Source organism: Micromonospora sp. NPDC003241 (assembly GCF_053589795.1).
Map to the genome: position 1 here is coordinate 1 of NZ_JBSFSO010000038.1, position 57,436 is coordinate 57,436.

Consider the following 57,436-nt stretch of genomic DNA (forward strand, 5'->3'; position numbering starts at 1 on the left):
CCTGGATACCGGTGTTGTATCCAGGCCCGACTCCAACGCCGCCGGTCGTCGTCTGGACCCGGCGCGGCCCGGTGAACGATCCTGGACACCGCATTAGATCCGTACGCCGAGGGAACGGCTTGGCGACGTGAGTCGTCCTTCCTGCGTCCGGCTCACTCGGGCGGGTTGCCGACTAACGTCTTCAGGTCGGCGGCGAGCTTCTCGAGCGGTCTCGACGGCTGCAGCGGGTGGATCGCGTTCGCGTCTCGATAGAAGGCGCGGATCGGGGCGATACGCCGTCGATGCTCGACGAGGATCTGCGGCAGCTGACCGCGTGTCTCGGCGAGCCGCCGGTCCTGCCCGATGGCGTCCTCGTCGAGCGTGATCTCGATGACGATGCCTGGCGTGTGGCCGTGTTCGTCGAGTAGTTCGGCGTGCCGACGTGTGCGTGGACAGCCGTACAGCACCCAGCCCTCTGGCGATCGGTTCAGGATGTCCGTGACGAACTCTGCCTGCACCTCGTCCGGTACCAGCTCGCCGGCCTGCATGTGGGCCACGAGAACCGCCGGCCCCATCCGGTGCCCTCCTGCATTGCCGCTCGAGCAAGGCCTCCCACATTGTGCGCCGGCAGCGTCAGGGCTTCGCCGAGCCGAGCCACGGCCGTCCACGCGTCGAGCACCCCGGGCTCCACGATCACCGTCACCTTTCGCACGCTGCCTCCCACCCGCTCCCTGCCGAGCCGCCGCAGTGCTCAGGCTGTCCGGTACAGATGAATGTCGAGCGGCAGGCCGTTGCGTTCGAGGATCAGCAACAGCATCCACAGGTTCGGCACCCTACGGACCTGGACCGAGACCGGCTTCTGGGCGCCGCGGGTCGAGATCGTGAGCCGAACCCGACGCAGTCGCACCACGGCGATGTCGGAGAAGGCCGCGTACGCCCCGGCCGAGGCGATCCCGTCCGGGGTCACCGTGAGCGAACCGAATTCGACCCGGCCTGCCGACTCCAGTTCGGCGAGCACCTGCGGGAGACGGGCCGCCGCCGAGCGGCGCTCGACCTCCTCGCAGAGCTCCTCTCCGTCGACCAGCGGCGGCTTCTCCAGGTTGATTCTGGTGCCGTCGGTGAGCCGCAGCCGGCAGCGGTGCATCGTCGTCGCGCCACTCTCGGAGTACATGCGAAGGTGGTAACGCCAGATCTCGGCTATCTCGGTCCAGGCGATCGCGTGGGTGAGTCGGATGTGCTCCTCGGCGGCCAGCAGGCCGCCCTCGCACAGATAGAACCGGCGCTGGACCAGCCGCCACGTGTCCACCGCCCCCCAGCCGGCACCCAGCATGGCAGCGCCGGTCAGACCGCCCATGACCGCGATCCCCACCGTTGTGGTGACCGCGGTCATGGCGAAGCCGAAGAGTACTCCGAACCCGAGTAACGTCAATGTCGAAGTGATGTTGAGCGAGTAGGTCGGCCGGAAGGCCCGCTCCACCCGACCGAATCCGATCTCGCGCGCGGTGTCCTCTATCGAGTCTGGCAAGCCGGCCATGTCTTCAGGCTAAACCGCCCGGGCCACACCCCGAGGTTCTCAGGACGCGCCGGGTTGAGCACGGACGCTAACAGGCCCGGCAGTGCGCTGGTCCAGCCACGCGAGGATCGTCTGGTTTGTTTCTTCCGGCTTTTCCTGCTGGATCCAGTGGCCGCAATCCAGACTGACCACGTCCACGTTCGGCACGAATTCCGTCAGTCTTGCAGACCTCGCGACCGTGTCGCGGTCGCCGTAGATCATGAGGGCGGGCTGTTGGATGATCGGGTCCGCGTCCGCCAGCAGATGCCAGTTGCGGTCCAGGTTCCGGTACCAGTTCAGGCTGCCGGTGAATCCCGTCGATTCGAAGGCCGAGACGAAGACGGCCAGTTCGCCGTCGCTCAGGATGGGCTCACCGGGTGGGATTTCCATTCTGGCGAGATTGATCCATACGTTGCCCGGCTGCGGCTCCGCGAGAGGCACGTCCTTGCGGTACATGTTCCGCAGGAACTGGAACGTGTTCTCCTCGAACACGGCGTCCGCGACGCCCGGCTGCCGGTTGAAGTGCACGAAGTAGAAGTCGCTACCGAGCACCTCCTCCATGAACTCGATCCAGGGCTTGTCCCCACGCTCGAGGTACGGCAGGCTCAGGTTGATCACCTTGTTGACACGCTTCGGGTGCAACAGGGTCAGGCCCCAGACGACGGCGGCACCCCAGTCGTGGCCGATGAAGGTGGCATCGTCGTATCCGTAGTGATCGAGCAGTGCGACGAGGTCACCGGACAGGTGGGCGATGTCGTAGTCGGTGACCTCGGTGGGTCGGGACGAGTTGCCGTAGCCCCGCTGGTTCGGGACGATGACGTGGTAGCCCGCTGCCGCGAGCGCGGGCATCTGATGGCGCCAGGAGAAGGCGTGCTCCGGCCAGCCGTGACACAGCACGATCGGGTTCCCCGCGTGCTGCCGGCCGGCTTCGAAGACTTCGAGTTCCACGCCGTTGACCGAAACGCGGGTGGGCTCGGGAAAGTCGATCGTCATGCCGGCATCATGCCGACCGATACCGGTCACCTCCTGACCGGTTTTCGTGGAAGTGTTGCCGGAGTGCGAGCCGACCGGTTGATGGCCATCCTCCTGCTGCTGCAACAGCGCGAGCAGGTGACAGCGGCGGAGGTCGCCCGGGAGTTGGAGATCTCCGAGCGCACCGCCCGCCGCGACCTCGACGCCCTGGGTATGGCCGGTGTCCCGGTGTACTCGGTGCAGGGCCGGGGCGGCGGCTGGCGCCTCGTCGGCGGTGCCCGCACCGACCTGACCGGGTTGACCGCAGGTGAGACCCGCGCCCTCTTCCTGGTCGCCGGCCCGGCCTCGTCCGCGACGCCAGCCGTGAAAGCGGCGCTGCGCAAGCTTCTCCGGGCACTGCCGGAACCCTTCCGGGTGCAGGCCGAGGCGGCAGCCTCGTCGCTCGTCACGGACCCCCAGCGATGGGGGTCGAGCCGGGTCGAGCCCCGACCGCCTCGCTTCCTCGACGCGCTCCAGGACGCGGTGATCCGCGGCGTCCAGGTGCGGCTCGGCTACGTCGACCGCGAAGGCACCGAGACCGAGCGCACCGTCCATCCGCTGGGTGTCGTCGTCAAAGGCCCGTCCTGGTACCTCGTCGCCGACACCGAGGCCGGTCGGCGTACCTTCCGAATCGACCGCGTGTCGTCCGCCGACCCGACCGACGACCCCGTGCAGCGGCCCGAGGATTTCGACCTCGCCGAGAGCTGGCGCGCGATCGCCGACGAGGTCGACCGCAGACGTACGCCCCTCGAAGTCCAGGCAGTGTGCACGCCCCGAGGGATAGGCGTGCTCCGGCTGGGGTTCGGCGGTCGACTCCAGGTCGGAGGTCCCGGGACCGACGGACGCATCGAGGTCGTGATCCGCGGTAACGACGAACACACACTCGCCGGCGAACTCGCCGGGCTGGTCGAATGGATCGAGGTGACCGGCCCTCCGGGTGTGCGAGGCCATCTGGCCTCGATCGGTGACACGCTCGTCGAGCGATACGGCGGAAAGCGGCACGACGACAACCGCGGTCATCAGGATCCAGCGCACCGATGAACACCGACTGATCGCACGCCACCACGACGAGCGCCGTCTACCCGGCCCGCCTCCTCAGTCTCCGTGACGATCAGCCGTTGGCACTCCGTACTCGGCCTCAGGATTGAACCGGACACGGCGCCGCCGCGAGCGTCGGCGCCGTGTCCGGTCGGGCTGACACTGCCGGTGGTGGTCAGCTGGATCCTGAGAGCAGGTGGTCGGCGGCGCGTTGGATGCTCTGGCTGAAATAGGCGACGTCGGTGTAGACGGGGACCGGTTCCTCACCGATGTCCCAGTCGCAGTCCGAGCCGGCGCTCACGATGCCGACCTGTTCCCAGATGCCGTTGGGCAGCCGGTGCAGGGCCGGGCCACCGGAGTCGCCGGGGCAGTGGCTCTTCTGGTTCACCGACTTCGCACAGATCGTCGACCTCGGGTACTCGGGGTGTTCCTGCCACCAGGGGTCGTCGAAGCACTGCTCGTCCGGCAGGAACGGCAACTTCACCTTGTTGAGGAAGCGTTCCTGAGGGCCGCCCGACTTCTTCGTGCCCCAGCCGATCACGGTCAGCGTCTGCAACTGACGGGGCTCGGCGGCCAGCCGCACGACGGGCAGGTCAAGTGGCCGCTCCAACTTGATCACCGCCCAGTCCGGTCCATTCCACCACTCGGCTCCGCCGAGATGGGCGGTGGATCTGGTCATCGTCCGACGTGGGTGCTTGAGGTCGACGGTGCCGGAGACGACGGTCACGCTGTCGCCGGGCTGCTCGTCGACGCAGTGCTGGGCGGTGAGCACCAGTTGCGGGTGAATGAGGGTTCCACCGCAACCCACCGGCAGGAGCCGGACCATCCACGGGAACTCACCGGGCACGGCCCGTCCACCGCCGCTGATAGCGGCGGCCGGAGCGGCCGTCACCAGCACGGCGGCCGACGCCACCACGGCGATCAGGAGTCGTTTCACGCGCATCTGACACCCTTCGAAGAACTACCGGTACGGAGGTAGAACGGAACCGGAGGGCCCTTTCGTTGCACCCCGGGAGCGATCCGTCCGCAGGAACCGGCAGAGCACTGCGCAACGCGGGAGCGGCTGGCTGACGATCTACAACGCGCTGGACGAGAACGGGCTTGAGGAGGACGATCCCTCCCCGCGGTGCCGCCGACACCGCTGGGGATGAGCCGCACCTGACCGACGACCACCCCGTCAGCGGCAGGTCCGGATGTTCACGCTCCGTTGCCGCAGCCGGGCCATCCTGTGGGCCGCCGGGCGGCCGCATGCGCCACGGGTCGAACGGGAACCACGCTGTCGCGGCCGTGGCCCAGGCCTTCTGCAGGGTCTGCGGATGCGCCCCGTGGTCCGGATGACCAGCCATCTGCCGGCCGGAACGTCGATGATGTCGAGGTCGCCGGGGACCGGCGTACCCGTCGACACGGCGACCCCGTGAAGGTAGGTCAGCTCGCACCCGACACAAGCGGTGCGGAATGTGTCGGGTGACCGGGACCGGCACCGCCGCACGATGGGGGTATGGATGACACGACCTTGGTATCCCGCTTTCTTCGCGACGGCTTCGTCAAGCTGGAGGGCGCCGTCGCGCCGCGCGTGGCAGCGGACTGCGCGCGGCTGCTGTGGCGGGAGACAGGCTGCGACCCGGACGATCCAGTGACGTGGACGCAGGCTGTGCACTGGGTGCCCGGCATGGCGCAGGGGCCGTTCGCCGCCGCTCCCAACTCGCCGTTCCTCCATCACGCGTACGACCTGCTCGTCGGCGCGGGCCGCTGGGAGCCGCGTTACTCGCTGGGCACGTTCCCGTTGCGCTTCCCGCACGAAGAGGAGCCGGACGACGCAGGCTGGCACATCGAAGGCAGCTATCTCCCGGAGGGCGAGAGCTGGTACTTCACCAATGTGCGCTCCCATGGCCGGGCACTGCTGATGCTGTTCCTGTTCAGTGAGGTCGGTGAGAAGGACGCCCCGACCCGGATCCGGGTCGGCTCCCACCTCGACGTGCCGAAAGTGCTGGAGAAGTACGGGGAGGACGGTGCGAGCGGGCTGGCCCTCGCGCCCGACCTGGTGGCGGCGTCCGAGCACCGGCCGCTCGCCCTCGCCACCGGATCTCCGGGCGACGTCTTCCTGTGCCACCCGTTCCTGGTGCATGCGGCACAACCACACCACGGCGCGCGGCCTCGCTTCATGGCCCAACCGCCACTGATGCCAGCCGCACCATACGAGCTGGAGCGGGCTGATGGCGCATACTCACCCGTAGAGATCGCGATTCGTCGGGGTCTCGGAAAGGATGCCCTCGGTCCGGACGGGGACGGCACCGACCGCGACGCCGTGGCGACTCGTTCCGTCCGTTCCTGAGCGCCTGGCCGAAGGTCTCCTCGGGGGCCAGCGGCCGGTGACGTGTGGCAGGCAGGGCATGGGCGAGCACGGAGGCGGGGTAGGCGATGGTGCTGCGAGTGAGTGGCCGCAATGCGCGGTTCCAGCAGTGGGAAGCTCTCCTCGGCAACCGGACCAAGCGGCAGCGGCGTGGCGAGTTCCTCGTGCAGGGCGTGCGTCCGATCACCATGGCCGTCGAACACGGCTGGCAGATCCGGGAACTGCTCTATGACACCAGCGCTCAACTGTCCGGCTGGGCACGCGAGACCCTGGACGCGGTCCGGGCCGAGAAGTTCGCCGTCTCCCATGACCTGATGCACGACCTGGGAGGCAAGGCGGACACGGTTCCCGAGCTGCTGGCCGTGGTCGCGTTGCCGGAGGACGATCTGCGCCGTATCCCGGTCGCTCCGACCATGCTCACCGTCGTGTTCGATCGACCCACCAGCCCCGGCAACATCGGGACCCTCGTACGGTCGGCGGATGCCTTCGGCGCCGGCGGCGTCATCGTCACCGGCCACGCCGCAGACGTGTACGACCCGAAGTCGGTCCGGGCGAGCACCGGCTCGCTGTTCGCCTTGCCCGTGGTCCGGGTGCCCTCCCACCAGGCCGTTCTATCCTGGGTCGCCGACGTACGGGCCGAGGGAATCGGCATGAGCATCATCGGAACCGATGAGCGCGGCAATCTGGACGCCGCCGAGTACGACTTCACACAACCCACCCTGGCGTTGATCGGCAACGAGACCACCGGCCTCAGCTCCGGCTGGCGCGCGGCATGCGACCAGCTCGTCCGGATCCCCATGGTCGGGTCCGCCAGCTCCCTGAACGCGGCGACCGCCGCGACCGTCGTGCTGTACGAATCGGCACGCCAGCGGGCCACCGCGGCCCGGCGGTAGGGCACTGATCGCGGGCGGCCGCGCCGTACGCGCAGTTCGGTGACGCGACCAGGTCAGGCGTCGGGTGTCACTCGCGGGTGAGTCCCGGTGGTAGCGCGTCTTCGTCGGGTCGGACCCGGCGGGCGTTGGCCAGGGGGTCGCGTTGAAGGGTGTTGATCAGCGGTTCCGGGCCGCCGACGCAGGTCCAGGTGTCGTCCCAGAGTGCGGAGACCAGCCATGATCGATCGGCGGGAAAGAACAGGTCGGGTAGCGATCCGTCCCCGTGGCGCATATGACCGGTGCGCCAGGTGAGTGCCTGCTCGGGGCCGGCCTCGACCAGCACGTAGGACCAGTTCCAGTAGAGCGACACCCTGGGGGCGCGGGGAAAGACGATGTCGTGGACGCCGGTGTCGAGGTAGGCCAGCCACCAGGGCTGGTCGGGTGTCTGGGTGATGAGGTCCTCGACCAGTGCGTGTTCATAGGCGGCGACGGTGACGCCGTCGGCCTGGTGGGTCGTGGCGTACGCGTCGAAGACCGGCGGGATGGCGGTGGTGACCGACATGCCGGCAGTGGTGTGACCGGCGATCCACTCCGCGTCGGCGGCGCCGCCGATCCGCCACTCCCGCCCGTCCTTGTTGACCTGCACACCGCTATTCAAGTCGCTGTGATGACGGTTGGCGCGGGAAACAGGCTGTCCCGGCGTGGCCGACCCCATTCCGCAGGATGCGCATCACGGCAGATCGTGCGCTGCTGATCGTCCTTCCTGCGCAGGCGTTCTACGACAGACGTGTTCGACTCGCAGGCCCGCGTGCAGCCGTCCCGGGTCGGCGGTTTCGATCAACGGTGGTCGGGGGGTGCCGCTGATGAAGCGCTGAGCTGCAGCCGCTCGCGGAGCCGCCGCGCTTCGCGGCCGCGGTAGGACCGCAGGACACCTGCAAGGGTGTCGCGGACGTCCGGGTCGGGATGATCGGCAAGGTACGCCAGTTCCTCCGCACCGCCGCGTCGACCTCGACCAAGCTCACCCAACACGTCGATGATCTCGTCAGCGGTGACCGCCGCGCGCAGCCGCGTCATCAACACGCTCTTCGGCCGGACAGGCTCCTCGTCAGAGAACCGGCGGCGCACCTCGGCCACCTTGTACGCCCCACGCGGCAGACAGGCCGGACACGGGCAGGGCCGCCGACCATGGGCCGCCGGCACGTACCGCCACCCCACCCCCTGCGGCACGTCACGAACCCGACGTACCTCACCGACGCCGATCGCGCGTGGCACGAACACCTCGTAACCACGCGGATCATCGAGCTCACGCACCGCCGCAACAGCCTGCGAAGCCGTGGCCTCACGCGGCGGGGCACCGTAACGCCCAACCGCCACCGGCTGATCGTCAGACAGCCGAAACTGCACCGCGACCAACACGCCCGCATGCCAGCGCCGCAGCTCACGGACCCACTGATAGGTCAGCGTGAACGACGACAGCACCGGCATGCAGTACACGCCACGCCCGCCAGCCCACCCGTGGCTACGCGCCGCGATTCCCGAACGCTGGATGCCGCGCGCCGAACGCGCCCCGGTCACGTGCACGAACTCCGCCATCACCAGGGATGATAGCCCCCGACGGGCAGCGATGATCAACGGTTCTCGGGCACGCCCACGGGACACGAGTTTGGCATCGCCGTCTCACCCAGGCTCATTTGTGGAGCACTGGCAGATGGGATGGACCGGCGACAGACGGCCTGTTGCGCTACGAGTCGCTACAGAAGATCCAGCAAGGTCTGTATCCGTGTGGCCAGTACCAGATCCATGGCGCCTTCGACGCGGACACTGACTACGGCGCTACCCGGTGGATGCGCCAACCGCGTTACCAGCGGAGGTGTGCCTGCCAGCGGATACTCGAACCAGCTGTCGGCTGAGTCGTCGCTCGTGTCATCGAGCGCGCCGGTCAGTGCCGCCTCGTCCAGATCGTCATACGCGTAGCCGATGTAGGTGCTGATTCGCCGGAGCAACTGCACGACGTGTTCCTCGGCCACACACCCCTCGACCTGCGCCACCACGTCGTCCTGAACGGTGCTGTCCTGCGGCAGCAACCTGGGCGTCAGTAGCTGTCCCGATTGCGGGTCGTACGAGTCGAGCCCGTACAGGCTGGCGAGAGATGGAAGCACGGTGGTGCCTTCCCAGCCATAGGGCAGGTTCACCCCGACGAACCGATCGGCGAGGTCGATGCGGCCCCACGGCTGCCGCCAATCCAGATCGTGGTGCCACGGAAAGATCATGTCCGCGAGGTCCGGCCAACGGCGTAGCAACTCGGCGCGAAAAGCTAGGACACGCTCATCAGATACAAGACCGTTGGCCGTCTCGTCCGCGAGCCGGTCAGCCAGCCGGCCAGGGTCTTCGGCTGCTCCGGACGGCCAGAAGTACAGGTCGTAGCTCACCCGCAGCAGCGTAGCGACCTCCAGATCGACGCATCCTCCTCAGCAGAGCTGAGCGTTCGCGCCCCGCGAGGGCGTTCCGGTCGGCAAGCGACAGGCGCCATCCGACACGGCGTGACGCGCGGATGACGACATGCGGGTATCCGATAACACGTGGCTCTCGAGTCGCTCAGGGGAGAAGGTGACGCCCCTCCCAGGTTCCGTGCTCGGACAGAGGGCGGAACCGCATGAAAGCGGACTCGTGGTGGAAGTCCCGGCGATGCTGTTCAGCCATGGCGACGGTATGGGTATGTGCCTGTGGGACGGCGCTGCGGCCGTGAACCATGTCGGTCATCTCGCGGACGCTGCGCCAGATCGTGAAGGTGGAGAACGTGTGTGGCGGGCGTACCGCTGCGGTGGCGAACGTGGTGCCGGGGTGGGCGGCGACCAGGCGTTCGACCGGCCGCCCCCACTTCAGGAACCGGGGTAGTTCGAGAAACTTGAGCCGGGCGAGGGTGACGGCCACAATCGACTCCTCCGGGTCCCACCGGCCCGCCTGCACCGGCAGGCCAGCGAACGCGGCCAACCCGCCGTAACGCCGCAGGTACTGCAAACGCACATGCCATCCGCCGTCGAGCCGTCGGCCTAGATCGTCGTCTGCGAGGAACCGCTCCAACGCCGATTCGTCGTCCCATTCGGCGAACATCGCAAGGCGTCGCAGCTGCATCCGTTCACCGACAACGCCGGGGAGCCCAGCCGCATGAGCGCGAGACATTCGGCGTGCCGCAGCCCAGCTGCCCGAGGTCTGCGACGCATGGTGCGCAAGGTCAAGGCCGGCGGAAGCAGTGCGAGATGGAACGAGTGCATCATCGGCCCATCGTCCCAGTCGTCCGGACGCTGCCCCTCCGGCGGCGACCTGCCGCTACGGTGCGTTGCCGTTCGACAACCCGCGACAAGAACCGGCGCGCGATCATTGACATCCGGAAGCCGGCCGGACCGTGCCACCTGTACGTGACGTCGAGTCCTCGGTATCCGACTCGTCGTCGGGCGCCCTACGAGCGCGACACGGCTCAGTAGCCGAGCAGGGCGATGATCAGGGAGGAGGCGGCGGCCGTGAGGAGCACGCTGCCGGTGCCGACCCCGGTGACCGCGCTGACCGGCAGGGCTCGGTTGCGGGCCACCGGGACGGCGGCGAGCGAGACCAGCGTGATCAGCGCCGCCACCACGTGGATCAGTGGGTAGCCGATCAGGGCGGCAACCGGGAACAGGTGTACGCCGACGACGAACGCGATCCAGGCCGGGATGATGTCGCGGCGGCGTACGGCGGCGAGGATGCCGGCTCCGAGTGCGGCGAGTCCGAATTCGATGCCGACCACGATGCCGAAGGTGCGGCTGGTCTCCGCGGTGAACGCCGTGCCATCCGACCAGTGCCGCCAGGTCACGAGCGCCCCGACCACCAGCACGAGCACCGACGCGATCGAGGCGGCGACGAGTGGCTTGCGCCAGCGCGGTGGAGGTGCTTCCTGTGCCCACCCGAACCAACTGGAGGCGAAGAATCCGAAGACGACAGCGGTGGCTGCCGCATCGCGGACGTATTCGGCGATCATCAATCTCCATCGGTGGGGGCGGCTCTGCCGTAGGAAGCTACCAGGCGGTCAGGCCCTGACCGGGCGGTCTACCCCGGGCAGCCTGGATGCATCGCCTCGCTCGCGACCAGGAATCGTGAGGACGACACGACCACGGCTTGCGCCGCGGCGTCTCGACCTCAAGGGCCAAGATCGAGCTGCCGTACGGTGCCGCGTCCTGCCGATCATGAAATGACAGACTGCCGCCGCTAAGTTGTGACCGTGCTGGTGGTCAACCTGGTGGAGAAGTTCGGCGCGGACGACCTCCTGGAGCGGTCGTGGGTCCTGCCGCCGGGTGTCGTGGAGCCACTTCGGGCGCACGTCGACATGACGCTCGATGGTTGGATCATGAACGTGTGGCCGATGACGTCGGACGTCGCGGTCATCACGCAACCCTGGGTCGACGAGCCCATCGATGTCGGGTCAGGTGCCTGGTTCGTCAGTTCCTGTGTAACGGCCGGGTAAGACGGCGGCACTTTTGCCTGCACCCGGACACCGGAGAGACGGCTCCGCAACCCGGTGTTCACGTACCGGCTCGTAGCTGCCGGGTCCGAAGGTTCCTGATCCGCGAGGCTCTACCCGTGGAGATCGGCGATCGCATCGGCAGGCGCACCGTGAAACGGGCGCCTCGGGCCGGATGGCCCTCGGCCTCGATGGTGCCGTGGTGGCTCGTGACGACTTCCTGGAGCAGGGCCAGTCCGAGGCCGAATCGGCGGTCGCCGGAGCCTGGGCCGCGGTGGAACCGGTCGAAGATCCGTCTGGCGTCCGCCTGGTCGAACCCTATTCCGGTGTCGGCGATGACGAGTTCGGCGCAGTTGTCGACGGTCCGCAGCGTCACGGTGATCCGGCCTCCTGCGGGGGTGTGGGTCAGCGCGTTCGCCAGAAGTTCGCCGACGACACGGCGCAGGGCCGACTCGACGCCGGGCACCGGCAGTGGGTCGGTGGGGGTGTCCAGGGTGAGGGTGATCTGTCGTTCGGCGGCGCGTTCGGTCTCGGCGGCGACCGTCGTGGTGATCAGTGAGGTGAGGTCGACCGGCGGGTCTGGTGGCCGGTCGGCGGGAGCGGCGGCAAGGCGGGCCGAGAGCAGCAGGTCGTCGACGACTTCGCCGAGCCGGCGGGTGGTGCCGATGAGCCGTTCCAGGTCGTCGAGGTTCGTGGTGGTGCCGTCGTTGCGGGCTCGTCGGGCGATCAGTTGGGCTCGGGTGTGTACCTGGGCGATCGGGGTGCGCAGTTCGTGGCTGGCGTCGGCGACGAAGCGGCGTTGTCGGGTCAGTGCTTCGGCGAGGGGTGCGACGGCCCGGCGTCCGACGATGACCCCGGTCAGCATGGCGGCGAGTAGTCCGACCGCTGCGGCGAGGCTGAGGGCGAGCAGGAGGTGTCGGCGGTCGGAGAGTTGGAAGCGGGCGTCGAACACGGCCTGGATCACGCGGTCGCCGCGGGCTTCGGTGCGGATGTGGTAGGTGGTGCCGTTGCGCGTGAGCGTGGTGGTCTCGGTGGTCCCGGTGGTCGCCACGGTGTCCAGTGCGTCGGTCAACGGGAAGCCCGGTGGTGGTGGGTTGAGGCCCGTCTGCACGGTCATGCCGTCGTAGTGGAAGATCCAGCTGCAGGCGGGTGGGCCGGCGATCGTGCCGTGTGCGGTGCCCCACGCCAGCTCGCGCTGGATCTGAGCTTCCTGGCTGTGGACCAGCAGTGCGTAGGAGATGCCGCCGGCCAGGAGCAGGAGGGCACCGATGGTCAGGCCGACGAGCAGGCCGATGCGGAGTCGGGTCCGTCGGAGGATCGCGTGGTCGGTTGCCTCCATCAGAGCGTGCCGAGGCGGTAGCCGAGGCCGTGCACGGTGCGGATGACCGCACGGCCGAGTTTGCGGCGGAGGTAGTAGACGTAGGTGTCCACGATCGATGCCGCGGCGGCTTCTTCGAAGACCTCGCGGCGCAGGGTGGTGCGGGGGTGGACGGTGCTCGGTTGGGCTGCCAGGACCCGCAGTAGCTCGAATTCACGGGTGGACAGGGCTACCCGGGTGCCGTCGGGCAGGACCGCGTCGCGGGGTGCGAGGTCGAGGAGTCCGGCGCCGATGCGGAGTACGTGGGTCGGTTCGGTCGCGCGTCGGCACAGTGCCCGGACGCGGGCGCTGAGTTCGTCGAGGTCGAAGGGCTTGATCAGGTAGTCGTCGGCGCCTGCGTCGAGTCCGGCGATCCGGTCGCCGACGGTGCCGAGCGCGGTGAGCATCAGGGTCCGGGCGGGGATCGCACGGGCGCGGAGCCGGGTGACGAGGTCGAGGCCGTCGAGTGCGGGCAGCTTACGGTCGATGACCATCACGTCGTAGGGTCGGGTGAGCCCGAGATGGAGTCCGCGGTGGCCGTCGGAGGCCCGGTCGACGAGGTAGCCTTCGTGGCCCAGCGTCTCGGTGAGTAACTCGGTCAGGTCGTCGTCGTCCTCGACCAGCAGTAGCCGGTTCGATCTTTCCCCCCGCATGCGTCAACGATCCCATAGATCAGTGCCGATGCAATAACCAATAGTTGTCTCTTCAACTATGTGAAACCGCCATCGCGGACGGGTGTGTGGAGTCGGAGCGTCGGGCTTCCCGGCGTGCGATCCAGCTCAGCATCGGCGTGGTCATCAGGGTGGTGACCAGCGCGACCAGGACCAGCACGGTGAACAGGGCCGGGTTCACGATGCCCGCCTCCAACCCGACGTTGAGCGCGATGAGCTGCATCAGGCCGCGGGCGTTCATCAGCGCGCCGACGCGTAACGCGACACCCGACGGCTCTCCGCGGAGTCTGGCCGCGGCCCAGCAGGCGCCGAACTTGCCGACGATCGCCGCGGTCACGCAGGCCAGCGCGAAGAGCAGCACCGGCGGTGACCCGAGGAGTCCGAATTCCGTACGCAGTCCGGAGTAGGTGAAGAACAGCGGGAGGAAGAGCGTCGCCGCGACGGGGGTGAGGGTGTCCACCACCGTGTCGGTGTTGTCGGTACGGGGCATCACCACGCCGACGGCGAACGCGCCGAAGACCGCGTACAGCCCGATCTCGTCGGTGTACCAGGCGACCAGGAAGAGCAGGGCGACGGTGCCGAGCAGTCGGGCGCGGTCGTTGAGGCCACGGTGGGTCATCAGCGCGGTGGTGAGCGGACGTCCGCCGAGCCAGAGCAGCAGTCCGAACAGGAGTGTGCCGCCGGCGGTGACGATCGCGGGACCGGCGCGGCCGGAGGCGACGGCCAGGACGGCGGCGAGCATGATCCAGGCGGCCATGTCGTCTATCGCGCCGCTGGCCAGGGAGAGTGTGCCGTGCCGGGTGCCGGCGTGGCCGTGTTCGGTGATGATGCGGGCCAGCATCGGGAACGCGGTGATGGCCAGGGCGACGCCGACGAACGCGGCGGAGACCCCGAGTGAGGTGCCGTCGGCTCTGATCGGGACGGCGTCGGCGGTCACCAGGACCAGCAGCACCCCCAGCAGGAGCGGCGCGGCGACCCCGGCCAGGGAGATCACTCCGGCGGTGCCGGCGAGGCCGGTCACGCGGTGGGCGCTGAAGGCGTAGCCGGCCTGGAACATGAACAGCACCAGGCCGACCTGACCGACGATGTAGAGGACCGGCAGCAGGGGGGCCGGGAACAGGGCGTTCTGCACGTCGGGCAGGAGGAGTCCGAGCAGCGACGGACCGAGGAGTACGCCGGCGAGCATCTCGCTGACCACGGCGGGCTGGCCGGCTTTGCCGAGGAGCCAGGCGACGCCTCTGCAGAAGATCAGGATCACCGTGACGGCGATGAAGAACCGTGGTGCCAGCTCGGTGGGGGTCATCGGACCGCCTTCTCGAAGTAGGTGGTGCACAAGCGTTTCCGGCGAGCGTCGACGACCATGAAGGTGCCGAAGACCAGTTGTCGGACACTGCGGCCCACGTCGGCCCACCGGTCCCGCAGCCGCATGGCGGCCAGCCGCAGTCGCCCCGGACCGGTGCACCCGGCCGGGGTCAGGTAGGCCGGGCCTCGGCTGGGCAGCGATCGGGTGTGTGAGGCCGAGGAGGTCAGGACGTACCGGCGCAGGACCTCGCGGGTCGCGGCGCGCATCATCACCGGCGCGGTGCCACGGGCCGGGCAGGCCCGGTTGGCGGGGACGCCGAACGGGATGAAGTGTGTGTCGCCGCGGGCGAGCGTGCGCCACCGGTCCGGGGCGAACCTGCCGTCGGCGGCGGCTCCCCCTCGGTGGAAGGCCGGATAGTTGAACAGCAGCACCGACCCGGTGGGCAGGGACACCCCGGTGGGCAGGTCGATCGGCGCCGTGGTGATCCGATGGGCGACGCCGAAGAGCGGGTAGACCCGCAGTGTCTCGTCGATGATCCGGTCCAGCGCGTCGTCGTCGGGATCGTGTTGGAGTTCGGGATGGGTGGCCAGCGCCAGCAGCACGTGCGCCATCGCCTCGGACATCTGCACGATCGCGGTGTTGAAGAAGGCGCCCTGTAGGTACCAGGCGGTGTCCTGGGCGGAGAACGGGGGCGGCAGTGTCACCGGACACGTTCCCGCCTCGATCCGGTCGCGCAGGTATCGGGTCAACCGGTCGCGTCGGTGCATGTGTCGCGGCCCGAGGCACTTGAGCGCGGTGACCACGTCGTCGGCGTTGGCGACGATCAGCGCCCGGGTGGCGGGTGTGGCCACCTCGTCGAAGACCAGCTCGTGGTAGACCTCGGCCCACACCGGCATCATCAGGTCGCGCAGGCGGACGTGGCTGGTCCCGTCGGTGGGCAGTTCGTCGAGCGCTCGGCGGGTGGCGGCGGTGGCGAGGGCGTCGGCGCGTTCTCGGCGGATGGCCAGGACCCGTCTGGTGGTGGCGGCGACCGTCCGGTAGCGCTCGCCCGGCTCCAGGTGTTCCTGGTGCATGTGCGGCCCGGGTGCCAGCCAGTACCAGAACAGGTCCGACAGCCCGGCGCCCCGGCTGCGGCCGTCGGCGGCCGGGTCGGCGTACACCCGCTCGAAATGGTCCATTCCGACGGTGGGGCCGGGGATCGGAATGCCCTCGCTGCCGTTGACTCTGGCGAAGACCCATTCCCGGAGCCGGACGACGGCCGGTGGCAGCCAGTGCGGGACGCTCCAGGCCGCGCCGCCCACCGCCAGGACGGTCAGGACGGTCGGGGTGCTCATCCGGGGGCCGCCGTGGTGACGAGGTCGGCGGTGAGGTCGCCGGGCCGCGCGGCGCCGGCCAGCGCCAACGCCCGGTCGAGGTCGGCGTGCAGCAGGTCGAGTACGTGCCGTACGCCGGCGCTGCCACCCACCGCGAGTCCCCAGAGGACCGGGCGTCCGATCAGCACCGCGGTCGCGCCGAGTGCGAGCGCCACCAGGATGTCGGTTCCTCGGCGGATGCCGCCGTCGATCAGCACCGGTAGTCGGCCTTCGACGGCGGCCACGATCCCGGGCAACGCGTCGAGGGTGGCGACCGCTGCGTCGAGTTGTCGGCCGCCGTGATTGGAGACCAGCACACCGTCGACGCCGTGTGCGACGGCCAGCCGGGCGTCGGCCGGGTGCAGGACGCCCTTGAGCAGGATCGGCAGCGTCGTCAGCTCCCGCAGCCAGCCGATGCGCTCCCAGTCCAGTGCGGCGTTCATCTCGATGTCGCGGACCCGGCCGCTCGGGTCGCGCATGTTCTCGCAGACCAGGCCGGTCGGCAGGTCGACGAAGCGGTGCCGCAGGTCGCGTTCGCGCCGGCCGAACACGGGCGAGTCGACCGTGACGACCAGGGCGCGGCAGCCGGCGGCCTCGGCCCGCCGGACCAGGGCTGCGGTGAAGCCGAGATCCGACTGTGGATAGAGCTGGAACCACAGCGGCCCGCCAGTGGCGGCGATCTCCTCGATCGGCCGGGTGGCGGCCATGCTGACCACCATGATCGTGCCGGCGTCGGCGGCGGCGCGCGCGGTGGCCACCTCTCCCTCGGGGTGGGCCAGCTGGTGGAAGGCGGTCGGCGCGATCAGCACCGGCATCGAGAGTCGACTACCGAGAAGCGAGATCCGCAGGTCGCGGTCGCGGGTCCCGCGCAGGATCCGGGGCAGGATCCAGCGTCGGGCGAAGGCGTCCTCGTTGCCGCGCAGCGTCCGTTCGTCGCCGGCCCCGCCGGCGACGAAGTCCCAGTGCACCGGGTCGAGGCGACGCCGCGCGCCGTCGGCCACGTCGGCCAGGTTGAGCTGCGTCCCGTCCAGCGTGAGCATGTCAGCCCTGTGCACTGCTCAGGCAGCGGTCGAGGAACGCGGTCAGCGGCGCGATGTGGACGTCGGGCCGGTCCCACCGGTTCTCCAGGTTTTCCGCCAGGTGGTGGGTGGCCACGACCTGCCCGCCCCGGTGGTAGCGGACGACGGGGTGCAGGTAGGCGGCGGCGTGGGCCTGGCCGACGACGTTCTGGGCCACCCGGCTGACCGTGATGTCGAACGGATCGACCTGGTCGTGCTCGGGGCCGTACTCCAGGGTCACGACGAAGGCGTGCCGGTAGTCGTGGTCGGTGGTGCGCAGGCCGGTCTCGGTGAAGTAGTCGACCGGTACCTCGTCGTGGTAGCGCGCGTGCGGTCCGGCCACGGTGACCACGTCGGCGAGGAAGCCGAACTGCTGCCACAGGGCGGAGGTGCGGTTGACGCGGGCGATGACGGCGTCGGTGATCGACTGCGCGGTGGCGTCGAGCGTGGCCGACGGCCAGGGCGTGTCGTCGTACCGTCGTTCGAGGATCTTGTGCAGGGCGCGGACGGCGTACCGGAAGCCGTGGATGAATCCGCTGGTGGAGCGTTTGAAGTCGCGTTGCTGGGTGAGGGTACCGGCGAAGTAGAGGTCGGGGACGTTCACCGATTCCCAGGCGGAGGTCTGGGCCGGGAAGCGGTCCTTGATCGTCAGTTCCGGGCGGCAGGTGTCGTCGAAGATCGACGGGTCGAAGGCGAATCCGGTGCAGGCGAGCACCCGGTCGTACCAGAGTTCCTTGGTCACCTCGTCGGCGCGGGAGAACGCGAAGGTGACCCGGAAGCCGGTGCCGTCGCGCTCGATGCGTCGGACGTCGCCGTCCAGGATCGCGTTCGCCGACTTCAGCTGGTAGGTGTCCAGGAAGTTGTTGTTGACCGCGCGCAGATGCCCCACGTAGTGGGTCCGCCAGGCCATCCGGACCGAACTCGGCCCGGCGAGATGGATCAGGGTGGTGGTCTCCATCAGGTTGTCCGCGGTCTCGAACGCGGAGTTTCCCTTGCCGATGATCAGCACCTTCTGGTCGAGGTAGTCGCGCGGGTCCACGGACATGTCCGCGTACTGTTCGGCGAGTTCCAGGCCCGGGATCGGCGGGGTGTACGGCCGGGAGACGCCGGTGGCGACGATGAGGCGCCGCGCCCGGTAGGTCTGCCCGGCCTGGACCTCGAAGATGCCGTCGACCTTGGCGACCGAGGTCACCCGGGAGTCGTAGCGGACCTCCACGCCCGTCTTCGCGGCGAAGTCGGCCAGGTAGCGCAGCATCACGTCGGCGTCCGGGAAGTACCGCTCGGTGTAGCCGGTGAACCGCAGCGCCGGATCGTCGCTGAGCAGCGAGTTCCAGTCCAGCCGCAGGTTCGCCTCGGGGTCGTCCGAGCCGGTGTGCGGCTTGTTGATGGAGATCAGTTGCCGGTGGCGGGGATAGCGGGCGAAGAACGCCCCCGGGATGTCCGCGCCCTCCAGCACCAGATAGTCGCGCCTACCGTCGGCCTCCAGCAGGGCGGCGAGCTGCAGGCCGGCCGGCCCGGCCCCGATGATCAGGTAGTCAAGCGTCACAGCGGCCACCTCACTGAAGAGAGTTCGGAGAAACGTCGACAGTCGCGATGACGTCGGCGGCGCGCCGTACGTCACCGTCCAACGGCCGGTCCAGGTCGACCGGCGGTACGGCCGCGACCAGCGCGGCCAGCACCTCGGCGCAGCCGGGCGCGGTGGGTGCACGCGCACCGACGTACGCCGCCTGGCGCAGCCCCACCGCGAGCGACCCGACGAGCAGGTGCAGCAGCCGGGCCTGGTCCAGCGCCCGCAGCGCGGCCTGGGTGCCCAGCGGGATGACGTCCTGGTTGTACAGGTTGGTCGGCAGGCTCTGCATGCTCGCGGGCACGGCGTCACGGCGGATCTCGGCGACCATCGCGGTCGAGGCCAGTTGCACGCCCTGTAGTCCGTGCTGCTGCCCTGGTCCGGCGGCCAGCATCGGTGGCAGGCCGCCGTTGCGGTGCGGGTCGACGAGCAGGTCGAGTTGACGTTCGGCGAGGTTGCCGACCTGCGCCACGACCATCGACAGCAGGTCGGCGGCGAACGCGGCCGGCTGGCCGAAGAAGTTACCGCCGTGCACGACGAGGTCCTCGTCGGGAAAGAACAACGGGTTGTCGCTGACGCCGTCGAGGTCGGCGGTGACGACGGAGTCGACGTAGCGCAGGGCGTCCTCGGCCGCGCCGAGCAGCTGCGGTGCACAGCGGATGCTGTAGGGCTCCTGCAGTGGGCGTGTGCCGGACGGCACGAGCCCGGCGCTGACCCGGCGCATGTACGCGCCCACGTCGATCGCGCCCGGATGGCCGTAGGCCCGGAGGAGTCGGGCGTCGAGGAACTGCGGGTCGCTGCCGAGCAGGTCGGCGAGCAGGCAGGTGAGCACCTGGACCGCCCGGTGTGAGGCGCGCACCGAGTCCAGGGCGAGCGCCGCCGCCGCAGTGGTCAGCGACGTGCCGTTGACCAGGGCCAGGGCGTCACGGCCGTCCAGGGGCAGTGGTGTCAGACCGGCCTTCTCCAGCGCCTCGGCGGCGGGCAGTCGTACCCCGTCGAGGTAGGCGTACCCGCGGCCGCGCAGGGCCTGGGCGGCCGCGCCGAGCGGGATCAGGTCGCCGCTGGCGCCGACCGATCCCAGCCGGGGCACCGCGGGGACGAACGTGGTCGCGAGCATCGCGGTGAGGGCGTCGATGACGTGCGGGGACACCCCCGAGGCGCCCCGGGCCAGCGACCGGGCCCGGATCAGCAGGGTCGCGCGGACGACCTCCGGTCCGAGGTCCGGGCCCTGCCCCGCACCGAGGTGCGCGAGCGTGTTGTCGGCCTGGTCGCGCAGCTCGGCCCGTCCCGCGTACCCCACCAGGGCACCGAAGCCGGTGGTGGCGCCGTACACCGCGCGGTCGTCGCCGAGCACGTCGGACAGGAACGCGCGGGCGGTCGCGACCCGGTGCCGGACCTGCGGCCCGACCACGACCGTGACCGGATCGCGCGCGGCGCTCAGGTCGGCGATCCGCAGCGGGGCGGCGAGATCTACCTCTCTCGTCATGCGACCGGACCCTAGAGACGGAATCTCAGAACGCTCTGAGATCGGGTCGTTACGGTGCGCTGCATGCCGCTCGATTACCTGATCATCGGAGCCGGACCGGCAGGACTCCAGCTCGCCGCCCTGCTGGAACGCGACGGTCGCGACTATCTGGTGTTGGAGGCCGGCCGGGCACCGGGCACCTTCTTCGCCACCTATCCCCGGCACCGGCAACTCATCTCGATCAACAAGATCTGGACCGGCTCCGAGGATCCGGAGTTCAACCTGCGCGCGGACTGGAACTCGCTGCTCACCGACGACCCGGCGCTGCTGTTCAAGAGCTACAGCCGGCGCTACTTCCCCGACGCGGACGACCTGCTGCGATACCTCACCGACTTCGCCCGCGGCCTACGGGTCAGATACGACACCCGGGTCACCCGGGTCGCGCGCGACGGTGAGCTGTTCACAGTCGCCACCGACGGGGACACCCTGACCGCCCACCGGGTCGTGGTCGCCACCGGCGTCTCCCAGCTCTACGTTCCACCGATCGAGGGCGTCGCACTCGCCGAACGGTACGACACCGTCAGCGTCGACCCCGACGACTTCGTCAACCAACGCGTGCTCATCATCGGCAAGGGCAACTCGGCCTTCGAAACCGCCGACGCGCTCGTCGAGACCGCCGCGGTCATCCACGTCGCCGGCCCCCACTCGATCAAACTGGCGTGGCAGTCCCACTATGTCGGGCACCTGCGCGCGGTGAACAACAACTTCCTCGACACCTACCAACTCAAGTCGCAGAACGCGGTCCTCGACGGCACCGTCGAACGGATCACCCGACGCGACGACGGCGGCTACCGCATCGACTTCCGCTACGCCCGCACCGTCGAGTCGACCCGGCACCTCGACTACGACCGGATCATCCTCTGCACCGGATTCCGGTTCGACGCGAGCATCTTCGACCCCTCCGCCCGACCGCGACTCGTGCACAACGACCGCTTCCCCGAACAGACCTCCGCCTACGAGTCGGTGAACGTCCCCGGCCTGCACTTCGCCGGCACCCTCACCCAACAACGCGACTTCAAACGCTCCACCAGCGGATTCATCCACGGCTTCCGGTACGGCGTCCGCGCCCTGCACCGGATCCTCACCGCCCGCCACCACGACACGCCCTGGCCGTCCACCCCGCTGGACAGCACCCCCGAGGCGATCGCCGACGCCGTCATCACCCGACTCAACCGGACCTCGGCGCTGTGGCAACAGTTCGCCGTGCTCGGTGACGTCGTCACCGTCTCCGGTGACACCGCGCGCTACCACGAAGAGGTACCGGTCGACTACCTGCACGACGGCGGTCTGGGGCCCGCACCGTTCGCCATCGTGGCCACCCTGGAGTACGGGCCGGACCACGACCAGGTCGACCCCTTCGACGTCACGGTCCCCCGGATCGCCGAGAACGACGCCGAACACGCCCACGACGCCAGCTATCTGCACCCGGTCATCCGGGTCCACCGCGGTGGCCGGCTCGTCGCGGTGCACCACCTCGCCGAGAACCTCGAGAACCACTGGGACCTTCCCGCCGTCCACCACCAGCCACTCGTGCTCTTCCTCAAGGGCGTCCTGTCCGATGCCGACTGAGATCTGGCCACAGCCCGTCCTGGACCTGCTCGCCACCGGCGGCGACCGGCCGGTCTTCTGCGACGGCGATCGGACGGTCACCGCCGCGCAGATGTCCGGACTGGTCCACCGGATCGCCGCCGGACTACGCGCCGCCGGAGCCGGCCCCGGCGTCGGAGTGGCCCTGCGACTCGGGGTCACCGCCGAGGCCTTCGCGGCGGTCATCGCGGCCTTCGCCGTCGGCGCCCGGGTCTCCGGAATCCGCCCCGACCTGCCTGCGGCACAGCTCGCCCACCAACTCCACGACAACCCGCTGCTCGTCACCGACACCCACGTCGCCGACCTGGCGGCCACACCCGACCCCGGGACCCGGCTGGTCGCCGCCGGACGCCTGCGCGACATCGCCCGGATCACCTGGACCAGCGGCAGCACCGGCACCCCGAAGGGCTGTGCACAGACGTACGCGGCGATGAGCGCGGCCTGGGTCCCGTACCCGGACCGCTGGCCCCCAGCGATCACCGACCTCGCCCCCCGCCTCCAGCGCTACCTCGTCTTCGGCTCGCTGAGCAGCCAGGTGATGCTGGAGTACGCCATCCTCGCCCTGACCGCCGGTGGCACCCTGATCGCCGACCGGTCCCCCGGCTTCCCCGACATGATCAGCCGCAACCGGGCGACCGCGAGTGTGATCACCGTCGGCAAACTGCACCGGCTCGTCCAGGACCATCGCGCCGACCCGACCGACCTGAGCAGCCTGCGGGCGCTGCTGGTCTCCGGTTCCCCCCTCGCACCGGGCCGGCTCGCCGAAGCACTCGACGTCCTCGGCCCGGTGATCTTCCACGGCTACGGCCAGACCGAGACCGGCATGATCACCATGGTGACACCGGCCGAGATGCTGGCCTCCCCCACCGCGCTCGCCTCGGTCGGCCGACCACCTCCGGTGACCGACCTGTCCATCCGCGACGCCGACGGCCGCCCCTCCACCGAAGGGGAACTCTTCGTGCGCACACCGGCGCAGGCCGACGCCTACTGGAACGACCCGGTCGAGACCGCCGACGTCTTCGTCGACGGCTGGGTCCGCACCCGTGACCTGGCCCGCCTGGACAGCGACGGCTACCTGCACCTGCTCGGCCGCATCCGGGACGTCATCATCGTGCACGCCACCCTCGTGTACGCCGGCCCGATCGAGCGAGTCCTCGCCGCCGACCCCACGGTCGCCGAGGCCTACGTCGTCGGCCGTCCCGACGACCTCACCGGGGAGGCGGTGCACGCCTACGTGGTGCCGGCCGACGGCCACACACCCGACGCGGCACGGCTGCGTGACCTGGTGGCGCAGACCCTCGGGGCACCCTGCGCCCCTCAGACGATCCAGACGATCGTGCGGGTGCCGGTGGGGCCGAGCGGCAAGCCGGACAAGCGAGCCCTGGCATACCGCGAGGCGGACCTGCTCGGGTAACGGCTGGTGGAGCGCGTTCTGGCAGGTGGTCGTGGCCGCGCCCAAGGACCGCGGTCAGCTCAAGAGACCGCACCGCCATGGTGATGACCGGCTCGGTGGAACGAAGTAGATGTGGAAGTCCCATCGCGGTCCCGGACGACGGCGTGGTCGTGAAATACCACGAGGAGGAATGCTGCATCGTTTCCGCAGTGCTACCTGTTGCCGGACAGGCCATGCCCCTTGTGGGGGTACGGCGCGCTCATCGCGTGGATCGCCCTCAGCGGTGATCAACGAGGTAGGCTGCGGACGTGGCTGTCCGGCGTCCCCCTTACCTGCTCCGGTTGAAGGTAGTCAACTACCGGAGCCTTCGCGATGTTGAGGTACACCTGAGGGCATTGAACGTCCTCGTCGGCCCGAACGGCGCGGGAAAGTCCAATTTCCTCGACGTCATCGCGTTTCTCGGCGACGCCACCCGTGATGACTTGGCACCAGCGCTCGACCGTCGCGCGGGGTTCGATCGGGTGGTGTTTCGGGCTGCGAAGGGATCACGGCAGGCGATCAGCATCGAGGTTGAGGCAGCGGTCACCAAGAACAGTTCCTTGAAGGCGACTGACACTTACACCCTGGAGTTCTCCTCGGATAAGTTGAGGCCAGGGCGCGGTGAGAAGGAGCGATACTACCTGCGGCGAGCGGAGAGCTTCGCATTCAAGCGGACCGCTGGTCCTGGGCGGCGCATCACGGTCAAGGGTGGCCTGATCACATTTCACAAGCCGGAAGGCGGGGAAGACACCGCGAGTCTGCGGGAAGGGTCCCTCGGCTTGTCCACCCTGCCGAAACTGAGCCCGGAGGAGGGCGGCGAGCAGGTAGAGGCATTGGCGAACCTGTTCGCCAGCTTCCGCGTGTTCGACGTTGACGTCGCTGCCGCGCGCCGTCCGTCGCCGGAACGCGCGAGTGAGCGTCTACACAACGATGCCAGCAATCTCGCCGCCTTCCTGTCATTCCTGGCCGAACGGCATACGGACCGGTTTGATGCGCTGCAACGCGACGCGCGGGCGTTCATTCCAGGGCTGGAGCGTCTGGAGTTCACCGCGATCGGTGGTGCCGGTGAGGGAACCGTCCTCACGCTGGTTGAGCGAGGCTTGTTGGGAGCCACCACGCTGCAGGAGGCCTCCTATGGATCCATCCGCGCCCTCGCGCTGCTCGCGCTGCTCTACGATCCGTCTCCCCCGCGGCTGACGTGCATCGAGGAGATCGACCACGGGCTGCACCCGCACATCCTTGACCGGCTCGTCGAGCTGTTGCGGGAAGCGTCCGGGCGGACGCAGTTCCTGATCGCCACTCACTCCCCCGCGCTGGTGAATCGGCTGACGCCGCACGAGCTCATCGTGTGCGAGCGGAACGACGATGCCGCGTCGAAGATCCCCGCGATCGACCCCGAGACCGTCAAGGCCATGGAGCAGGAGCTCAACGGCGAGCTTGGACTGGGTGAGCTGTGGTTCTCCGGCGCACTCGGGGGCTGCCCGGAATGACGGCGAAGCGGAGTGAGCATCGCTCGGTAGTGGTGATCCTCGGTGAAGACGACAATGACCGTAGGACGGTGCAGATCCTGGTGGCTGCGTTGCGTCCCGACATCCCTCGTGGCGCTCTGAAGCCGCTGCGCAAGCCGATGTCGCTGGTGCGCAACGTGCCGCTTCAACGGCTGCCGGGCAAAGCGACGAAGGCTGCGGCCCTGCTGCGCGCCGTCGACGTGAGCACACCCATCCGAGCGGTCCTCATGCACGAGGACGCCGATGAGGTGGAGCCGGCGCACGAAAAGCTGATCACAAAGATTGAGGACGGCCACCGCTCGCTGCGCTGGCCGGTCCTCGCGGTGGTGCCGGCCTGGGAGATGGAGACGTGGTGGTTCCTGTTCCCCGATGCGGTGCACGCCGTCCGACCTACCTGGCGCCGGCCGGATCAGTTCGCCGGGCGAGATGTCGGCAAGATCCGTCACGCCAAGGAAGAACTCAAGAAGGCGGTCACACCCCCGGGGGCGCGGCCATCGTTTCAGACCTACACGGAGGCTGACAGCACCGCGATCGCCGAGAAGATCGTGGCCCTCGGTCATCTGACGGCCCCTTGGTTCGCCCGGAGCGCCAGTTGGGAGACGTTCCTCGCGAAGGTCAAGCAGCTGTAGCGGTGTGCTGGACGCGCTGACTACCCGGCCTCCGGCAGCAACTGGGCACCGGTCAGCCGCGTTGCCTTCGCCTCTGGCGCACGGAACCTGCTAAGTGGCCGGACAACCGACCGTTCGGCGGCGTGGCGTGGCCGAGCAGCCGTTCCAGCACCTGGACGCGGAGGCAGTGCCATCACTGTGCTGCCGGTCCGTCGCCGCGTTCCCGCGCAAACCCTCGTCCGGGATCGTAGGAAAGCCGCCCCGGGGCATGGTCAACGCCGCCGCCAGTTGCGAGACTGCTTCAATCCGCGTCAACGCGGGCAATCGGGGCTCTCGACACATCGGCAACCATGCGTACCGACCGGGCGACACCACGTGCCCAACGGTGGGCCGGAGAGGGGTCCCGGGGCCGGCGCGACGTCGGCACGACCGGGACGGAGGAAGGAATGTCCAGTACGCCGCTGTCCCTGCCGCAGCCAGCCGCGCGGGCGCCCGAGTTCGGCCGGGACGCGCTCATCGTCTGCGAGAACCTGGTGCGGATCTATCAGACCGGTTCCATCGAGGTGCAGGCACTTCAGGGACTGGACCTGGCCGTGGACAGCGGGGAGATGGTCGCCGTCGTCGGTGCCTCCGGGTCGGGCAAGTCGACGCTGCTGTCCATCCTGGCCGGCATCGACGCCCCGACCGCCGGGCGGGTCCGGGTCGACCGGTGGAACCTGCTCAGCATGTCCCGCGCGGACCGGGTGCACTACCGGCGGCACACCGTCGGGTTCGTGCGGCAGCAGACGGCGAGCAACCTGATCCCGTACCTCACCGCGCGGGAGATGGTGGACCTGCCGATAACGGCGGCGCGTACCGCGAAGGCGCAGCGCCGGGACCGCGCGGCCGAGTTGCTGGACGGCCTCGGTGTCGCGGACTGCGCCGACCGGCGACCCGGGCAACTCTCCGGCGGGCAGCAGATGCGGGTCGCGATCGCGGTGGCGCTGGCCAACCAGCCGCGGGTGCTGCTCGCCGACGAGCCGACCGGCGAGTTGGACGCCGCCACGTCCGCGGGGGTCTTCGGCGTGCTGCGGGACGTCAACCGGCGCTACGGCGTCACCGTGGTCGTGGTGACCCACGACCCGCAGGTCAGCGGCCAGGTCGAACGGACCGTCGCGATCCGGGACGGGCGCACCAGCAGCGAGGTGCTGCGCCGCGCCACCACCGACGCGGTGGGCGACACGCACATGATCGCCGAGGAGTACGCCGTGATGGACCGCGCCGGGCGGGTGCAGGTGCCCCGTGACTTCCGTCAGGCGCTGGCGCTGACCCGACGGGTCCGGCTGGCCCTGGAACCCGACCACATCACGATCCGCCCCTCGGGAGACGACGAATGAGCGGTGAGCCGCTGCTGCGCGTACGCGACGTGCACCGGCGCTTCCGTAGCGGGCCGAGCGTCGTACACGCCCTGCGTGGCGTGTCGTTCGACGTGGCCGCCGGGTCCATGGTGGCGCTGGTCGGCCGGTCCGGGTCGGGCAAGACGACCCTGCTCAACACCATCGGCGGACTGGACCGCCCGGACGCCGGCACCGTGCACGTCGACGGCACCGACGTCACCGCGCTCGACGAGGACGGTCTGTCCCGGCTGCGGCGCGAGAAGGTGTCGTACATCTTCCAGAGCTTCGGGTTGATCCCGGTGCTGTCGGCCGCGGAGAACGTCGCCGCCCCGCTGCGGCTGGCCCGCGTCGCCCCGGCCGAGCGCGAGCGGCGGGTCGCGTTGCTGCTGGAGCTGGTCGGGCTGGGCGATCACGCCCGGCAGCGGCCGGCCGAGCTCTCCGGCGGCCAGCAGCAGCGGGTGGCGATCGCCCGCGCGCTGGCCGCCTCGCCCCGGCTCCTGATCGCCGACGAGCCCACCGGGCAACTGGACGCGGAGACGGGCCTGTCGGTGATGGCCCTGCTGCGCGGGGTGGTCGAGTCCGAAGGCGTCACCGCCCTGGTGTCCACCCACGATCCCGTGATGATGGCGTTGGCCGACCGGGTGATCCGGATCCACGACGGGCAGCTCCACGACGAGGCGGCCGGGCAGCCGGGCGAGCCCGGGCCGGACGCCGGGTGACGCGCCGATGCTGAGGCTGGTCAGCCGGCGTGCCCGCGCGCAGTGGCCGTTGCTGGCGGCCCTGATCGGGGTGGTCACGGTCGGCGCGACCCTGTTGGGCACCTGCACCCTGCTGAGCACCCGCACCACCGAGCGGGCGCTGGAGGTCGCCATGGCCCGCGCCGCCCCCGCCGACGTCGACGTGACCGTCTACACCGGCACCGTCGAGGGCCCGGACGCGCGGTCCGTCGCCGCCGACACCCGCACCGTGGTGACCGCCGCGCTCGCCCCGTTCCCGGTGACCACCACCGCGCGGGCGTCGACGGTGCTGCGGGCGCTGCCGCCCGGGTTCGCCCCGGGCACCACCGTGCCGGCCCAGGCGTACCTGTCGGGGCTCGACGACCTGCCGACCCGCGCCGAGTTGGTCACCGGGCGCTGGCCGCGCGAGCGTGGGGACGCGGTGGTGCTGGAGTCCACCGCGCAGTTGCTCGGCCTCACCCCCGGTCGCCGGGTGCATCTCGGCGCCGAGCTGGCCAACGACCCCGTCCCGGCCGTCGACGTGACCGTCGTCGGTGTGGTGCGCCCGGTGCCGGGGCGTGGCTGGGACCGCGATCCGCTGGCTGCGGCAGGCGCCGCGACCGGCTACCAGGACGGCCGGTTCCGCCAGCCGGTCAACGCCTACGGCCCCTTCCTCGTCGACCTCGGCGACCTGCTCACCACCGGTGCCACCGTCGACCGGATGGAGGTCACCGCCCATCCGGACCTGTCCCACGCCACCCGCCGTGACCTGGAGACCGTGGCCGGGGCCGTCCGCAGTGCCGACGGTCGGCTGGCCGGCACCCTCGGCGAGCGCGTCCGGCTCGCCCGGGTCGCCTCCGACCTGCCGCTGACCCTGCGCTCCGCCGACGCGCAACGGCACGCCACCGCCGCTCTCGTGCTCGCCATCGCCGTCCTCGGCGGTGTCCTGACCGCGACGGCACTCGTCCTCGCCGGCCGGCTGACCGCCGGCATCCGCGCCGACGAGACCGCCCTGCGGACCGCCCTCGGCACCAGCCGCCGTCAACTCGCCGCCACCGCGACACTCGACGCCGGGTTCGTCGCCGCCGTCGCCGCCGTGCTCGCGGTCCCGGCCTCGTCGGCCCTGCACGCCGGCCTGACCCACCTGCCTGCCCTGGACGCCGCCGGCCTGACCGCCCGGCCCGCCGTCACCGGCGCCCAGATTCTCGCTGTCGCCGGCGGTGCGCTGGCGCTCGCCGCCGTCCTGACCGTCCTGGCGATCCGGCCCGGCCCGGCACCCGGCGACCGACGCACCCGCCGTGAACTGCTGGCCCGGTCCGGTGCCGACCTGATGCTCGCGGCCCTCGCCGCGACCGCGTGGTGGCAGCTGTACGCGCAACCCACCACCGCCAGCCCCCGCGCCGACGTGGTCCGGGTGCTCGCACCGGCGCTGCTGCTCGCCACCGGTGCCACCCTGGCGCTGCGGGTGGTCCTGCCCGCCCTGCGCGGCGCCGACCGGCTGGCGTACCGCGCCCGTGGGCTGGCCGTGGTGCTGGCGGTCGCCGAGGCCGCCCGCCGCCCCCAGGCGGTCGCCGCCGGGCTCCTCGTCGGGCTGGCCTGCGCGGCGGCGACCTTCGGCCTCGCCTTCGACACCACGTGGCACCAGTCGCAGCGCGACCAGGCCGCGCTCTCCGTCGGCACCGACCTGGCACTGTCCCTCAGTGCGACGCCGTCGCCCGGAGACGGCGCGGCCGTCGTCGCGGCCACCTCGGGGGCGGTGAGTCCCGTCCTCGACCGGGGTACCGCCGTCGGTCAGTGGCTCGGCACCGCCGGCGACGCGCCGCGCCTGGTCGGCGTCGACACCACCCGCGCCGACACGCTGCTGCGCGGACGGCTCGACCACGACCGCACCTGGACCGACGTCGGCGCAGGACTTGCCCCGCCGGCCCGCGCCACCGGCCTCCCTGTCGCCGCCGGTGCCCCGCTGCTGCTGAGCGGCACCGCGACCGGCGACACTCCCCTCGCCGTGACACCGCACCTGCTGCTGCAGGACGCCGCCGGTCTACGTCTACCCTGCACCGGTCCCCCGGTGCCGCTCGACGGCCGGGCACACCGGCTGCCCGCGTGCGCGACCGCCGACGGACTGCACCTCGTCGCGGTGTCCCTGCCGGTCACGGCCGACCCCGACGCCGCAGTGGGCAACCGCATCGCCCTCGCCGTCACCCTCACCGTGCCGTCCACCGGATCGGCGCAGGGATCGGAGTGGACCGCCACGTCCGCGCCGCCGATCCCGACCAAGCTGCGCGACCCGAGCGTCGTGCTCGCCGCCACACCGACGCAGACCGCGCTGCGGCTGGCGGCGACCGTCGACCTCGGCGGCGCGGACGCCGCCCGCACCCTGGTTGCCACCGCCTTCCCCGACCCCGGTCCGGTGCCCGTCGCTGTCTCCGCCCGCTTCGCCGACGCGGTCGGTGGCATCGGCAGCCGGCTCAGCGTCACGGTCGGCACCACGCCGGTCCCGATCGTCGTCACCGAGGTCGTGCCGACCGTGCCGTCCGCCCCCGGCGCCGTCGCCGTCCTGGCCGACCTGGACATGCTGTCGCGCGCCCGTGCCGTCACCGGTGACCTGACGTTCCCGGTCGACGCCTGGTGGGTCGGTCACCCCGCCGGTCCCGATGTCGCCGAGCGTGCCGCCGCCCTGCACCTGGGCACCGTCACGACCCGCGAGGCGGAGACGACCCGTCTCACCGGCGGCCCGCTGCAGGCCGCGCTGCCCGCCGCGCTGCGGCTCCTCGTCGGAGCCTCGGCGCTGCTGCTGCTCGCCGGTGTCGTGCTGCACGTGACCTGCGATCTGCAGGTCCGCGCCGTGGAGGTGGCACGGTTGCGGGGCCTGGGGATGACCCGGCGCGGCATCCGGGTGGTGCTCCTGGGCCAGCACACCGTCATCCTGCTGCCCCTGCTCGCGGTGGGCGCGGCCGTCGGCGCGCTCGGCACCGGCCTCGTCGCTCCCCTGCTGGTCCGCTCCGACACCGGAGCCGCGCCGATCCCGGCCGTCCAGCCGCACTGGCCGTGGCCGGCCGAGGCCGCGCTGCTCGCCGTCCTGCTGGCCGGCTGCCTGCTGGCGGTCGCCGCGGTGGTCAGCGTCCAGGTCCGGCGGGCCGACGCCGCGCACCTGCGGGTGGCACCGTGACCCGGTGGCCGACCCTGCGGCGGCCGGCGCCGCACTGGCCCAGTGTCCGTGGCCGGGGCCGTACCGACGCCGGGGCGCTGCTGCTCACCGCTGCCGTCATCGCGGCCGTCGCGCTGCTCGCCGGGGCCGTTCCGGCGCTGGTACGTGCCGCCGCCGACGACGCCGTCCAGGACACTGTCCGCCGCGCTGGCACCGGCTCTACCGTCCTCGTCCACGCCGATTGGGAACGCGACGACGGGCCGACCGGCGGCCGGTTCCGGATATCCCGCCTCGCCGAGGACGTCGACGACTTCCGCGCCCGGGCGGCCTACGCGCTCGGGCCTGACCTGGACGCGGCGCTGTTGCCGCCCATCGCCGTGGTCAACGGCCCGGTCCTGGGCATCACCGGCGGCAACCTGCCGCGTACCTTCCAGCTCACCTACCTGGCCGATGACCGCGGCGGCCCGGACGTGACCTGGATCGCCGGCAGCGCGCCCGGCCCCACGGTCCCCGAACGGTCCATCGAGATCCCCTACGACGGACCGCCCTGGCCGGTGCAGGTCGGCCTCTCCGAGGTCGACGCCGCCGCGCTCCGCCTCGGCCCCGGCGATCGGATCCCGGCCCAGGACGGCCAGGGCAACGACAAGGACGTCCGGATCAGCGGGATCTACCGACCCACCGACAGCGCCGACCCCGCCTGGCGACTCGCCCCGGCGCTGCTGCGTCCCCTGCCCGGTGCCGATGGCGTGGGCACCACCCGGTTCGCCGGACTGCTGTCGCGCGAGTCGCTGCCGGACGCCCGACTCGCCTTCGACCAGGACCAGCTGCGGCGCACCGTCCACTTCGCACCCGAACCCGACGCGCTGACCTGGGGTGCCACCGCGACGCTCGCCCGCCAGGTGGTCAAGCTCAAGGCGGCCTCCGGCTCGTCAGCCGTACGCGACGACTCCCTGAAGTGGGAGTCGCAGCTCGACAGCGTCCTGCGCGACACGCGTACCCAGATCAGCGCCGCTTCCGTCCAGGCCGCCGTCCTGCTCGCCGGCGTCCTGACCGCCACGGTACTGGTCCTGCTGCTCGCCGCCGACCTGCTGGTCCGCCGCCGTGCCCCGGCGTTGGCCGCTGCCCGGCAGCGCGGTGCGGCGCTCCCCGACCTCGGCGGGGAACTGATCATGGAGTCCGCCGTGGTGTCCGTGTCGGCCGCCGCCGTCGGGCTCGCACTCGCCCGGGCGGCGGTACCGGGTGTGTCCTGGACCTGGGCCATTCCTGTGGTCCTGGCCGGTGTCGTCGCCGGGCCGGTGTTCGGGATCCTCGCCGCTGCCCGCGCCAGTCGCGACCGGCGCCAACCCGCCAATCCGGCCGCGCGGCGTTGGATCCTGGCCACCGGCAGGCTTCGCCGCGCCGCCGTGGAGGCCGCCGTGGTGATCGCCGCACTCGCCGCCGTCGTGACACTGCACCAGCGCGGGCTCCTGCCCGTCGCCGCCGACGGCGAGGCCGGTGAGCTGACCGGCGACCTGGTCCTCCCGATCAGCGCCGTCGCGCTGGGTGCGCTCGCCGGCGCACTGGTCGTGCTGCGGCTGATGCCCGTCGGAGCGCGGTTCGGGCTACGACAGGCCCTGCGGTCACACCGCCCGCTGGCCGTGTTCGCCGCCGCCCGGGCGGCCACCACCGCTGGTCGGGCGCTGCCGCTGCTGGTGCTGGTCAGCGCGACGGCGCTGGCGTCGTTCGCGCTTGTCGTCGGCGCCACCATCTCCCGGGGGCTGACCGACGGCGCGTGGAGCACCGTCGGTGCCGACGCCCGTCTCGACGTCGGCACCGACGCCGCGGCCGCGACGCCCGCACTCGCCGAACGCATCACGGCCGCACCCGGGGTCGAGCAGGTCGTCGTCGCGCAGGTGACCGACTCGGCACGCGTCTTCACCGAATCGACTCCACTCACTCCACGCCTGGTCATCGTGGACGCCGCCGCGTTCCAGCGTCTGCTGGCCTCCACCCCGCTGCCCGACGCGCCCGCGCTGGCCCGGCTCACGACATCCGGGGCCGACCCCACGGGCGTCCCCGCGCTGGTCCGATCGGGCACCGGTGACCTGCCCACCGGAACCCGGCTGCAGTTGTCACGCGACGATGCTCCGACGATCCATCTCACCGCGGTCGGTACCGCTCCCCCCGTCGGCGGTGCCGGCGACGTCGTCATCGTCGACGCCGCAGCGCTGGCCGAGGCGGGACTGTCCGCCGTTCCCAACACCGTCTGGGTGACCGGCCCCGGTGCGGCGCAGGCCGTGTCGAACAGCGGCGTCGCCGCCGACGTCGTCCTGCGCACGGACGTGCAGCGTGCGCAGCGAGAGGCGCCGCTGACCGCAGGGACACTACGGCTGGCGTGGACGGCTGCGGTTGTGCTGCTGGCGCTGGGGCTGCTCGGCCTCACGCTCGCCGCCGCCGCGGGTGCCTCGGAACGGTGGCAGACCCTGAGTCGGCTGCGGACCCTCGGCCTGCGGCCACGCGACGCCCGCTGGGTCGCCGCCGGAGAGGTGCTGCCGCCGGTCGTGGTCGCCGCGGTGTGCGGCCCGCTACTCGGGGCCATGCTCGCGCACCTGACGCTCGGCCCGCTCGAACTGCGGATGCTCACCGGTCAAGCCGCCGACCCGACGACGGTCCTGCCGTGGTGGCTGCTCGGCCTGGTAGGTGTGGCGCTGGTGGCGGCGGCCGCCGCAGTCGTACCTGTCGAGGCGGCGCTGCGGCGACGCGACCGGCTGAGCGAGGTGCTCCGCGCCGGCGAGTGAGCGGCTACTGCCTCGTCATACCAGGCGCGGACCTCGGGCGCTCGCGAGCGGAGAGGTTCTTGCGATCAGATGCGGCGCTGCTGCGGTCAGGGCAGCAGGAGGACGTGCAGGGTACGGGGGCCGTGTACGCCCTCGACCCGGTTGAGTTCGATGTCGCTGGTGGCCGACGGTCCGCTGATCCAGGTGAGTGGGCGGTGCGGGGTGAGGCGGGCGAGCGCCTCGGGGACCCCGGCGACCACCTGGGCGGCGCGGACCACGCAGATGTGCAGGTCCGGTAGGAGGCTCAGAACGCGGCGGCCCTGGTCGGGTGCGCCGTCGAGGACGACGGTGCCGGTCTCGGCGACCGCGACGGCGGCGGCGGTGACGACACCGTCCGCAGCGGCGATCCGCGCGTTGTCCAGCCCGTCGTCGGGCAGTACGGTCACCGTCGCGGGCAGCCAGGCCGGCGGCAGTCCCGGTGGGACGACGAGCGTCGCGGACAGCGGCAGGATGTCGGCGATCACGTCGGCGACCTGCGCCTCCGGCACGCGGCGCACCCGGGCCCGGTAGTCGGTCAGCCGCTCCACCAGCAGGTCCAGGTCGACCGTGCCCGTCCGCCGGTAGTCGCGCGGCACCTCGACGTCGGCTCCGCGCTCGCCGAGGGCGGCGCGCAGCCGGCCGAGGACCGTCTCCCGGCCGCTCACCGCTTCGACCACCATTCGCGGAAGGTCTCCGCAGGCGGTTCGGGCAGATCGCGACTGGCGGTCCAGCCGTCCAGCGGCGGTGGTAGGCCCCGACCGCGCCGGCCGAGCAGTCGACTCGACCGGGCGGCGCGCTGCGCGGCCGCGTACAGGGCGGGATGGTCCATGGCGTACGCGGCGGCGGCCATCGCCGTCGCCTCGGCGCGCGGGTGGGGTGCCTGGTCGCGGAGGTGCACCAGCAGGTCCGGAATGTTGATCTTCACGGGGCAGGCGTCGTAGCAGGCGCCGCAGAGCGACGAGGCGTACGGCAGGGAGGCGTTGTCGGCGATCCCGGTCAGTTGCGGGGAGAGCACCGCCCCGATCGGGCCCGGGTACACCGAGCCGTAGGCGTGCCCACCGGTGCGCTCGTACACCGGGCAGACGTTCAGGCAGGCCGAGCAACGGATGCAGTGCAGTGCCTGCCGGCCCACCTCGTCGGCGAGCACGGCGCTGCGTCCGTTGTCGAGCAGCACCAGGTGGAACGCCTGCGGACCGTCGCCCGGGGTCACGCCCGTCCACATCGAGGTGTAGGGGTTCATCCGCTCCCCGGTCGAGGCCCGGGGCAGCAGTTGCAGGAACACCTCCAGGTCGCGCCAGGTCGGCACCACCTTCTCCACACCCATCACGGTGATCAGCGTGTCCGGCAGGGTCAGACACATCCGCCCGTTGCCCTCGGACTCGACCACGGCGAGGGTGCCGGTCTCCGCGACGGCGAAGTTCGCCCCGGACACCGCCACCGGTGTGGAGAGGAACGTCTGCCGCAGGTAGCGCCGGGCCGCCGCCGCCAGGACCGTCGGTTCGTCGGTCAGGGCCGGGTCCACCCCCGGCATCGCCCGCAGGAAGATCTCCCGGATCTCGGCCCGGTTGCGGTGGATGGCTGGTACCAGGATGTGGCTGGGTCGGTCGTCGCCGAGCTGCACGATCAGCTCGGCCAGGTCGGTCTCCACCGGCATGATCCCGGCGGAGACCAGGGCCTCGTTGAGGCCGATCTCCTGGGTCGCCATCGACTTGACCTTGATCACCCGGTCGCTGCCGGTGGCCGCGACCAGCTCGGTGACGATCCGGTTGGCCTCGGCCGCGTCGGCGGCCCAGTGCACCACTCCCCCGGCGGCCGTGACCCGCGACTCCAACTGCTCCAACAGCTCCGGCAGGCGGGCCAGCACGTCGGCCTTGATCGCCGAACCGGCCGACCGCAGGTGCTCCCAGTCCGGCACCTCGGCGATCACCGCACCGGACTTCGCGCGGATCGTCGCCGTGGCGTGCCCGAGGTTGCGGCGCAGCTGCGGATCGGCCAGGGCCCGCCGCGCGGCGGCCGGGAAGGTCTCGTCGCCGCGCAGGTGTCCGACGCCCGCCGGAGCGGTGGCCGGCATACCGAGGAAGGTCCGGGTCACGACCGCACCACCGCATCACTCCGCTCGTCGACGGCGCCGTCCCGCTCGGTCGACGCCAGGATCTCCGCCAGGTGCACCGTGCGCACCCCGGTCCGCAGCCGGGACAGCCCACCACCGATGTGCATCAGGCACGACGCGTCCCCCGCCGTGCAGACGTCCGCACCGGTGGACAGCACGTGCCGCATCTTGTCCGCCAGCATCGCCGTCGAGGTGTCCGCGTTCTTCACCGCGAACGTGCCGCCGAATCCGCAGCACTGCTCCGCCGCCGGCAACTCGACCAGGTCCAGACCCCGCACCTCGCGCAACAGCCGCAGCGGCCGGTCCCCCACCCGCAGCACCCGCAACGAGTGACACGTCGGGTGGTAGGTAACCCGATGCGGATAGAAGGCACCGACATCGGTCACCCCGAGCACGTCCACCAACAGCTCCGACAGCTCGAACGTGCGCCCGGCCACCGACTCGGCCCGGGAGGCCAACCGCTCGTCACCGGCCCGCCGGGCCACCACCGCGTGCTGGTGCCGCACCGATCCGACACACGACCCCGACGGCGCCACGATCACGTCGTACGGATCGAAGACCCGCGCGTACCGGCGCACCAACGGCAACGCCTGCCGCTGGTAGCCGGTGTTGACGTGCATCTGCCCGCAACACGTCTGCCCCTCGGGAAAGACGACCTCGTGTCCCAGGCGCTCCAGCAGCCGCACCGTCGCCTTCGCCGCCTCGGGGAACATCGTGTCGGCCAGGCAGGTCACGAACACCGCGATCCGCACGTCACACCTCCGCCCGCCCTGCGATCGTCCGTGCCGCCACAGTGCCACCCTCGGGCTGATAGCGCACGATCGGTTGAGTCTGCCGCACCAATCGCCGCAGTGCCGCCAGGTCACCACCGACCGTACCGACGGAATCCGGGTTCGCGCGCGGCGACGGTGAGCAGGTCGGGCAGGTCGGGGTCACCCCAACTGCGGAGGCATTCCTGCAACGGCCACAGCCCTATGACGTTGCGCAGGTAGCAGATGGTGCCGTCGACCCCACCCTCGTTGGTGAAGTTGGCCCGGCGGCTGGCCTCGGTGAGCACGGGTCGGTCCAGCTCGACGCCGACCAGCGACCAGGTGCCGCAGGAGATGTAGGCGAAGTGTTCGCCGTCGGCGGGCACCGCGACCACGGCCGAGGCGGTGTCGTGGGAACCGAACGGTGACCGCCCCACCGGTGGCATGGAGGCGGTGGCCCGGCGCGCTGCGGACCTGGTCAGCGTTCGGTGAGCAGGTGGTGCAGGAACCGTCCCGGATCGGCCAGGAACGCCCGGGTCAGGGCGACCGGCTCGGCCTGGTCGTAGTCGACCGGTGCGATGGTGCCGTCGGCGTCGATGTGCAGGATCGTCGCGTCGGGGCAGGCGAGCAGGATCGGTGAGTGGGTGGCGACGAGGAACTGACAGCCGTCGGCGACCAGATCGGCGATCCGCAGCAGCAGCGCCAGGCAGCCGTGTACGGACAGGGCCGCCTCCGGCTCGTCGAGCAGGTACAGGCCCTGCGCACCGAACCGGTGGTTGACCAGGTCCAGGAACGACTCGCCGTGCGAGCGGTGGTGTGGGGAGACGCCGCCGTAGGCACCCAGCAGAGGTGGGGAGTGCGGGTCGGCGTCGAGACGTTCGATCTCGGTGGCGACGTTGTAGTACGACTCGGCGCGCAGGAAGAACCCGGTGCGGGGTTTGCGGCCGGCGACGCGTCGCAGCACCAGATGCTCACCGAGCGGGGACTCGCTGGCGCGGGTGGCGAACCGGAAGGACGTACTACCGCCCTCCGGATTGAACCCGGCCGCGACCGCGACCGCCTCGACCAGGGTCGACTTGCCGGTGCCGTTGTCACCGGTCAGCAGCGTCACCGGCGTGGTGAACTCGACGCCCGGATCGGCAAGCGCGCCCACGGCCGCCATGGTGTACGGCCACCGGCCACGATCCGCCGACGCGAACACGCCGGACGGCACGTAGGCGCCCCGCACGAACACCGCCGTTCCCCCTCCTGCCGGGCCAGCCGTCACACCGGCCCACACGCCCGGCGGGAGCCGGTTGCCGGCTTGGCGGCGAGATCAGGCCGTCGCCACGCTACCCGGCACCTCGTGCTGATGCCGCCGGCATCACCGGCTGCCTCTGCCGGTGTCCGTCGCTGTCGTGCCCGGCTGTTCAGTCGCTGACTCTGCTGCGGGACTGATACACCAGGTCCTGGTACTCGGGGTGCCGGGCGATCCACCCGGCGAAGAACGGGCAGGTGGGCAGCACCAGCAGACCTGCGGCGCGGGCCTCGTCGAGGCCGGCGCGGGCCAGGGCCGCCCCCACTCCCCTGCCCTCGTACTCCCGCGAGACCTCGGTGTGTACGAACGCGATGAGTTCCGTGGTGCGGATGTACTGCGCGATCCCCGCAACCGTGGACTCCCTCTCGATCCGAGCCTCGTACCGGCTGGCTTCCGGGACATCCTTCACATTCACGACCATGCGCCCTCCATCAGATCTCATCTCCGACACGGACCGACCGACGCGGCGATCCGGCCAACGGTCTCTTCCGACGTGCCCGGCGGGCATCTGCGACTCCCGGAGTCCAGTATTCGGTGCTCCCCGGCCACGAACAGTGCCACCACGTCACCAGCGATCGTGACACCGCGCCACTGACGGCTCGGACGCGGCCGAGCTGTCATGGGCGACGCGCTCGTCGTGGTCACGGATCGAGTGTGCGGCAGCGTGGCCGAAGCGGATCGGTCGGTCAATCGGTCGTCTCACGATGGGGCAGACCGGGCTATAGCCTTGAAAACGGCGGTGCCATCACGGCCAGGCGCGACACTCTGGGGTGGGACATGGAACTGTTCGGACGGCGCGCCGAGACCGCAGCGCTGGACCGGCTCCTGGATCGGGCGACGGATCGCGCGGGTGCCGGGCTCGTGCTGTGGGGCGAGCCGGGCATCGGCAAGACCGCCCTGCTCGACTACGCCGTCGGGGCGGCCTCCGACGCGACGGTGTTGCGGTGCCGGGGCACGCGGATGGAGGCAGGGCTCGCGTTCGCGGCGCTGCACGAGTTGCTGTGGCCGGTGTTGGATCGGCTGGAGACGCTCGCCGCCCCGCAGGCTGCGGCGTTGCGGGGTGCGTTGGGAATCAGTCGGGACCCGGCCAACCGCTTCCTCATCGGCGCGGCCGTGCTGTCGCTGCTCTCCGGTCTCGCGCGGGAGCGACCGGTGCTGATCGTGGTGGACGACGCTCAGTGGGTCGATGAGGCGAGTGCGCATTGCCTGGGGTTCGTCGCTCGTCGAGTGGCGACGGAGCCGGTAGCGGTGCTGCTGACCGTACACGAGGATCCCGCCTCGGGGCCGTGGGAGGGGTTGCCGGCCTTGGAGGTCGCCGGTCTGGCCGACGAGGACGCGCGCCAACTCGTGACCGCCGTCGTGCCGGGGGCCGACGCGACGCTTGTCGATCGGACGGTGCAGGCGGCGGGGGGCAACCCGTTGGCGCTGCACGAGCTGCCCGCCCTCGATCACGAGACCGACGGCGAGGCGCCGCTCTCGCTGTCCGGGAACCCGGTGCCGGTGGGGCCACGGTTGCGACGGGCGTTCTGCGCACGGTTCGAGGCCCTGAAACCGTCGACCCGGGCGTTACTGCTGCTGGCCGCCGCCGAGGGCCGGGGCGACCGGCACGTCGTGCACCGCGCGGGGGCCGGTTGGGGCGTCGACACCGCTACCTGGGACGCGGCCCTGCGGTCGGGTCTGCTCCGCGCCTCGGGCGCCCGCCTGGAGTTCCGGCACCCACTGATCCCGGCAGCCGTCTACGACGGTTCCCCCTTCGCGGAACGGCAGGCGGTGCATCGGGCGCTGGCGGAGGCCCTCCCAGCTGACGCCACCATGGAGCGGGCCTGGCACCTGGCGGCCGCTGCGGACGGGCCGGACGAGGATGTCGCCGCGCTGCTGCAACACGCCGCCGAGGAGTGTCTGCTACGCAGTGCGGGTTCGATGGCGGCGCGGACGCTGTGTCGGGCCGCCGAGCTGTCGCCGGAGCCGGCGGACGCCGCTCGCCGGCTGGCTGTGGCCGCCCGCGCCGCGTGGCACGCCGGCCAGGCCGACACGGCACGGCAGGTGCTCGAAGACGCTGAACGCCTGGGCGGTGTGCATCCCATCGTCCGGCTCAGCGGCGGGCTGCGCGGGATCCTCGAGTTCGCGTACGGCATGCCCGAGCGTGCCCACCATTACCTGGCATCCGACATGGCCGTGGTTGCCGAGACCCGACGCGCGGTGGAGCTGGGCACGGTCGCGGTCCGCGCCGCCTGGTCGGCGGGCCGCTCCGACCTGCAACAGGAGGCGCTGCACCGGCTGCGGGCCGTGGACACCGACGGTGACTCGGCGGTGTCGGGGCTGATGCCCGTACTGCGGAACTGGTGGTCCTGCTACGACCTGACCGGCGAGTTCCCCCCGCCGACCCCGGACCTGGCCAGCGACGCCGTCGGTCGGCTCGGTACGGTCGCGTGGGAGCTACTCCCGCCCGTGCCGTTGGCCCAGGCCTGGGGCGTCGAGGCTCGACTGCTCGACGTGTTGCGCGTGCAGGCCGCACAGCTGCGGCGTCGGCACGAGCTCACGGCGTTGGCGCTGGTGCTGGCGCAGATCGCGGTCCTCGACACCGCTGCGGGTCGGTGGGACGCCGCCGCGGTGTCGGCGACCGAGGGCCTGCGGCTGGCCGAGGAGGTCGGGGCGGATCACCTCGCCACGCAGAGCCGCAGCTGCCTCGGCGTACTGGCTGCCGCCCGCGGCGACTACCGCGCCGTCGACGAGCACACCAGCGATATCCTGCGGGTCTCGGTTCCGCGCGGGGTCCGGGCACTCAGCGCATCGGCGTACTGGCTTCGGGGACGGGCGGCGCTGTTCGAGGGTCGTCCGCAGGAGGCGCTGACCGACCTGTTGTGCCTCGTCGAGTCCGGCCACGAGGCATCCCATGCCACCTTCGCGCTGCTCGCGGCCCCGGACACCGTCGAAGCGGCGGTGCAGGTCGGCAGCAGCGACGTCGCCGAGTCCCAGGTCGCCATGGTGCAGGAGTGGGCGCAGCGAACGGGCGCGACCTGGGCCCGCACGGCCGGTCATCGTCTGCGGGCCCTCGTCCAGGATGGTGCGGCGGCCGAGGTCTCGTTCCGAGCCGCCCTGGACGTCGCGGGGGCGGGGGCGCAGCCGTTCGAGTACGCCCGCACCCGGCTGCTGTACGGGGAGTGGCTGCGGCGGGCACGCCGCCGGGCCGACGCCCGTACTCAGCTCGCCGCAGCAGCCGAGACCTTCGACCGCCTGGGCGCGGGCCCGCTGCGGGTGCGGGCGCTGCGCGAGCAGGCGCTGACCGACCGGCGCGGGGCCGATCCTTCGACCGCAGCCGGGCTGACCGCGCAGGAGTTGCGGGTGGCGCAGTTGGCTGCGGACCGTCTGACCAACCGGGAGATCGCGGCGCAGCTGTTGATCAGTCCCCGTACGGTCGGTCACCACCTGGCCAACGTCTATCCCAAGTTGGGCATCACCTCCCGGACCGAGCTGGCCAGGATCGACTTCGACGGGGACCTGCGGCTCAGCTAGCCCGACCGTGCGCCGTGGGCGATCGATTCCGGCACGAGTGGGGGTGTCACGGTGCGCCGGTGCGGTGCCAGCGCAGCGGGTCGTCCTCCAGCGCGGCGCGGTCCCAGTGCCCGAGGTCTGCGGCGGCCTCGTAGGTGGTGCGGAGGAACTCGGCGACCGCGCGGTCGGGGTCCGGTGCGGCGCGGGCGACCTCGTAGGGCAGCAGGAACTGCTGGAACTCGGTGCTGAAGTAGGCGCCGTCGGGGCCGACCGGCTGCTCGGCGAACCCGTCGGGCGCGGGATAGGCGTACGAGTAGAAGGCGCCTTCCACACCGCCGCCGGGCCAGAACCCGCAGCTGGACAGCTCGCGGGAGTAGCCCTCGACCATGACCCAGTCCCCGCAGTTGGGCACTCCCCCGGGGTGCGGCGGGGCCGAGCGGCCGGAGAAGCGGGTGCAGGCGAGATCCATCCCGCCCCAGAAGAAGTGCACCGGACTGACCTTGCCCACGAAGTGCGACCGGAACTCGCCGATCACCCGGTTCGCCTGCACCAGCTGTCGCCAGAACAGGGCCGCCGCCTCCCCCTCGTAGGAGGCGTGCTGGTGGTCCTCGGCGAACGGGATCGCCGGGTCGACCTCGTTGGGGCGCGGTCGGATCGGTGCCTCGATCCCGAGCTCGTCGAGCATGGCCATGACCCGCGAGTAGAACTCGGCGACCGGCATCGGCCGGAGCGGAAGGCTCCGCGTGCCGCCGTCGCTGCTGCGAACGTCGAGCCGGTGGCCGATGAAGTCGAACTCGATCTCGAAGGCTCCCGTCCCGTACGGGATGGCGGACGTCGTCAACCCGCGCGGGCTCACGTACAGCGTCACCTGCCACCAGTGATTCAGCAACGGCGCGTGCGCCATGCGGATCTTTCCCACGATCTGGGTCCACATGTGCAGGGTGTCGCGGGTGGCGGTCCAGTCCGAGACCCGCAGGCTCGGCCAGCTCGTCGTGTGCGGGCTTGTCATCGCTACTCACATCCTTGGCGCTGTCACGAGAGGTGACGGTCGTCGTGGTCGGGTCCTCGGTTCGGCCGGCCGCGCCCGTCGAGCGCACCCCGAGCGTAGGCGTGTCCGGTGGGTTCCACGTGGCGAACGCTGCGGCCTGCTCCGGATACCCGGTCGAACCAGGTGCACGGTCGCACTAGCGCGGCAGGTCGAGCAGAACGACCGCGCCGATCTCCACGACCTGGCCCGGGAGCGCCAGTTCCACGACCCCGAAGGTCGTGCTCGTCGGGCGGTGGTCGCCGAAGTAGGCGCGGTGCGCGGCAGCGGCCGGGCCGAAGTTCTCCCGCAGGTCGGTGAGGATCACGGTGGTCTCGATGATCTGACGGCGAGTCGCGCCGAAGTGCTCCAGCACGCGGTCGAGGTGGGCGAACGTCACCTCGCACTGCGTGTGGATGTCGTTGGCGCCCACGATGCCCTGGTCGTCGTGCGAGAGCTGGCCGGAGACGTAGACCGTGTCGCCGACCCGGAGCGCCTGGCGGTAGCCGTAGGCGGCCTCCCACGGGACGCCGTGGTCGAAGGTGTCACTGATCGTGGCCATCGTCGATCCCCATCCTGTTCGTGGTGTGACGGACGCGAGAGCCCGGTCTGTCCCGGTGGCCGGCCGTCGCGTCAGCGGTACTCGGGGTTGGCGGCGTCCGGATGAACTCCTGCGTCCCAGGCGGTGCGCTGGTTGCCGTAGGCCGGGAAGCCGCCGGCACGACGGATCATCGACGCGAGGTGCAGCAGGTTGTAGGTCATGAACGCGGTGTTGCGGTTGGTGAAGTCGTTCTCCGGCCCGCCGGATCCCTCGTCGAGGTAGGACGGCCCGGGGCCGACCTCACCGAGCCAACCCGCATCGGCCTGTGGCGGGACAGTGAAGCCGATGTGCTGCAAGCTGTAGAGGATGCTCATCGCACAGTGCTTCAGGCCGTCCTCGTTGCCGGTGAGCAGGCAGCCACCGACCCGCCCGTAGTAGGCGTACTGGCCCTGGTCGTTGAGGACGCCCGAGTAGCCGTAGAGCCGCTCGATCACCCGGCGGGTCACCGAACTGTTGTCGCCGAGCCAGATCGGTCCCGCGATGACCAGGATGTCGGCTGCCAGCACCCGGGTCAGCAACGCGGGCCACTCGTCGGTGTCCCACCCGTGCTCGGTCATGTCGGGTCGCACGCCGGTGGCGATGTCGTGGTCGACGGCGCGAATCTGGTCCACGCCGACCCCGTTCGCTTCCATGATCGCCACGCTGCGGTCGACCACTCCCTGGGTGTGGCTACGGCCGGGGGAACGGTTGAGGGTGCAGTTGATGTACATCGCGCGCAGCCCGGTGAAGTCGGGCTTCTCGATCGCCGTCGCGGTCATGGGGTCCTTCCTGGTCATCGGTCGTACCGGCGGACCGTCGCTCGGGTAGGCCCACGTCACGAGTGTCGGACGCTGCGGCCCGCGCCGGATCGGCCGGTCAATCGGTCGGTCCTGCTCGCGACTCGCCTCATGCGCGCCGACGGACCGGAGTTCCCGGAGTTGGGCGCGGTCCGGCGTTAGACTCGCCGGCCATGGGACTGCTCGTCTTCAGCCTCAACCTCACCCTGGACGGTTGCGTCGACCATCGGGAGGGGATCGCCGACGATGAGACGCACGCCTTCTTCACCCGTCTCATGGACGATGCCGGAGCCATGCTGTGGGGTCGCGTCACCTACGAGATGATGGAGAGCGCCTGGCCGGCCGTCGCCCGCGGCGACGAACAGGCGCCGTCGGCCCTGCGTGAGTGGGCGGTCAAGCTGGAGGCCAAACCCAAGTACGTGGTGTCGTCGACTCGCAACGACTTCCCGTGGGCCAACAGCCACCACATCGACGGCGATCTGCGTGAGGGCGTGCAGAGGCTCAAGGACACGACCCCGGCCGGGGTCCTGCTCGGGAGCGGAAAGCTCGCGACCGAACTCGACCGGCTGGACCTGATCGACGAGTACAAGCTGCTCATCCATCCCAGGATCGCCGGTCACGGCCCGACGCTGTACGAGGGCGGGCTGCCCGGCCCCCGCCGGCTCGAGTTGCTCTCGGCGCAGCCGCTCCGCAGCGGCGTGGTGGCCATGCACTACCGCCGCGCGCACTGAGTCACACGGAGTCCATCGCCGCCAGGTCACCGGTAGCGCGGGCCGTGCGGGGTGAACGGCTCCTCGAAGGCGAGGACACCTCGTCGAGATGTGATTTCGACGGTCTCCGGGCTGGTGGACAGGCGCGGGGATGCGTCGGAGGCCGCGCGGTGCGTACAGTTCCGGGTCGGACTTGGGGTGGGCCGGATGGATCCGGCGCAGGGAACGGGACGAGCAGCGACGGCATGACGGCAGACAAAGATACGGAAAACGGTCAGTACCGCATTGACCCGTCCCGGCTGGAGACCTGTCTCAGCGTCTTCGAGGCGTTGGAGGACCTGCCTCCCGATCACCCCGACGTGGTGCGGGTGCAGCGGGCCACCGCGAGGCTCTACAAGACGATCAAGCAGCGGCGGCGCGAGGAACGGCGGGATGCCATCGCGGCGGCCGACCGCGCGGTGACGGCGGCCACCGCCACCGGCGCCCCGGGCCGGATCGACGATGAGACCCAGGGCAACCCGCTCGTCTCCCCCACCGCGGGTGCCACGGCCGGCGTGCTGCACAATCCGCGCGGCTGCTACATCTGCAAGCAGCGCTACCGCGATGTGGATGCCTTCTACCACCAGCTCTGCCCGCCCTGCGCCGCGCTGAACCGGGAGCGCCGGGACGCCCGTACCGACCTGACCGGTCGACGCGCGCTGCTCACCGGCGGCCGGGCGAAGATCGGCATGTACATCGCGCTGCGGCTGCTGCGCGACGGCGCGCACACCACGGTGACCACACGGTTTCCCCACGACGCGGTCCGTCGATTCGCCGCGATGCCCGACAGCGGGGAGTGGCTCCACCGCCTGCGGATCGTCGGGATCGACCTGCGCGACCCCGCCCAGGTGATCGCCCTCGCCGATTCGGTCAGCGACCAGGGACCACTCGACATCCTGATCAACAACGCGGCGCAGACCGTCCGCCGCACGCCTGCCGCGTACGCGCACCTCGTCGCGGCGGAGTCGGCGGCCCTGCCGGACGGCCCACTCCCGGAGATGATCACGTTCGCCAAACCGGCCGGCCGGGGCGACCCGGCGGGCAGTCTGATCGCCCCACCGAACTCGCCCACCATCACCCCGCACGCCCTCACCGCACTGGCGCTCACCAGTGGCTCCGCCTCGCCGGAACGGATCGCGACAGCCAGCGCCATCGACGCCGGCGGTCTGGTGCCGGACCTCGACCCGGTCAACAGTTGGGTGCAGCGGGTGCACGAGGTGAACCCGGTCGAGCTGCTCGAAGTGCAACTGTGCAACGTGACCGCGCCGTTCGTGCTGGTCAGCCGACTGCGACCGGCGATGGCCGCAGCGACCGCCCGCCGCAAGTACGTAGTGAACGTGTCGGCGATGGAGGGCCAGTTCGGCCGTGGCTACAAGGGGCCAGGGCACCCGCACACCAACATGGCCAAGGCCGCGCTCAACATGCTGACCCGGACCAGCGCCCAGGAGATGCTTACCGACGGCATCCTCATGACCAGCGTCGACACCGGCTGGATCACCGACGAGCGGCCCCACCCGACGAAGATGCGGCTGGCGGAGGACGGCTTCCACGCCCCGCTGGACCTGGTCGACGGCGCGGCCCGGGTCTACGATCCGATCGTCCGTGGCGAACAGGGCGAAGACCTGTACGGCTGCTTCCTCAAGGACTACGCGCCCTGCGCCTGGTGATCCGTTACCGCCCTGCCGCCGCACCCATTGCCGCCGTTCTCCTGCTCCGACGCTGGTCGTCGCGGGACAGACCGCGGGGCTCCGGCGACCTCACGCTCCTCCTGCGGCTCGGAGGTCTCCCGATCCTGGGATCGGCAGACCATTGTTGTCCCCTCCACGATGGTCCAGCCTCGATCGCAACGAAAGACCCGAGACCCTGACCGGCGGCGATCCATGACCCAGTGAATGGCGACGCCTCCAGCCGGTTCAGCTCCCGAGCGATAGTGGGCTATACCTGTGTCATTACCTGTGTCATTTCTTCTCGAGTTCCTGCGCAGCCCTCTGACTGTCGGAGCGATCCGGCCGAGCGGTTCGGCACTGGCCGAGCTGGCCACAGCCTCGGTGCCGGCGACGGGCTGTCCGGTCGTCCTAGAGCTCGGCCCTGGAACCGGCGCCTTCACCGCGCCCATCCAGCAGCGCCTGGCCGGATCGGGCCGACACCTCGCGATCGAGATCAATCCTCGCTTCGCCGAGCGACTGGCCATGCTTCATCCCGCTGTCGAAATCGCGGTCGCGGACGCCGCGTCCCTCCGCGAGGTACTCGTGCAACGCGGCGTCGACCGGGTCGACGTCGTGGTCAGTGGCCTGCCATGGGCGGCTTTCGACGAAGAACTGCAACGGAACGTACTGTCTGAGGTGGTAACCGTGCTGCAGCCGGCCGGCGTCTTCACCACATTCGCCTACGTTCACGCCCGGTGGGCCCCATCGGCCCAGCGATTGCTGGCGTCTCTCCGATCGCGGTTCGAGGAGGTCGTCATCAGCCGAACGGTGTGGACCAACCTGCCACCCGCCCTGGTCTACTTTTGCCGACGTCCAATCACGGTTGTCGACGAGCGCTTCGGAGGGCGTTCGACTCTCGGCCCCAGCCGAGCCGAATGGCCAGTCCTGCAGACTGCATCCCGATGCGCGGACGGCAGATCCCTGGAATGGAAGCGACTTGCGGTCCGTGGCCGCCGATCCGCCGGGCCGGTGGAGACGAGGCGGCTCGATCGAAGGGAACACACACGGCAGACCGCCGGTGGCCGCACCCCTTGATCGACACCTTGGGCCCTGGCACCTGCGCACGCGTCGGTGCCGTCCCAGGCGCCGTCACGTCGGCGACCGGCGCGCGACGTCACCACCGCGCCGATCCAGCGCGGCGCCCCCGTCCGGGGCCGGCAATTCCTTATCGGCCTCAGGAGGCGTCTGAGATGGCGTCGGTCAGCGGGTCTTCTTCGTTGCGCGTTTGCGGGGCGGGGTCAACAGGTCAGCGACCGCAGCGATCGCAGACGGCACCAGACGGTAAAACGCCCACACACCACGCTTGTCACGCTCAAGCAGACCAGCCTCAGTAAGAATCCGCAGATGATGACTCACCGTCGGCTGAGACAACCCCAACGGCTCAGTCAAATCACTAACCGACGCCTCCCCCTCCGGAGCCGACTGAATCAAGCTGAGCAAACGCAGCCGAGCCGGATCAGCGAACGCCTTCAACACCCCCGCCAGCCGCTCCGCATCAGCACGCTCAAACGGCTCACCAGCCAAAGGCGAAACAACGGGCGCCACACTCTTCACAGTTGCCACACCCCGCATCGTTGCAGGAAAACCCATCAATCCGCTGGTGAACGAGGGCAGGATCACCCAGAGATCGGGTGGGAGCCCCGCCGCTTCTGCCGTATCTCGCATGATGATCTACGCACCACCGGACGCGTCCAGCACGGCGTCACGATCGCCGAACCCGGCGGCCGGCCACCTAGGCCTTAATCCTCTGACCGGCCTCACCACCCGGGACTGGCTGTTGCCGACCAGGCCGGAGCCGTCGGATCGGGCGGGTGGCGGCGGGCCGCGCCGGACAGGTGCCCGACGCGGCCCGGAGATCGATGCCGACCGACACCGGGCGTCAGCAGGCCAGGGTGGAGATCGGTACGCCCGTCAGGCCGTCACCGCGGACGAAGCCGGTGACGCCGGTGCTGTTGTTCCTGACGTAGTACCAGCCCCACCCGTCGTCACCCACCGCGCCGCACCGCAGGGTCGCGCTCTGGCCCGCGTAGCCCAGGCCCAGCACGGTGCAGGTCGTCGACGGACCGGTCCGCAGGCGGATACCGGCGCCCGAGAAGCCGACGCTGTACGGTTCGTTGGCGCCGGGCAGCCAACCACAACGCGGCGCCATCGCCGTGGTCGATTCATTCGAGGCCTGCGGGGCGGTCTGCGCGATCGCCGGGCCGGCGGCCACGACCGGCAGGCCGAGGGCCACGGCGCACGCGGTCAGGCGTGCGGCTGTGGTGACTTTCATCTGCCACTCCCTGTCTCGTAGTCGTCCCCGCCCATCTGGCACTGCCCGGAGCAGCGAGAACGGTGGCGGAATATCGAGTGACTTCACCCTAGGGCGCACATAGGCATCGACCACATTCATTTCTTTCTGGTAGCGGCGAGGTGAACAGTGGCCTCGTTGCCGACGGCCAGCGCGTCGAAGCGAGTGGCCCACCGCACGGCTGCGTTCGAGCCGGTTGACGCCGCGCTCCACAGCGTGGCGCTGCTTGTACCGCTCAGGTCGCAGGCCGGAGCACGGCCACCCTCGGACCCAGCCACCTTCGGTACCGCTGCCCCGAGATCACCGCCCAGGCACGACAACTCCCGCATGGCGCCCTACTCGTCAAACTCCTCAACGACCCGGCAGCAGCCGGCCCGCTCCGCTACCAGGCCGCTGACTCCGAGCGCCATATACCCACCGCGCAGGCCCTTTTGCGGCGCCGCGATTTCCCGAGCGCCGGGCGCGGCCAGCGGCAGAAGAGTAAGTCTGCGGACCGCCCCGCGAGAATGCGAACATGCCGTACCTCGTCGCCACCGAGGGCCTCGGGCGGTCATCACTTCGGCGTTGGCATGCCCTCACGATCTTCTTTGGAGAGGTGCAGCCACGGCTGCGCTACGAGGTCGACGCGGAGAAGCCGACAGCCACCTGTAGGTACGTGGTAACGACAACGCCCTGTGCGACCATCCGTGGCGGCTCCTGGTTCTTGTGCCCGGACAGCCTCCGTGGGGTGAGCTCGCACAATGGTTGCGTTGCGACGAATGCGAGGACAAGTGGATCCCGACCAACTCGTAGGCTGCTTCGTCGTGGAGGTTGGCGTCCGCCAGGCATGGCTGTTTCTCGGCTTCTGTGACAACCGCCCGACGCCGCCGCAAGAGAGCCGGCTCTACCTGGACACGGATTGGTGTATCGAGGCCGCCAGCCGGACTCAAGGCACCGCTGCCGACGATGCCAGCTGGCTCACAGCTGCGCTCATCCTGCACGGCGCCACGATCGCAGGGGCACATGTGACGGACGACGGCACACTCCTGTTAGCGACGACCGACCAACGATCACTCATCGTTACGGGACATCCGGAGGCAACTCCAGTCGGTGAACCCTGGTGGATCTTCAGGTCGCCGTCCGGTAGCTGAGCCGATCACATCGTCCTCGACACGACCGCCGTGAGGGGCACAACGCGGAAATCAGTGACGAAGCTGGCGATACGCCCGTCCGCGGTGTGACCTACGTACGTTGCGTACACACCGTCGCCCCATCCCGAGCCGACGACATACACGTTGGCTCCAGTCCGTTCCTCCACCACTGCGGAAACGACGGCGTCGATCGGGTCGTCCGGAACTTGCGCCGGAATAAAGACCTCGTCGACCCTCTCGAAGTCCCACCCGCGCAGTGCCTCGATGGCGACCTGGTCGGCGAGCGTCCCGGTACCCGCGTCGACCGCGTAGCCGAAGAAGTCCTCGTCACCGAGTGAGGCGACGTCCTGACCTGGGAGCAGCGCCATGCTCCACGCCGCGATCGGCTCGTCCACCACCGTCAACTGCAGGGCGGTGATCCGTCGCTGCCACTCGCCGCCGTCGGCACGCAACAGCGCCACCCAAGCCCGTAACGGATACCGGCCGGGCGCCACCGAGTCAACGAACGGCGTGGTGTGCGCCACCAGCGGATCGCACCCCACGACCTTGCCGGACGGCAGTAGCACCGGCCCGAGCTCGTGCGGCTCGACACGGTACGTGATCCCATCGCTCTCGACGCGATACCCGGCGGTCAACACCGCATTAAGATCCGGCACGTAGGGCATGACGCGCAGCGTATCGAGCACGCGATCTCCGACCGAGAGCCGCATCAGGCCGCCAGCCGAGTTCCCTGACCCACGGTGCGGCAGATCCGGGCGCCTGATCTTGGCGAGTCGTATGGCAGGCAGGAAGGCAGCGCCGATGGCTCGGCTCGGCGGCGCTGCGTTTCTGGGCCATCAGCCGATCGGATGGCCGACGGCGATGATCGGCTATTTCCATGGGCGACGGACACCCCGCGACGCCTAGAAAGGAGGCATGACCAACGAGCGGACCATTCCCCTGCTGCCGTGCGCATCCATCGACGACATCGAAACCTTCTACGGAGTTCTCGGCTTCCGCACCACCTACAAGCAGCGCAAGCCCAACCCGTGCGTGGCGGTGCAACGGGAAGACCTGCATCTACAGTTCTTCGAGATCCCCGGCTTCGACCCAGAGCAGTCCTATGGCTCCTGTCTCGTACTCACCACAGACATCGAGGGACTACACCGGGCATTCGCCGCCGGCATGCGCGCCACCTACGGCAAGGTACTGGTGTCCGGAACACCGCGGATGACCCGGCCCAGGGCGCGGAAGAACGCCGACGGGGTCGGCGGATTTAGCGTCATCGACCCAGGCGGCAACTGGATCCGCGTCTTCCGGGACGCCACCGCGCCCATGCCGGCCGCCACGCCTGCCGGGCGGCTCGCCAAGGCCCTGGCGAATGCTGTCGTCCAGGCCGATTCCCGGGGAAACGCCGGACAGGCCGTTCGGATCCTCGACAGCGCGTTAGCCCGCCCCCAAGCCGACGACGACCCGGTCGAGCAGGTGGAGGTCCTGGTCTACCGCGCCGAACTCGCGATGGTGCTGCACGATCCACAGACCGCGGCCGAGATGCTGGCCCGCGCCCAGTCCGTCACGCTCACGGAAGACGAATCCGAAAGGGCCGCACCCGCGTTCGACAACGCCGCCGACCTCGCAGCAGCGCGGCGATGACTCATCAGACGAAACGCCCCTCATCTCGGCTACGTCCGGACGCTGGGTGGCTCGGGAGCAGTCACCGTCCGTGGCACGCGGTCGGCGGCAGATCCGGGCATCGGATCAACGTCCCGCCGGCGCACTCGCTCGCCAGCCTCAAGGTCGTGCTCGATCCGGGATCGAGTGGTTACGGAAGCGCGGGGATGCCACTCGATCCCGGATCAAGCGTGACCTTGGCACGGAGAGCACGACGTACTCACATCGGCCAGATGCGGACGCGGACTTGGCAGACCACGTCAACGGGTGTCGTGCAGACTGGACCGATGGCGAGTGTTGGTTCAGTACGCACCTTCGACGCCGAAGCAGGTTGGGGTGTCATCGACGGTCCGGATGTGCCGGGCGGGTGCTGGGTCCACCTCTCGGCCATTTTCGTTGGATGGATACCGGAAGTTGGCCTGCGGGCAGCACGTTCTCTTCCGCACCAAGGTGGCGAGCCAGGACGGTTTCGCCTATCGAGCCGTCAAGGTCTGGACGGGTGACGAAGAGCCGGCCGATCAGCCGCGAACCCAGCGCAGCTCCATCGCCTACCACAGCTCGTTGACCTTGACATTCGATCCGCCCTGCCCCAACGACGTGGTTGGCCCGCAGGAGTAGGTGGCCCCACGCCGTGCACTGCGCGGCAGATACGGATGGCAGCCCGCTTGGTAGCCCGGGAAAGATCAGATTCATGGGACGTCGAGCTGCCAGGTGAGCACGATCGAAGGTCAGCACGATTCATGGGGCTCGTGCTGGGAGCGCCGATGCGTGTGCCGGTGAGATCTACTCCTACAGGTACCGCTGTTACGCACCCTCTGACAATCTCTACGAGCGCTGTGTCCGCTTGGCGTGGTGCGCGGCTGCCGTGAGTACTTCGGGACGATGGAATTTGTACCGCAGGACGAACGTGGCCCGGACCTGCTCGCCGAGATGCCAGCATCCGAGCGTGAGCGGCTGTTTCGAGGCGAGGTGAAACTGCTCGACCTCCTTGATCGACTCGTCCGCCCGGGGATCCTGGCCGGGCCGCCGGCCGTGACCGACCGACGTTCCCGACGAGCTGTAGCTCGTCCAGGACATCGCGGACGCTATGGCCTGTCCGAAGCGAACAGGCCGTCCTCCCGGCCTGAACGGTTCGCCCTTGGCGAGGCGGTAACGAGACCTCTGACGAAGCGGGTCCTGGACGTGTATCGGTTGGCCCGTGCTGTGGATCAGGGCTGGGACGCCGGGGTGAGCTTTGCGATGTCCGGGGCATAGACGGTCATCCAGTGCGGATGCAGCCGGTAGTAGACCACGTCGTTGTCCCAGTCGAAGGGGTCGACGCCGTAGAAGTCCTTCAAGTACGCGAGCACGTCCGGCCAGTCTGCGGCCTGGTCGCCGTTGCGGGGGTTGAGGATCTCCACCGTGCCGTGCGTGAAGACGCCGAGGTCCTCACCGCGCATATGTGCGGCGCTGGCGGCGGGTCGCGCCGCGAGATGGCGCGCCTTGGCGGCGTCGCGCGCCGTGCCGAAGTACCACTTGCCTCGCAGGAAGTGCCCGTCCACACCGCTGATGCGCGGCTCGCCCTTCGCCGTCACGCTCGACAGAGCGAGGGTGCACATGCCGGTGAGGACCTGGGTCAGCTGCTCCGCGTTCAGTGTGCGTGCGGTGTTGATGATCGAGCGGAGGTGGGAGGTGGAGCCGGCGAGGGAGGTGTCAAGGAGGGCTTGGAGCTTTTCGAGATCTTCTGGGGTTTCGCGCATGGAGGTCCTGTCTCTCCGCATCTATCTGTGCCCTGGTCCGCGCCCATCACCGGCGCCGACCGACGAACCCATGCTCCATCCAAAACCTGACACCTTGTGTCATATTTCTTCAACTGGCGTACAGACACCAGGTGAATGTCATCGCGTGTCGAGCACGACGAGGCGGGTGTGTTCGGAAAGTAGCCTGCTCGCGGTCAGTCCGAACATGGCGTGGAAGCTGTCGCTGAAGTGCCCCGGCGAGGCGAACCCGGCCTCGATGGACGCCCGGGTCAGGTCCGTACCTTCGCCGACCGCGAGCGCGACGTGCAGCATGCGTGTCCACAACCGGTACCGGCGGAAGCTGGTGTGGGCGTTCGCCGAGAACAGGTGCAGAAACCGTGACGTCGACAGGTGCACCTCGGCAGCGAGCTGCGCCGCGCTCATCTTCCGGTCAGGGTGAGCACGCATGATGCCGATCGCGGTGCGGATCCGCTCGTCCATCGCGCCAAGGTTCGGAGGGTCGACGAATTCCCGCAGTCGGGCCGGATCGGGGAACGAGGTCTCCTGTACGTGACCAATCAGCGACGACTCGTGCTGATAGTCGAGCCCGACCGAGGAGGTGCGTTCGGTCATCCGCGCGCGAACACCCTCCGCCAGGCCCGAGCCAGGGTCGAGGTAGAAGAACAGCATCCGGCCGTCGTCCGCGATGACCCGGTGTCGTGTCCGCGCCGGAATGAGGGCGCTGCGGGTGCGCCGTTCGCCGATGCCGTCGGCTTGTAGCGTGAACGGTGCATCGACGCCCAACGCGAAACAGTGCACCGAACCGGAGTGCACATCCAACCTCAGTGAGGGCCCCAGATAGGCCGCCTGTCCGAGCCAGATCCAGATCCTCGCCGGCTCAGCCCGACACGTTTCTGGAAGCGGGACATCGACCACGTGGCCGATGATCGCACGTGTGCTCATAACCGCAGAGGAACGACCAACACGCGTGCTGCGCCCACCAGGACGAATCAGGCGGCGACTGGGGCAGGGGCTCCTTGTGGCGGCCGGATTGCTCAACGTGCTGCCCGGCGCTGGTGCCGTGTCGCCGGCCTGGGCCCGTTCGGCCTATGGCGTGGACGTCACGGGCGCGGACCTGGAGACGCTCATGCGGCATCGGGCGTTCCTGCTCGCTCTGGTCGGCGGCACCATCATCGTTTCGGCGTTCCGCCCGCACCTGCGCCCCGCCGCGGTGGCCATCAACGCGGCCAGCTTCGGCACCTTCCTGCTTCTCGTACTGACCACCCCATCGCTGAACCAGCAGGTAGTCCGGGTGGCGCAGGTCGACGCCGTCGCGTTGCTCGTCCTGTCGGCGGGGACCGCCCTGCTCGCGTCCAGCCCCTGCGGGCACCGCACGACGCCGGTTCGAGAGCGCGAATGACGACCACGGTCATCATCCTCGTCGGGACGTTCTTCCTCGGCATGGGCGTCTACGCGCTGGCCGCGCCTGCGGCACTTGCCCGCCCCTTCCGCATCGTCATCGAATCAGCCGAAAGCCGATCCGAGATCCGTGCGGTCTACGGCGGGTTCGGCCTGGCGACCGCCGCCGTACTGGCTGCGGCGGCGCTCGACATCGGCGATATCCGGACCGGCGCGGTCATCACCGTCGCAGCGGCCCTTGCCGGAATGGCCCTCGGCCGGTTGATCTCCCGGATCGCCGACAAGGCCACAGCGTTCTATCCGATCTGGTGGTATTTCTGGATCGAGACCATCGGTGCCGCCCTGCTGTTCAGCGTCGCCTGACCCTGATCGTGGCGAGTCGTATGGCAGGCAGGGAAGGCACCGCCGATGGCTTGGCTCGGCGGCGTTGCGTTCTGGGCCACAGACTCGGCTACCAACGGCGACGGGCGTACCGGCTTCCACACGCTCGATGCGGCATGAGCGTGCACGAGCGTCGCTGGTCGCCGTGCTTGTCGAGGCATTATGCCAATCGTGGTGAGGCGGCCTTTACCGATGGCGTGCACCAGGGATCCGCCGTCGGAAAGCAGCCGGTCGATGCGTGCTGGTAGTCGCACGCGAGCGCCGCCGACGACGCGAGCGTCTCGTCCCCTGCGGATGGGCGTTGTTCGACCTCAGCCCGTGCTCGGAGTTCTCGGTCACCAGCGGCGGACATGGCACGATGGCCGTGTCCTGCGCCGCCGGTGGCCGGGCACGACGCTGATGGAGTCGGGATGTCAGAACTGGCCGGCACACCGGTGCCAGGATTGACGAAACTGTGGACGCACGATCCGGTCACCGCCGGCCGGTATCGGCTGGTCGGCCGACTGGGCGCGGGTGGACAGGGGGTCGTCTATCTCGGCGAGGACGACGCCGGTGACCGGGTCGCGGTCAAGATGATCAACGCCGATCTGACTGATCCACGGGCCCGGTCGCAGTTCGTGAAGGAGATCGCCGCCGCACGCCGGGTCGCTCCGTTCTGCACCGCGCAGGTGCTCTTCGCCGAGGTGGACGGCGAGCAGCCCTATGTGGTCAGTGAATTCATCGAGGGCCCGACCCTGCACCGACACGTCCGCGAGCACGGCCCGGTGACCGGCAACTCCCTACACCGGCTCGCGGTCGGCACCGTCACCGCACTCGCCGCGATCCATGGTGCCGGCGTGGTGCACTGCGACCTGAAGCCGGACAATGTCGTACTCGGCAAGGACGGCCCTCGGGTGATCGACTTCGGTATCGCACGCGCGTTGGGAGTCACCGAGACGGCGTCCAGCCGAGTCATGGGGACCACCGCCTACATGGCGCCCGAGCGGTTCCGCAACGACGCGGTCGGTCCACCCTGCGACGTCTTCGCCTGGGCGGCCACGATCGCCTTCGCTGCCGGCGGTCAACCGCCGTTCGGCAACGACTCACTCTTCGCCGTGATGCACCGGGTGCTGCACGATCCACCCGAGCTGCCCGCGTTGCCTGCCGCACTGGACGAGCTCATTCGGCAGTGCCTGGCCAAGGATCCGGTGGACCGGCCGGATGCCGAACGTGTACTGGTACGGCTGCTCCGACAGGACGCCACGCTCACCACGCCGCTACATCGGGAGAACCTGCTCGAAGTCGGCAACGAGACAGCGGGCGCGCCGACACCGAACCACCCGCTCCCCCAGATCACGCCGACGGCACCGCAGCCGCACCCGACGCTGCCGCAGACTCCGGCCCCGCCGACGGTGCCGACCCAGGCCCGGCCGACACGGCCGGAACACGTGCCCGTGACGGAGCCCGCCGTCGGTGCCGAGCCCGACGGCGCGCTGCGACGCTTGCGGCGTGAGTCCCTGGACGCCTGGGGCATCTCGACCGCACTCTTCCTCGGTTCGGTGGGCGCCGCCGGCGGCTACGTCGCGTCGAGCGCGACCGGCCCGGCCGCTGCGGTCGGGGCGGTCACCTTCGTCGTGGTCTACCTGGTTCGGCTGCTCGTCGCGACGGCGGTCGGGGGACGCTCCGACCACGGATGACTCGGTACGGTGGAGGTCTGGGGCGCCGGCTGGCGCCGGATCGATAGGTTGACTGCCACCAGCCGTCTGCCGAGGAGGACGTCCCGATGACCCCACCCGCTACGCGTACACGGCAGTGGTTGCCCTACACCGCCGCCGTCACCGCCGGGCTGGTGGTCATCGTCGGAGCGTTCGTGTTCGTCCAACAGCGCGAAGCGGGCAGCGAGGGGCCCCGCACCGACTGCGCCGTCACCCTCCATGTCAACTCCTCCACGGAGAAGGCGGAGCTGCTGGTCGACCTGGCCGAGCGCTACAACAGCAGCACCCGGTCGATCGACGGTGGCGGCTGCGCCCAGGTGCACGTCAGCGCGTTGAACTCGGGCAAGGCCACCGAGGCGCTGGCCACCGGATGGACCCACACCGGCCTGCCGCAACCCCAGGTCTGGCTGCCGACGTCGAGCCTGTGGACCGGCCAGTTGCGGCTGCTCGACGAGGCCGCCGGGCGGGCGCCGCAGACGCCGGACCGCTACCCGTCGATCGCCAACAGCCCGCTGGTGATCGCGATGCCGCAGCCCAAGGCCGAGCTGGTACGCCAGCGCGGGCCGCTGGGTTGGGGGGAGATCCTGGGCCTGTCCGGGCGGGACGGGTGGGCGGGCTTCGGCAAGCCGGAATGGGGCAGGTTCACCTTCGGCAAGGACAACCCGAACCTGTCCACCTCCGGGCTGGCCGCGACCATCGCCACCTACTACGCGGCGGTGCAACGGTCCAGTGACCTGACCCGGTCCGACCTGGCCAAACCCGCGGTCACCCAGTTCGTGCGCCGGATCGAGGCCAACGTGGCGCACTACAGCGACGACTCGGTGGACCTGCTGCGTAGCCTCGCCGAGGCGGACCTGGCGGGCCGTACGGACGACATGAGTGCCATCGTCCTGCAGGAGGAACTGGTGGACCTCTACAACACGGGTGCGTTGAGCCCTCGGCAGGAGGGGCAGGAGCGGGGCCGCCGGCCGAACGTCCCGCTGGTCGCCGTCCACCCCAAGGAGGGCACGTTCAACCTGGACCATCCGTTCGTGGTGCTGCCCGCCGCCGACGAGCGGCAGCGCGCGGCAGCGGCCGACTTCCAGGCTTTCCTGACCGAGGACGCCCAGCAGGAGAGCTTCACCCGCCTGGGTTTCCGGGACCACGAACGCCGCGCGTCGGCGGAGCTGCTCGCCAGCGTCGGTGACGAGCCCGCCGGCGGGCTGACCTACTTCGAGCCCCCGGACCCGCAGGTGGTCGGTGCGATGTTGGACGGCTGGCGCACCCTCCGTAAGAAGGCCAACATTCTGATCGCCCTGGACACGTCCGGATCGATGCAGGCGATGATCGGCACCCGTACCCGTTTCCAGGTCG

General features: G+C 70.2%; 52 protein-coding genes (1 of these 52 cut by a window edge). 22 read left to right on the forward strand and 30 right to left on the reverse strand.

Features of this window, described 5'->3' with window-relative positions; translation table 11 throughout:
- Positions 1–152: 152 nt before the first annotated feature.
- The 3 genes from ACWDVW_RS24635 to ACWDVW_RS24645 form a co-directional block, all read right to left on the reverse strand.
- Entirely contained in the window at positions 153–527 is a 375-nt protein-coding gene (locus ACWDVW_RS24635) for a nucleoside monophosphate kinase (RefSeq protein ID WP_449953063.1), read from the reverse strand.
- A 203-nt stretch (positions 528–730) separates the two neighbouring features.
- The gene (locus tag ACWDVW_RS24640; protein WP_449953066.1) at positions 731–1,513 is read right to left on the reverse strand and encodes a DUF6585 family protein; all 783 of its coding nucleotides are present in this window, start codon (positions 1,511–1,513) and stop codon (positions 731–733) included.
- 39 nt (positions 1,514–1,552) lie between these two features.
- Entirely contained in the window at positions 1,553–2,479 is a 927-nt protein-coding gene (locus ACWDVW_RS24645; protein ID WP_449953069.1) for an alpha/beta fold hydrolase, read from the reverse strand.
- Here ACWDVW_RS24645 and ACWDVW_RS24650 point away from each other — a divergent pair.
- On the forward strand, positions 2,444–3,583 hold the full coding sequence (locus ACWDVW_RS24650) for a helix-turn-helix transcriptional regulator (RefSeq protein ID WP_449953072.1): 1,140 nt from the start codon (positions 2,444–2,446) through the stop codon (positions 3,581–3,583). The genes ACWDVW_RS24645 and ACWDVW_RS24650 overlap by 36 nt on opposite strands.
- 172 nt (positions 3,584–3,755) lie before the next feature.
- Here ACWDVW_RS24650 and ACWDVW_RS24655 read toward each other — a convergent pair whose 3' ends face one another.
- Positions 3,756–4,517 (reverse strand): S1 family peptidase, encoded by a 762-nt coding sequence (locus ACWDVW_RS24655; protein ID WP_449953075.1) that lies wholly within the window; start codon positions 4,515–4,517, stop codon positions 3,756–3,758.
- A 561-nt stretch (positions 4,518–5,078) separates the two neighbouring features.
- On the opposite strand from ACWDVW_RS24655, the gene ACWDVW_RS24660 reads away from it, so the two are divergent.
- On the forward strand, positions 5,079–5,912 hold the full coding sequence (locus ACWDVW_RS24660) for a phytanoyl-CoA dioxygenase family protein (protein ID WP_449953078.1): 834 nt from the start codon (positions 5,079–5,081) through the stop codon (positions 5,910–5,912).
- Positions 5,913–5,998: 86 nt separating this feature from the next.
- On the forward strand, positions 5,999–6,823 hold the full coding sequence (locus ACWDVW_RS24665) for a TrmH family RNA methyltransferase (protein ID WP_449953081.1): 825 nt from the start codon (positions 5,999–6,001) through the stop codon (positions 6,821–6,823).
- 67 nt (positions 6,824–6,890) lie between these two features.
- On the opposite strand, the gene ACWDVW_RS24670 is transcribed toward ACWDVW_RS24665, so the two are convergent.
- The 5 genes from ACWDVW_RS24670 to ACWDVW_RS24690 all read right to left on the reverse strand — a co-directional run bounded on the left by ACWDVW_RS24670 (position 6,891) and on the right by ACWDVW_RS24690 (position 10,814).
- Positions 6,891–7,448, reverse strand: a complete 558-nt coding sequence (locus ACWDVW_RS24670; protein WP_449953084.1) for a hypothetical protein — start codon at positions 7,446–7,448, stop codon at positions 6,891–6,893.
- Between the two features lie 191 nt (positions 7,449–7,639).
- Complete coding sequence (locus ACWDVW_RS24675; RefSeq protein WP_449953087.1) at positions 7,640–8,395, reverse strand: HEAT repeat domain-containing protein; 756 nt, start codon at positions 8,393–8,395, stop codon at positions 7,640–7,642.
- A 158-nt stretch (positions 8,396–8,553) separates the two neighbouring features.
- Positions 8,554–9,231: a hypothetical protein gene (locus ACWDVW_RS24680; protein WP_449953090.1), complete on the reverse strand. Its 678-nt coding sequence runs from the start codon at positions 9,229–9,231 to the stop codon at positions 8,554–8,556.
- Between the two features lie 166 nt (positions 9,232–9,397).
- On the reverse strand, positions 9,398–9,934 hold the full coding sequence (locus tag ACWDVW_RS24685; protein WP_449953093.1) for a hypothetical protein: 537 nt from the start codon (positions 9,932–9,934) through the stop codon (positions 9,398–9,400).
- 343 nt (positions 9,935–10,277) lie between these two features.
- Positions 10,278–10,814: a hypothetical protein gene (locus tag ACWDVW_RS24690; RefSeq protein WP_449953096.1), complete on the reverse strand. Its 537-nt coding sequence runs from the start codon at positions 10,812–10,814 to the stop codon at positions 10,278–10,280.
- Between the two features lie 240 nt (positions 10,815–11,054).
- Between ACWDVW_RS24690 and ACWDVW_RS24695 the strand changes: the two genes are divergently transcribed.
- Positions 11,055–11,297, forward strand: coding sequence for a hypothetical protein (locus tag ACWDVW_RS24695; RefSeq protein ID WP_449953102.1), 243 nt, complete (start codon positions 11,055–11,057; stop codon positions 11,295–11,297).
- A gap of 58 nt (positions 11,298–11,355) precedes the next feature.
- On the opposite strand, the gene ACWDVW_RS24700 is transcribed toward ACWDVW_RS24695, so the two are convergent.
- Genes ACWDVW_RS24700 through ACWDVW_RS24730 form a run of 7 tightly spaced genes read right to left on the reverse strand, consistent with a single transcriptional unit; the run spans position 11,356 to position 20,088 of the window.
- Complete coding sequence (locus ACWDVW_RS24700; protein WP_449953104.1) at positions 11,356–12,633, reverse strand: sensor histidine kinase; 1,278 nt, start codon at positions 12,631–12,633, stop codon at positions 11,356–11,358.
- A complete protein-coding gene (locus ACWDVW_RS24705; RefSeq protein ID WP_449953107.1) occupies positions 12,633–13,304 on the reverse strand; it encodes a response regulator transcription factor in 672 nt (223 codons plus the stop codon). The genes ACWDVW_RS24700 and ACWDVW_RS24705 overlap by 1 nt, the downstream gene beginning before the upstream one ends.
- 52 nt (positions 13,305–13,356) lie before the next feature.
- Positions 13,357–14,625, reverse strand: a complete 1,269-nt coding sequence (locus ACWDVW_RS24710) for a cation:proton antiporter (protein ID WP_449953109.1) — start codon at positions 14,623–14,625, stop codon at positions 13,357–13,359.
- Entirely contained in the window at positions 14,622–15,959 is a 1,338-nt protein-coding gene (locus ACWDVW_RS24715) for a cytochrome P450 (RefSeq protein ID WP_449953112.1), read from the reverse strand. Before ACWDVW_RS24715 ends, ACWDVW_RS24710 begins: the two co-directional genes overlap by 4 nt.
- Entirely contained in the window at positions 15,956–17,017 is a 1,062-nt protein-coding gene (locus ACWDVW_RS24720; RefSeq protein ID WP_449953115.1) for an alpha-hydroxy acid oxidase, read from the reverse strand. The genes ACWDVW_RS24715 and ACWDVW_RS24720 overlap by 4 nt, the downstream gene beginning before the upstream one ends.
- Position 17,018: 1 nt before the next feature.
- Positions 17,019–18,581, reverse strand: a complete 1,563-nt coding sequence (locus ACWDVW_RS24725) for an NAD(P)-binding domain-containing protein (RefSeq protein ID WP_449953118.1) — start codon at positions 18,579–18,581, stop codon at positions 17,019–17,021.
- Positions 18,582–18,591: 10 nt separating this feature from the next.
- Positions 18,592–20,088: an aromatic amino acid ammonia-lyase gene (locus ACWDVW_RS24730; RefSeq protein ID WP_449953120.1), complete on the reverse strand. Its 1,497-nt coding sequence runs from the start codon at positions 20,086–20,088 to the stop codon at positions 18,592–18,594.
- Between the two features lie 63 nt (positions 20,089–20,151).
- Here ACWDVW_RS24730 and ACWDVW_RS24735 point away from each other — a divergent pair, with 63 nt between their 5' ends.
- The 8 genes from ACWDVW_RS24735 (at position 20,152) to ACWDVW_RS24770 (ending at position 33,279) form a co-directional block, all read left to right on the forward strand.
- Complete coding sequence (locus ACWDVW_RS24735; protein ID WP_449953123.1) at positions 20,152–21,696, forward strand: NAD(P)-binding domain-containing protein; 1,545 nt, start codon at positions 20,152–20,154, stop codon at positions 21,694–21,696.
- On the forward strand, positions 21,686–23,128 hold the full coding sequence (locus ACWDVW_RS24740; protein WP_449953126.1) for a class I adenylate-forming enzyme family protein: 1,443 nt from the start codon (positions 21,686–21,688) through the stop codon (positions 23,126–23,128). Before ACWDVW_RS24735 ends, ACWDVW_RS24740 begins: the two co-directional genes overlap by 11 nt.
- A 287-nt stretch (positions 23,129–23,415) precedes the next feature.
- Positions 23,416–24,636, forward strand: a complete 1,221-nt coding sequence (locus tag ACWDVW_RS24745) for an AAA family ATPase (protein WP_449953128.1) — start codon at positions 23,416–23,418, stop codon at positions 24,634–24,636.
- A gap of 68 nt (positions 24,637–24,704) precedes the next feature.
- Entirely contained in the window at positions 24,705–25,283 is a 579-nt protein-coding gene (locus ACWDVW_RS24750; RefSeq protein ID WP_449953131.1) for a hypothetical protein, read from the forward strand.
- Between the two features lie 425 nt (positions 25,284–25,708).
- Positions 25,709–26,638 (forward strand): ABC transporter ATP-binding protein, encoded by a 930-nt coding sequence (locus tag ACWDVW_RS24755; RefSeq protein ID WP_449953134.1) that lies wholly within the window; start codon positions 25,709–25,711, stop codon positions 26,636–26,638.
- Complete coding sequence (locus tag ACWDVW_RS24760) at positions 26,635–27,357, forward strand: ABC transporter ATP-binding protein (protein WP_449953138.1); 723 nt, start codon at positions 26,635–26,637, stop codon at positions 27,355–27,357. The genes ACWDVW_RS24755 and ACWDVW_RS24760 overlap by 4 nt, the downstream gene beginning before the upstream one ends.
- A gap of 7 nt (positions 27,358–27,364) precedes the next feature.
- On the forward strand, positions 27,365–30,523 hold the full coding sequence (locus tag ACWDVW_RS24765; protein ID WP_449953141.1) for an FtsX-like permease family protein: 3,159 nt from the start codon (positions 27,365–27,367) through the stop codon (positions 30,521–30,523).
- Positions 30,520–33,279: an FtsX-like permease family protein gene (locus ACWDVW_RS24770; RefSeq protein ID WP_449953144.1), complete on the forward strand. Its 2,760-nt coding sequence runs from the start codon at positions 30,520–30,522 to the stop codon at positions 33,277–33,279. The genes ACWDVW_RS24765 and ACWDVW_RS24770 overlap by 4 nt, the downstream gene beginning before the upstream one ends.
- Before the next feature lie 86 nt (positions 33,280–33,365).
- On the opposite strand, the gene ACWDVW_RS24775 is transcribed toward ACWDVW_RS24770, so the two are convergent.
- From ACWDVW_RS24775 to ACWDVW_RS24800, 6 genes are all read right to left on the reverse strand, one after another.
- Positions 33,366–33,977 carry a LutC/YkgG family protein gene (locus tag ACWDVW_RS24775; RefSeq protein WP_449953146.1) on the reverse strand — a complete coding sequence of 204 codons (612 nt, stop codon included), beginning with the start codon at positions 33,975–33,977 and terminating at the stop codon, positions 33,366–33,368.
- Positions 33,959–35,368, reverse strand: coding sequence for a lactate utilization protein B (locus ACWDVW_RS24780; protein WP_449953225.1), 1,410 nt, complete (start codon positions 35,366–35,368; stop codon positions 33,959–33,961). The genes ACWDVW_RS24775 and ACWDVW_RS24780 overlap by 19 nt, the downstream gene beginning before the upstream one ends.
- 17 nt (positions 35,369–35,385) lie before the next feature.
- The gene (locus ACWDVW_RS24785) at positions 35,386–36,159 is read right to left on the reverse strand and encodes a (Fe-S)-binding protein (RefSeq protein WP_449953149.1); all 774 of its coding nucleotides are present in this window, start codon (positions 36,157–36,159) and stop codon (positions 35,386–35,388) included.
- Positions 36,160–36,269: 110 nt separating this feature from the next.
- A complete protein-coding gene (locus ACWDVW_RS24790; protein WP_449953152.1) occupies positions 36,270–36,593 on the reverse strand; it encodes an FGGY-family carbohydrate kinase in 324 nt (107 codons plus the stop codon).
- A 41-nt stretch (positions 36,594–36,634) separates the two neighbouring features.
- The gene (locus ACWDVW_RS24795) at positions 36,635–37,390 is read right to left on the reverse strand and encodes an AAA family ATPase (RefSeq protein WP_449953155.1); all 756 of its coding nucleotides are present in this window, start codon (positions 37,388–37,390) and stop codon (positions 36,635–36,637) included.
- Positions 37,391–37,565: 175 nt separating this feature from the next.
- Positions 37,566–37,874, reverse strand: coding sequence for a GNAT family N-acetyltransferase (locus ACWDVW_RS24800; protein WP_449953158.1), 309 nt, complete (start codon positions 37,872–37,874; stop codon positions 37,566–37,568).
- A gap of 356 nt (positions 37,875–38,230) precedes the next feature.
- Here ACWDVW_RS24800 and ACWDVW_RS24805 point away from each other — a divergent pair, with 356 nt between their 5' ends.
- Positions 38,231–40,966, forward strand: coding sequence for a helix-turn-helix transcriptional regulator (locus ACWDVW_RS24805; RefSeq protein WP_449953161.1), 2,736 nt, complete (start codon positions 38,231–38,233; stop codon positions 40,964–40,966).
- Positions 40,967–41,012: 46 nt separating this feature from the next.
- Here ACWDVW_RS24805 and ACWDVW_RS24810 read toward each other — a convergent pair whose 3' ends face one another.
- From ACWDVW_RS24810 to ACWDVW_RS24820, 3 genes are all read right to left on the reverse strand, one after another.
- A complete protein-coding gene (locus tag ACWDVW_RS24810) occupies positions 41,013–41,954 on the reverse strand; it encodes a DUF5996 family protein (RefSeq protein ID WP_449953164.1) in 942 nt (313 codons plus the stop codon).
- A gap of 175 nt (positions 41,955–42,129) precedes the next feature.
- A complete protein-coding gene (locus ACWDVW_RS24815; RefSeq protein ID WP_449953167.1) occupies positions 42,130–42,531 on the reverse strand; it encodes a Rid family hydrolase in 402 nt (133 codons plus the stop codon).
- Positions 42,532–42,602: 71 nt separating this feature from the next.
- Complete coding sequence (locus ACWDVW_RS24820) at positions 42,603–43,328, reverse strand: flavodoxin family protein (protein ID WP_449953170.1); 726 nt, start codon at positions 43,326–43,328, stop codon at positions 42,603–42,605.
- Between the two features lie 191 nt (positions 43,329–43,519).
- Here ACWDVW_RS24820 and ACWDVW_RS24825 point away from each other — a divergent pair, with 191 nt between their 5' ends.
- From ACWDVW_RS24825 to ACWDVW_RS24835, 3 genes are all read left to right on the forward strand, one after another.
- Positions 43,520–44,077, forward strand: coding sequence for a dihydrofolate reductase family protein (locus ACWDVW_RS24825; RefSeq protein WP_449953173.1), 558 nt, complete (start codon positions 43,520–43,522; stop codon positions 44,075–44,077).
- 224 nt (positions 44,078–44,301) lie between these two features.
- A complete protein-coding gene (locus ACWDVW_RS24830) occupies positions 44,302–45,762 on the forward strand; it encodes an SDR family NAD(P)-dependent oxidoreductase (RefSeq protein WP_449953176.1) in 1,461 nt (486 codons plus the stop codon).
- A gap of 381 nt (positions 45,763–46,143) precedes the next feature.
- Positions 46,144–46,836, forward strand: a complete 693-nt coding sequence (locus ACWDVW_RS24835; RefSeq protein WP_449953228.1) for a class I SAM-dependent methyltransferase — start codon at positions 46,144–46,146, stop codon at positions 46,834–46,836.
- 165 nt (positions 46,837–47,001) lie between these two features.
- Here the strand turns inward: ACWDVW_RS24835 and ACWDVW_RS24840 are convergent, their stop codons facing one another.
- Both ACWDVW_RS24840 and ACWDVW_RS24845 read right to left on the reverse strand, forming a co-directional pair.
- On the reverse strand, positions 47,002–47,373 hold the full coding sequence (locus tag ACWDVW_RS24840) for an ArsR/SmtB family transcription factor (RefSeq protein WP_449953231.1): 372 nt from the start codon (positions 47,371–47,373) through the stop codon (positions 47,002–47,004).
- A gap of 307 nt (positions 47,374–47,680) precedes the next feature.
- Positions 47,681–48,073 (reverse strand): SH3 domain-containing protein, encoded by a 393-nt coding sequence (locus ACWDVW_RS24845; protein WP_449953178.1) that lies wholly within the window; start codon positions 48,071–48,073, stop codon positions 47,681–47,683.
- 821 nt (positions 48,074–48,894) lie between these two features.
- On the opposite strand from ACWDVW_RS24845, the gene ACWDVW_RS24850 reads away from it, so the two are divergent.
- Entirely contained in the window at positions 48,895–49,221 is a 327-nt protein-coding gene (locus ACWDVW_RS24850; RefSeq protein WP_449953181.1) for a hypothetical protein, read from the forward strand.
- Between the two features lie 5 nt (positions 49,222–49,226).
- On the opposite strand, the gene ACWDVW_RS24855 is transcribed toward ACWDVW_RS24850, so the two are convergent.
- Positions 49,227–49,886, reverse strand: coding sequence for a DUF4241 domain-containing protein (locus ACWDVW_RS24855; RefSeq protein WP_449953233.1), 660 nt, complete (start codon positions 49,884–49,886; stop codon positions 49,227–49,229).
- A 250-nt stretch (positions 49,887–50,136) separates the two neighbouring features.
- On the opposite strand from ACWDVW_RS24855, the gene ACWDVW_RS24860 reads away from it, so the two are divergent.
- Complete coding sequence (locus tag ACWDVW_RS24860; RefSeq protein WP_449953184.1) at positions 50,137–50,853, forward strand: VOC family protein; 717 nt, start codon at positions 50,137–50,139, stop codon at positions 50,851–50,853.
- Positions 50,854–52,079: 1,226 nt separating this feature from the next.
- Here ACWDVW_RS24860 and ACWDVW_RS24865 read toward each other — a convergent pair.
- Both ACWDVW_RS24865 and ACWDVW_RS24870 read right to left on the reverse strand, forming a co-directional pair.
- Positions 52,080–52,610 carry a pyridoxamine 5'-phosphate oxidase family protein gene (locus ACWDVW_RS24865; RefSeq protein WP_449953187.1) on the reverse strand — a complete coding sequence of 177 codons (531 nt, stop codon included), beginning with the start codon at positions 52,608–52,610 and terminating at the stop codon, positions 52,080–52,082.
- 138 nt (positions 52,611–52,748) lie between these two features.
- Positions 52,749–53,552 (reverse strand): helix-turn-helix domain-containing protein, encoded by an 804-nt coding sequence (locus ACWDVW_RS24870; RefSeq protein WP_449953190.1) that lies wholly within the window; start codon positions 53,550–53,552, stop codon positions 52,749–52,751.
- A 76-nt stretch (positions 53,553–53,628) separates the two neighbouring features.
- Here ACWDVW_RS24870 and ACWDVW_RS24875 point away from each other — a divergent pair, with 76 nt between their 5' ends.
- The 4 genes from ACWDVW_RS24875 to ACWDVW_RS24890 form a co-directional block, all read left to right on the forward strand.
- Positions 53,629–54,009: a hypothetical protein gene (locus ACWDVW_RS24875; RefSeq protein ID WP_449953193.1), complete on the forward strand. Its 381-nt coding sequence runs from the start codon at positions 53,629–53,631 to the stop codon at positions 54,007–54,009.
- Complete coding sequence (locus ACWDVW_RS24880; RefSeq protein ID WP_449953195.1) at positions 54,006–54,371, forward strand: DUF4345 family protein; 366 nt, start codon at positions 54,006–54,008, stop codon at positions 54,369–54,371. Before ACWDVW_RS24875 ends, ACWDVW_RS24880 begins: the two co-directional genes overlap by 4 nt.
- A 428-nt stretch (positions 54,372–54,799) precedes the next feature.
- Positions 54,800–56,065 carry a protein kinase domain-containing protein gene (locus ACWDVW_RS24885; protein WP_449953197.1) on the forward strand — a complete coding sequence of 422 codons (1,266 nt, stop codon included), beginning with the start codon at positions 54,800–54,802 and terminating at the stop codon, positions 56,063–56,065.
- A gap of 86 nt (positions 56,066–56,151) precedes the next feature.
- On the forward strand, positions 56,152–57,436 hold the 5' portion of the coding sequence (locus tag ACWDVW_RS24890; protein ID WP_449953199.1) for a substrate-binding and vWA domain-containing protein. The gene runs 497 nt beyond the window's last position; 1,285 of the gene's 1,782 nt are visible here — the first part of the coding sequence; it begins with the start codon at positions 56,152–56,154; its stop codon lies beyond the right edge, outside the window.

Coding starts and splice junctions, on each gene's coding strand:
- ACWDVW_RS24870 (WP_449953190.1), bottom strand. CDS start 53,552: ATGAGCACACGTGCGATCATCGGCCACGTGGTCGATGTCCCGCTTCCA.
- ACWDVW_RS24775 (WP_449953146.1), bottom strand. CDS start 33,977: ATGGTGGTCGAAGCGGTGAGCGGCCGGGAGACGGTCCTCGGCCGGCTG.
- ACWDVW_RS24685 (WP_449953093.1), bottom strand. CDS start 9,934: ATGCAGCTGCGACGCCTTGCGATGTTCGCCGAATGGGACGACGAATCG.
- ACWDVW_RS24635 (WP_449953063.1), bottom strand. CDS start 527: ATGCAGGCCGGCGAGCTGGTACCGGACGAGGTGCAGGCAGAGTTCGTC.
- ACWDVW_RS24805 (WP_449953161.1), top strand. CDS start 38,231: ATGGAACTGTTCGGACGGCGCGCCGAGACCGCAGCGCTGGACCGGCTC.
- ACWDVW_RS24720 (WP_449953115.1), bottom strand. CDS start 17,017: ATGCTCACGCTGGACGGGACGCAGCTCAACCTGGCCGACGTGGCCGAC.
- ACWDVW_RS24815 (WP_449953167.1), bottom strand. CDS start 42,531: ATGGCCACGATCAGTGACACCTTCGACCACGGCGTCCCGTGGGAGGCC.
- ACWDVW_RS24880 (WP_449953195.1), top strand. CDS start 54,006: ATGACGACCACGGTCATCATCCTCGTCGGGACGTTCTTCCTCGGCATG.
- ACWDVW_RS24730 (WP_449953120.1), bottom strand. CDS start 20,088: ATGACGAGAGAGGTAGATCTCGCCGCCCCGCTGCGGATCGCCGACCTG.
- ACWDVW_RS24660 (WP_449953078.1), top strand. CDS start 5,079: ATGGATGACACGACCTTGGTATCCCGCTTTCTTCGCGACGGCTTCGTC.
- ACWDVW_RS24865 (WP_449953187.1), bottom strand. CDS start 52,610: ATGCGCGAAACCCCAGAAGATCTCGAAAAGCTCCAAGCCCTCCTTGAC.
- ACWDVW_RS24860 (WP_449953184.1), top strand. CDS start 50,137: ATGACCAACGAGCGGACCATTCCCCTGCTGCCGTGCGCATCCATCGAC.
- ACWDVW_RS24665 (WP_449953081.1), top strand. CDS start 5,999: ATGGTGCTGCGAGTGAGTGGCCGCAATGCGCGGTTCCAGCAGTGGGAA.
- ACWDVW_RS24740 (WP_449953126.1), top strand. CDS start 21,686: ATGCCGACTGAGATCTGGCCACAGCCCGTCCTGGACCTGCTCGCCACC.
- ACWDVW_RS24810 (WP_449953164.1), bottom strand. CDS start 41,954: ATGACAAGCCCGCACACGACGAGCTGGCCGAGCCTGCGGGTCTCGGAC.
- ACWDVW_RS24715 (WP_449953112.1), bottom strand. CDS start 15,959: ATGAGCACCCCGACCGTCCTGACCGTCCTGGCGGTGGGCGGCGCGGCC.
- ACWDVW_RS24765 (WP_449953141.1), top strand. CDS start 27,365: ATGCTGAGGCTGGTCAGCCGGCGTGCCCGCGCGCAGTGGCCGTTGCTG.
- ACWDVW_RS24780 (WP_449953225.1), bottom strand. CDS start 35,368: ATGCCGGCCACCGCTCCGGCGGGCGTCGGACACCTGCGCGGCGACGAG.
- ACWDVW_RS24800 (WP_449953158.1), bottom strand. CDS start 37,874: ATGGTCGTGAATGTGAAGGATGTCCCGGAAGCCAGCCGGTACGAGGCT.
- ACWDVW_RS24885 (WP_449953197.1), top strand. CDS start 54,800: ATGTCAGAACTGGCCGGCACACCGGTGCCAGGATTGACGAAACTGTGG.
- ACWDVW_RS24710 (WP_449953109.1), bottom strand. CDS start 14,625: ATGACCCCCACCGAGCTGGCACCACGGTTCTTCATCGCCGTCACGGTG.
- ACWDVW_RS24640 (WP_449953066.1), bottom strand. CDS start 1,513: ATGGCCGGCTTGCCAGACTCGATAGAGGACACCGCGCGCGAGATCGGA.
- ACWDVW_RS24840 (WP_449953231.1), bottom strand. CDS start 47,373: ATGCGGGGTGTGGCAACTGTGAAGAGTGTGGCGCCCGTTGTTTCGCCT.
- ACWDVW_RS24855 (WP_449953233.1), bottom strand. CDS start 49,886: ATGCCCTACGTGCCGGATCTTAATGCGGTGTTGACCGCCGGGTATCGC.
- ACWDVW_RS24825 (WP_449953173.1), top strand. CDS start 43,520: ATGGGACTGCTCGTCTTCAGCCTCAACCTCACCCTGGACGGTTGCGTC.
- ACWDVW_RS24830 (WP_449953176.1), top strand. CDS start 44,302: ATGACGGCAGACAAAGATACGGAAAACGGTCAGTACCGCATTGACCCG.
- ACWDVW_RS24820 (WP_449953170.1), bottom strand. CDS start 43,328: ATGACCGCGACGGCGATCGAGAAGCCCGACTTCACCGGGCTGCGCGCG.
- ACWDVW_RS24700 (WP_449953104.1), bottom strand. CDS start 12,633: ATGGAGGCAACCGACCACGCGATCCTCCGACGGACCCGACTCCGCATC.
- ACWDVW_RS24735 (WP_449953123.1), top strand. CDS start 20,152: ATGCCGCTCGATTACCTGATCATCGGAGCCGGACCGGCAGGACTCCAG.
- ACWDVW_RS24760 (WP_449953138.1), top strand. CDS start 26,635: ATGAGCGGTGAGCCGCTGCTGCGCGTACGCGACGTGCACCGGCGCTTC.
- ACWDVW_RS24675 (WP_449953087.1), bottom strand. CDS start 8,395: ATGGCGGAGTTCGTGCACGTGACCGGGGCGCGTTCGGCGCGCGGCATC.
- ACWDVW_RS24845 (WP_449953178.1), bottom strand. CDS start 48,073: ATGAAAGTCACCACAGCCGCACGCCTGACCGCGTGCGCCGTGGCCCTC.
- ACWDVW_RS24705 (WP_449953107.1), bottom strand. CDS start 13,304: ATGCGGGGGGAAAGATCGAACCGGCTACTGCTGGTCGAGGACGACGAC.
- ACWDVW_RS24690 (WP_449953096.1), bottom strand. CDS start 10,814: ATGATCGCCGAATACGTCCGCGATGCGGCAGCCACCGCTGTCGTCTTC.
- ACWDVW_RS24755 (WP_449953134.1), top strand. CDS start 25,709: ATGTCCAGTACGCCGCTGTCCCTGCCGCAGCCAGCCGCGCGGGCGCCC.